Origin of the sequence: Ectopseudomonas khazarica (assembly GCF_004521985.1) — a bacterium.
GTDB lineage: Bacteria > Pseudomonadota > Gammaproteobacteria > Pseudomonadales > Pseudomonadaceae > Aquipseudomonas > Aquipseudomonas khazarica.
This window is the reverse complement of sequence record NZ_SBHZ01000009.1, coordinates 1-55,260: the sequence shown is the minus strand read 5'-3', so window position 1 is coordinate 55,260 and position 55,260 is coordinate 1. Positions and strand designations below refer to the sequence as shown.

Here is a 55,260-nt window from a genome sequence, read left to right as displayed (position 1 = left end):
TACGAGGCAAAAGTTCCTGTACTGCTTCGATCTCGAGGCGAATGGTGCGCTGCGCGGAGTCAATCAGGTCGCGGGTCTGGTTCATGCTGAACGAAGCTTCGGGCGAAAAAGACGGGGATTATAAACGGAAAAGCTTGCAGCGCTCACCTTTGCTGAGTGTGCTTAGTATCGAAGCTGTCGCAAGTCTGAACGCTGGCGCGCGCCGCTATTGGGCGGCAACTCCAGCAAATGCTATAGTCCGCGGCCATTTCGGCCATCTTGCAGGTGTGTCCCATCGGGTGAGAGATGGCGTCTGCCAGGAAGGCCAGTTTTTCAAGGAGTTCAGATGAGCGCCGAGCACGAGTATGCGATTGAGCTGCAGGGCGTCAGCTTCAAACGTGGCGCGCGGTCGATCTTCGATGCGGTCGATATCCGCATACCGCGCGGCAAGGTCACCGGCATCATGGGGCCGTCCGGTTGCGGCAAGACCACGCTGCTGCGGCTGATCGCCGCCGAGTTGCGTCCGTCCGCCGGTGATGTCCGCGTCGCGGGCGTCAGTCTGCCGAAGCTGTCGCGCGATGAGTTGTTCGACATGCGCAAGCAGATGGGCGTGCTGTTCCAGAGTGGCGCGCTGTTCACCGACCTCGATGTCTTCGAGAACGTCGCCTTTCCGTTGCGCGTGCACACCAAGCTGCCCGAAGAGATGATCCGCGACATCGTGCTGATGAAGCTGCAGGCCGTCGGTCTGCGTGGCGCACTGGAGCTGATGCCGGACGAGCTGTCCGGCGGCATGAAGCGTCGTGTGGCCCTGGCGCGTGCCATTGCGCTGGACCCGCAGATACTGCTGTACGACGAGCCCTTCGTCGGCCAGGACCCCATCGCCATGGGCGTGCTGGTGCGCCTGATCCGCCTGCTCAATGACGCGCTGGGAATCACCAGCGTGGTGGTCTCTCACGACCTTGCGGAAACCGCCAGCATTGCCGACTACCTCTATGTCGTCGGTGATGCGCAGGTGCTGGGGCACGGCACTCCGGCCGAGCTGATGGAGTCGGATAACCCGCGTATCCGGCAGTTCATGAAAGGCACGCCGGATGGTCCGGTGCCCTTTCATTATCCGGCGCCGGATTACCGCGAAGATCTGTTGGGGAGAGGTTGATGCGCAGAATTTCACCGCTCGAACGGCTGAGTCTGTTCGGTCGTGCTGGTATCGATGTGGTGGCGACGCTGGGGCGCTCGATGCTGTTCCTGGTGGGCGCGCTGTTCGGCCGCAACCGCGCCGGCAAGCCGATGCAACTGCTGATCAAGCAACTGTTCGCCGTCGGCGTGATGTCGCTGGCGATCATCGTCGTCTCCGGCGTCTTCATCGGCATGGTGCTGGCTCTGCAGGGCTACAACATCCTGGTCAGCTATGGCTCCGAGCAGGCCGTGGGGCAGATGGTCGCCCTGACCCTGTTGCGTGAGCTTGGCCCGGTGGTGACTGCGCTGCTGTTCGCCGGACGTGCCGGTTCGGCGCTGACCGCCGAGATCGGCAACATGAAATCCACCGAGCAGCTGTCCAGCCTGGAAATGATCGGTGTCGATCCGCTCAAGTACATCGTCGCCCCGCGCCTCTGGGCTGGTTTCATCTCCATGCCGCTGCTGGCGATGATCTTCAGTGTCGTCGGCATCTGGGGCGGGGCCATGGTCGCCGTCGACTGGCTGGGAGTCTACGAGGGCTCGTTCTGGTCCAACATGCAGAACAGCGTTTCCTTCTATGACGATGTGCTCAACGGCGTTATCAAGAGCATCGTCTTCGCCTTCGTGGTGACCTGGATCGCCGTGTTCCAGGGATATGACTGCGAGCCCACGTCCGAGGGGATCAGTCGCGCCACTACCCGTACCGTTGTCTATGCCTCGCTGGCCGTGCTGGGGCTGGATTTCATTCTGACCGCTTTGATGTTTGGAGATTTCTGATGCAAAACCGCACGCTGGAGATTGGTGTCGGTCTGTTCCTGATGGCAGGTGTGCTGGCCCTGCTGCTGCTGGCCCTGCGCGTCAGCGGCCTGAGCGTCGGATCGGCGGGTGACACCTACAAGGTCTATGCCTATTTCGACAACATTGCCGGCCTGACCGTGCGCGCCAAGGTGACCATGGCCGGTGTCAGTATCGGCAAGGTGACGGCCATCGACCTGGATCGTGACAGCTACATGGGGCGGGTGACCCTGGAACTCGACGGTAACGTCGACAATCTACCCGAGGACTCCACTGCGTCGATTCTGACCGCAGGGCTGCTCGGCGAGAAATACATCGGCATCAGCGTGGGTGGTGAAGAGACGGTGCTCAAAGACGGCAGCACCATCCACGACACCCAGTCGTCGCTGGTGCTGGAAGACCTGATTGGCAAATTCCTGCTCAATTCGGTCAATAAAGACGAAGCCAATTGATGAGGGCTCCCAAGATGTTCAAGACCGCACGTAACCTGTTGCTGACCCTACTCGCGGCCATGCCTCTGCTGGCACTGGCGGCGCCGAGCGCTCACGAGGTGGTGCAGCAGACCACCGATACGCTGCTGGCGGACCTCAAGGCCAACAAGGACGAGTACCGTCGTGATCCGGCGGCTTTCTATCAGTCGCTCAACGACATTCTCGGCCCGGTGGTGGATGTCGACGGCATCTCGCGTGGCGTGATGACCGTGCGCTATTCGCGTCAGGCCTCGCCCGAGCAGATGAGCCGCTTCCAGGAGAACTTCAAGCGCAGCCTGATGCAGTTCTACGGCAACGCCCTGCTCGAGTACGACAATCAGGACATCCGTGTGCTGCCGGCCACCGGCAAGCAGGACGCCGAGCGCACCTCGATCGGCATGGAAATCCGTGACGGCAAGGGCGTGGTCTATCCGCTGTCCTACACCATGGTGTCCATGGATGGTGTGTGGAAGCTGCGCAACGTCGTGATCAACGGCATCAACGTCGGCAAGCTGTTCCGCGACCAGTTCGCCCAGTCGATGCAAAACAATCGCAACGACCTGGACAAGGTCATCGACACCTGGGCCGATACCGTGGCCAAGGCGCGTGAGGCGCGAGGCAACTCGTGAGCCAGGCGACTATCATCGAGCGGGCGCCCGGTCAGCTGCAGCTGGCCGGCGTGCTCGACTATCGCACCGGCCCCGGCTTGCGCGAGCAGGGTGCGCGTCTGATCACCGGCTGCAGCGTCAAGCGCCTGGCGTTGGACTGCGCGGCGGTGGAGAAGTCCAGCAGCGTCGGCTTGTCGCTGCTGCTGGCGTTCACCCGCGATGCGTGCGAGTCCGGGCATGAACTGTCGATCAGCGGCCTGCCCGAGGACATGCGGCAGATTGCCCAGGTCAGCGGGTTGCTGGAGTTGCTGCCACTGGCGTAACCGAGAACCGCCTCTCGACGTTCCGTCAGCGGTGCGGCGGGCGGGGTTCGCAGGCGGGAGGCTTTTTTGTATGATGGCCGACCCGCGGGCTCAGGTGCCCGAATGCGTCAGTCGAGGTCGAGCATGCAGGCTGCAGAAGTAAAAAGCCTCCTAGAGGAAAAACTCCCGAATACCCAGGTGGAAGTCGAAGGCGAAGGCTGCAACTTCCAGCTGAACCTGATCAGCGACGATCTGGCCGCTCTCAGCCCGGTCAAGCGTCAGCAGCAGATCTATGCCCACCTCAACGCCTGGATCGCCGATGGCAGCATCCACGCCGTGACCATGAAATTTTTCAGCCAGGCCGATTGGGCCGCGCGTTCCTGAGCCTGCGGGCGACGAGATTCCTATGGACAAACTGATCATTACCGGCGGCGCTCGCCTCGATGGCGAAATCCGTATTTCCGGTGCGAAGAACTCTGCGCTGCCGATCCTGGCCGCGACCCTGCTGGGCGATGCGCCGGTCACCATCTGCAACCTGCCGCACCTGCACGACATCACCACCATGATCGAACTGTTCGGTCGCATGGGCATCGAGCCGGTGATCGACGAAAAGCTCTCCGTCGAAGTCGACGCGCGCAGCATCAAGACGCTGGTCGCCCCCTACGAGCTGGTCAAGACCATGCGTGCCTCGATCCTCGTGCTCGGTCCGATGGTCGCCCGTTTCGGTGAAGCCGAAGTTGCCCTGCCTGGCGGTTGCGCCATCGGCTCGCGTCCGGTTGACCTGCACATCCGCGGGCTCGAGGCCATGGGCGCGAAGATCGACGTGGAAGGCGGCTACATCAAGGCCAAGGCGCCGGAAGGCGGCCTGCGTGGCGCGCACTTCTTCTTCGATGTGGTCAGCGTGACCGGCACCGAGAACATCATGATGGCGGCGACCCTGGCCAAGGGCCGCAGCGTGCTGGAAAACGCCGCCCGCGAGCCGGAAGTGGTCGACCTGGCCAACTGCCTGATTGCCATGGGTGCGAAGATTCAGGGTGCGGGTACCGATACCATCGTCATCGACGGTGTCGAGCGTCTCAACGGCGCGCGTTTCAATGTCATGCCCGACCGTATCGAAACCGGTACCTACCTGGTCGCTGCTGCCGTTACCGGTGGTCGCGTCAAGGTCAAGGATGCCGATCCGTCGACCCTGGAGGCCGTGCTGGCCAAGCTGCAGGAAGCGGGTGCCGAGATCACCACCGGCCCGGACTGGATCGAGCTGGACATGAAGGGCAAGCGTCCCAAGGCCGTGAACCTGCGGACCGCGCCTTACCCGGCGTTCCCCACCGACATGCAGGCGCAGTTCATCGCCCTCAACGCGGTGGCCGAAGGCACCGGCACCATCGTCGAGACCGTGTTCGAAAACCGCTTCATGCACGTCTACGAGATGCTGCGCATGGGCGCCAACATCCTGGTCGAGGGCAACACCGCCATCGTCACGGGTGTCGACAAGCTCAAGGGTGCCCCGGTCATGGCGACCGACCTGCGTGCTTCTGCCAGTCTGGTGCTGGCTGCGCTGGTGGCCGATGGCGATACGCTGATCGACCGCATCTACCACATCGACCGTGGCTACGAGTGCATCGAAGAGAAGCTGCAACTGCTGGGTGCCAAGATTCGCCGCGTGCCGGGCTGAGACGCCGCTTGCAACTCGCTGTGCGCCGGCCCTGCTGCGTTGTGACGGGCCTGCAGCCAGCGGCGTTGTGAACAGGTGCCTCCGCGTGCCGCCATTGTCGTAGGGCCGCTTCCCGTCGGAGCGGCCGCTTCCGATCAAGGAAACCGTTTCATGCTGACCATCGCCCTGTCCAAAGGCCGCATTCTCGATGACACCCTGCCACTGCTGGCGGCAGCGGGCATCGAGCCGACCGAGAATCCGGACAAGAGTCGCAAGCTGATCATCCCCACCACTCAGGATGACGTGCGTCTGCTGATCGTGCGCGCCACCGACGTGCCAACCTATGTCGAGCACGGCGCCGCCGATCTCGGCGTGGCCGGCAAGGACGTGCTGATGGAGTACGGTGGCCAGGGTATCTACGAGCCGCTGGACCTGCAGATAGCCAAGTGCAAGCTGATGACCGCCGGCAAGGTCGGTGCGCCGGAGCCCAAGGGGCGCCTGCGCGTCGCCACCAAGTTCGTCAACGTCGCCAAGCGCTACTATGCCGAGCAGGGTCGCCAGGTCGACATCATCAAGCTGTACGGCTCGATGGAGCTGGCGCCGCTGGTGGGGTTGGCGGACAAGATCATCGACGTGGTCGATACCGGCAACACCCTGCGTGCCAACGGTCTGGAACCGCAGGAGCTGATCGCGACGATCAGTTCGCGACTGATCGTCAACAAGGCGTCGATGAAGATGCAGCACGCCCGCATCCAGGCGCTGATCGAAACCCTGCGTGGTGCCGTCGAAGCACGACACCAAGGCTGATCAATGGCACGCCTGCCGTCGCGGCAGGGTGCTTTACCAGCCTATCCGTGTCATAGCCATTTTTCTCGGGTGCCCGCACGGTGGGCTTGCTACATTACGGGCGCCCGAGAAAACGCCAATCAGATGAGGCTTTCGCTATGACCGCTCCCGTTGCCATCCGCCGACTCAATGCTGCCGATCCGGACTTTGCGGCTCATCTGGACCATCTGCTCGCCTGGGAAAGCGTCTCCGACGATGGCGTCAACCAGCGCGTGCTGGAAATCATCAAGGCCGTGCGTGAGCGCGGCGACGCCGCCCTGGTCGAGTACACCCAGCGTTTCGATGCCCTGGAAGTGGCCTCGATGGCCGAACTGATCCTGCCGCGCGCGCGTCTGGAACAGGCGCTGGAACGCATCACTGCCGAGCAGCGTGCGGCCCTGGAAGTGGCCGCGGAGCGCGTGCGCAGCTACCACGAGAAGCAGAAGCAGGACTCCTGGCGTTACAGCGAGGCCGACGGCACCGTGCTCGGGCAGAAGGTCACTCCGCTGGACCGCGCCGGCCTGTACGTGCCGGGCGGCAAGGCGTCCTATCCGTCGTCGGTGCTGATGAACGCCATTCCGGCCAAGGTCGCCGGCGTGCCGGAAGTGGTCATGGTGGTGCCGACCCCGCGTGGCGAGATCAACGAGCTGGTGCTGGCCGCCGCCGCCCTGGCCGGTGTCGACCGCGTGTTCACCATCGGTGGCGCGCAGGCCGTCGCTGCCCTGGCCTATGGCACCGAGAGCGTGCCGCCGGTGGACAAGATCGTCGGCCCCGGCAACATCTACGTGGCCACCGCCAAGCGCCATGTGTTCGGCAAGGTCGGTATCGACATGATCGCCGGGCCGTCCGAGATTCTCGTGGTCTGCGACGGCGCGACCGATCCGGACTGGATCGCCATGGACCTGTTTTCCCAGGCCGAGCACGACGAAGATGCCCAGTCGATCCTGGTCAGCCCGGATGCCGCCTTCCTCGACCGCGTGGCCGAGAGCATCGCCAGGCTGCTGCCGACCATGGAGCGTGCCGAGATCATCCGCACTTCGCTGGAAGGCCGTGGCGCACTGGTGCAGGTGGCGGACATGGCCGAGGCCATCGAGGTCGCCAACCGCATCGCCCCGGAACACCTGGAGCTGTCGGTGGCCGACCCGGAAGCCTGGCTGCCGCAGATTCGCCACGCTGGTGCGATCTTCATGGGGCGTTACACCGCCGAGGCGCTGGGCGACTATGTCGCCGGCCCCAACCACGTGCTGCCGACGTCCGGGACTGCGCGCTTTTCCTCGCCGCTGGGGGTGTATGACTTCCAGAAGCGTTCGTCGATCATCTTCTGTTCGCCGGACGGGGCGTCCGAGCTGGGCAAGAGCGCTTCGGTGCTGGCCCGCGGCGAGTCGCTGACCGCGCATGCGCGCAGCGCCGAGTACCGCATCAAGCCTTAACGGCCGCGCAGGGTGGACAACGCTACGCTTGTCCACCGCTTTGCATAAGACAACTCAAGTATTCGAGGAGAGAAGGGCAGATGAGCAAATTCTGGAGCCCCTTCGTCAAGGACCTGGTGCCCTACGTGCCGGGTGAGCAGCCGAAGCTGAGCAAGCTGGTCAAGCTCAACACCAACGAAAACCCCTACGGTCCTTCGCCCAGGGCCATCGCGGCCATGCAGGCGGAGCTGAACGATGACCTGCGCCTGTACCCGGACCCCAACGGCGATCGCCTGAAGCAGGCGGTGGCCGAGTACTACGGCGTGCAGCCGGCCCAGGTGTTCGTCGGCAACGGTTCCGACGAGGTGCTGGCACACGCTTTCCACGGCCTGTTCCAGCATGGCGCGCCGCTGCTGTTCCCGGACATCAGCTACAGCTTCTACCCGGTGTACTGCGGCCTGTACGGTATCGACCATGAGCAGGTGGCGCTGGACGAGCAGTTCCAGATCCGTGTCGAGGACTACGCCAGGCCCAATGGCGGCATCATCTTCCCCAACCCCAATGCGCCGACCGGCTGCCTGCTGCCGCTCGACGCCATCGAGCGCCTGCTGCAGGGCAGCCCTGATTCTGTGGTGCTGGTGGACGAGGCCTACATCGACTTCGGTGGCGAGACGGCGATCAGCCTGGTGGACAAGTACCCCAATCTGCTGGTCACCCAGACCTTGTCCAAGTCGCGCTCGCTGGCCGGTCTGCGCGTCGGTATCGCCGTGGGCCATCCCGACCTGATCGAGGCCCTGGAGCGAATCAAGAACAGCTTCAATTCCTACCCGCTCGATCGCATGGCGATCGCCGGTGCGGCGGCGGCCTTCGCGGACCGTGACTACTTCGAGCAGACCTGCCAGCAGGTCATCGCCAGCCGCGAGGCGGTGGTGGCGGGCCTGCAGGGGCTGGGATTCGAGGTGCTGCCATCGGCGGCAAACTTCGTCTTTGCCCGCCATCCCGGCAAGGACGCTGCGACCCTGGCGGCCGGTCTGCGTGAGCAGGGCGTGATCGTGCGGCACTTCAAGCAGCCGCGCATTGCTCAGTTCCTGCGCATCACCATCGGTGCGCCGGAGCAGAACCAGGCGTTGCTGGAGGCCTTGCAGGGGCTGTAAGGCGCCCGCGGGGCAGGCACGAAAAAGCCGGCATCAGCCGGCTTTTTCATGTCTTCAGTTACCGTTGGCCGGTGGGCGAATGCCGATTTCCGCGGTCAGATCCAACTGCTTGCCGTTGCGCAGGACTTCGATGCGGATCTTGTCGCCAGGCTTGGTGCGTGCCACCTGATTCATCGAGCGACGCCCGTCGCTGGCCGCTTCGCCATCGATGCTGAGGATCAGGTCGCCTGGCTGCAGGCCGGCGCGTTGCGCCGGGCCGTCGCGGTAGACACCGGCGACGACGATGCCGGGGCGGCCTTCCAGACCGAAGGACTCGGCCAGTTCCGGGGTCAGCGGCTGCACTTCGACGCCCAGGTAACCACGGATCACCTGGCCATGTTCGATGATCGCCTGCATCACCTCCATTGCCAGTTTGACCGGGATGGCGAAGCCGATGCCCTGCGAACCACCGGACTTGGAGAAGATCGCGGTGTTGATGCCCACCAGGTTGCCATGTGCGTCGACCAGCGCGCCGCCCGAGTTGCCCGGGTTGATCGCCGCATCGGTCTGAATGAAGTCCTCGTAGGTGTTCAGTCCCAGCTGGTTGCGCCCGGTGGCGCTGATGATGCCCATGGTCACGGTCTGGCCGACGCCGAACGGGTTGCCGATGGCCAGGGTCACGTCGCCGATGCGGATGGCATCGGAGCGGCCCAGGGTGATCGCCGGCAGGTTGGGCAGATCGATCTTCAGCACCGCCAGGTCGGTTTCCGGGTCGCTGCCGATCAGCCGTGCGAGGGTTTCGCGGCCGTCCTTGAGCGCCACGACGATCTGGTCGGCGCCGCTGACGACGTGGTTGTTGGTCAGCAGGTAGCCTTCGCGGCTCATCAGCACGGCCGAGCCCAGGCTCGACTCCATGCGCTGCTGGCGGGGCAGGTTGTCACCGAAGAAGCGGCGGAAGGTCGGGTCTTCGAACAGCGGGTGGGCCGGCTTGCTCACCAGCTTGGTGGTATAGAGGTTGGCCACCGCCGGCGACGCCGTGTCCACGGCTTCGGCATAGGACACGGGGCCTTCCTGCAGGCGGCTGTAGGTCGGTGCCTGGACCAGCTGCACTTCCTTGCGCGGCAAGCCGACCCACTCCGGGTACTGCTGAATCAGCAGCAGTGCGAGCAGCACACCGACCAGCAGGGGCCAACCGAGAAAACGCAGTGCCTGGGGCATCGAGACAATCCTGAGGGTTGCGAGGGCAAAAGGTCGCCCTTAAGGTGGCGCATTATAGTGAGGTGCTCGCCAATTAGGCAGCGGCCCGCAACAGCTTGAGAGGAATCTTCATGGCCATTGCCCTGTCCACCCTGGTCGAGGAAGCTGACGCTTTTCTCAACGCGTCGCGCATCAGCGATTACTGCCCCAATGGTCTGCAGGTCGAGGGGCGTCCGCAAGTGCGCCGTATCGTCAGCGGCGTTACCGCCAGTCAGGCACTGATAGAGGCGGCCATCGAGGCCGAGGCCGATGTGCTGCTGGTGCATCACGGCTATTTCTGGAAAGGCGAGAACCCCTGTGTCACCGGCATGAAGCAGCGCCGCCTGAAGTCCCTGCTGGCGCATGACATCAGCCTGCTGGCCTACCACCTGCCGCTGGATGTCCATCCCGAGGTCGGCAACAACGTGCAGCTCGCCCGCCAGCTGGGCATCGTCGTCGAAGGGCCGCTGGAGCCGGACAACCCGCGTACCGTCGGTCTGGTCGGCTCGCTGGCGGAGGCGATGAGTGCCGCCGATTTCGCCCGTCACGTGCAGCAGGCCCTCGGTCGCGAACCGCTGCTGGTCGAAGGGCAGGGGCTGATTCGTCGGGTCGGCTGGTGCACCGGCGGTGGCCAGGGCTACATCGACCAGGCCATCGCCGCAGGGGTCGACCTGTACCTGACCGGCGAGGCCTCCGAGCAGACCTTCCACAGTGCCCGCGAGAATGGCGTGAGCTTCATCGCGGCCGGCCATCACGCGACCGAGCGTTACGGTGTGCAGGCCCTGGGCGACTATCTGGCGCGGCGTTTCGCCCTCGAACACCTGTTCATCGATTGCCCCAACCCCATCTGAATGGCGCTTACGGGCAGGTATAACACTAGATCTTTTCGGTCTAACCAGCGTCCTGAGTATAAGCAGATGCTGTGATAGAGTGCGCGCTCGTCCACGGCCCGCCGGCCCCATAACAGCAAACCGTGAGTAGCCATGCTCGACAAACTGACCCATCTCAAGCAGCTGGAGGCGGAAAGCATCCACATCATTCGTGAAGTGGCCGCCGAATTCGACAACCCGGTGATGCTCTATTCCATCGGCAAGGATTCCGCCGTGATGCTGCACCTGGCCCGCAAGGCGTTCTTTCCCGGCAAGCTGCCATTTCCGGTGATGCACGTCGATACGCGGTGGAAGTTCCAGGAAATGTACCGTTTCCGCGACAAGATGGTCAGCGAAATGGGCCTGGATCTGATCACCCACATCAACCCTGACGGTGTGGCGCAGGACATGAACCCCTTCACCTACGGCAGTGCCAAGCACACCGACGTGATGAAGACCGAGGGCCTCAAGCAGGCGCTGGACAAGTACGGTTTCGACGCCGCCTTCGGCGGTGCCCGCCGCGACGAAGAGAAGTCGCGTGCCAAGGAGCGTGTCTACTCCTTCCGTGACAGCAAGCATCGCTGGGACCCGAAGAACCAGCGCCCCGAGCTGTGGAACGTGTACAACGGCAAGGTGAAGAAGGGCGAGTCGATCCGTGTCTTCCCGCTGTCGAACTGGACCGAGCTGGACATCTGGCAATACATCTATCTGGAGCAGATCCCGATCGTTCCGCTGTACTTCGCCGCGGAGCGTGAAGTGATCGAGCGCAACGGCACGCTGATCATGATCGATGACGAGCGCATCCTCGAGCACCTCTCCGACGAGGAGAAGGCGCGCATCACCAAGAAGATGGTGCGTTTCCGTACCCTCGGCTGCTACCCGCTGACCGGCGCGGTGGAGTCCACGGCGGCGACCCTGCCGGACATCATCCAGGAGATGCTCCTGACCAAGACCAGCGAACGCCAGGGCCGGGTCATCGACCACGACCAGGCCGGTTCGATGGAAGAGAAGAAACGTCAGGGCTATTTCTAAGCCACAAGTGGCAAGCGACAAGCTTCAAGTGGAATGGAGCAAGGGGAAATGGACTTCGAGAAGCTGGAGGTTTGGCAAAGGTCGAAGTCACTGGCCGTGCAAGTCTTCTTAGGGCTTCAGAGTTGCCGTGATTTTGGCTTTCGCGATCAGTTGGGGCGTTCAGCGTTGTCGATTCCCAGCAATATCGCCGAGGGAATGGAACGAGGTAGTGATAGGGAAAAGTGTCATTACTTGCGCATTGCCAAAGGATCATGCGCGGAGTTGCGCACCCAGCTGATCATCGGCAGTGAAATAGGCTACATCCCCGATGCGCTTGCGACACAGTGGGTATCAGAAACCCGAGAGCTTTCCAGAATGCTCAGCGGGTTGATCAACAGAATCTCAGGTTAGCCACCGGTTTGGCTTGCCGCTTGAAGCTTGCAGCTTGGAGCCAAGAAAGATGAGTCACCAATCCGATTTGATCAGCCAGGACATCCTCGCGTACCTGGCTCAGCACGAACGCAAGGAACTGCTGCGTTTTCTCACCTGCGGTAACGTCGACGACGGCAAGAGCACGCTGATCGGTCGCCTGCTGCACGATTCCAAGATGATCTACGAAGACCATCTGGAAGCCATCACCAAGGATTCGAAGAAGGTCGGCACCACCGGCGACGATATCGACCTGGCGCTGCTGGTCGATGGCCTGCAGGCCGAGCGCGAGCAGGGCATCACCATCGATGTGGCCTACCGCTACTTCAGCACCGCCAAGCGCAAGTTCATCATCGCCGACACCCCCGGCCACGAGCAGTACACGCGCAACATGGCCACCGGTGCCTCGACCTGCGACCTGGCGATCATCCTCATCGACGCCCGCTACGGCGTGCAGACCCAGACCAAGCGGCACAGCTTCATCGCCTCCTTGCTGGGCATCAAGCACATCGTGGTCGCCGTCAACAAGATGGACCTGAAGGACTTCGATCAGGGCGTGTTCGAGCAGATCAAGGCCGACTACCTGTCGTTCGCCGAGAAGATCAACCTGCGCCCGACCACCCTCGAGTTCGTGCCGATGTCGGCGCTCAAGGGCGACAACGTGGTCAACAAGTCCGAGCGCTCGCCGTGGTACACCGGCCAGTCGCTGATGGAGATCCTCGAGACCGTCGAGGTCTCCGGCGACCGCAATTTCGACGACCTGCGCTTCCCGGTGCAGTACGTCAACCGCCCCAACCTGAACTTCCGTGGCTTCGCCGGCACCCTGGCCAGCGGTATCGTGCGCAAGGGCGATGAAGTCCTGGCGCTGCCGTCGGGCAAGACCAGCCGGGTCAAGTCCATCGTCACCTACGAAGGTGAGCTGGAGCAGGCCGGTCCGGGCCAGGCCATCACCCTGACCCTGGAAGACGAGATCGACGTGTCGCGCGGCGACATGCTGGTGCACGCCGACAATCGTCCGCAGGTCACCGACGGCTTCGAGGCCATGCTGGTCTGGATGGGCGAAGAGCCGATGCTGCCGGGCAAGAAGTACGACATCAAACGCGCCACCAGCTACGTGCCAGGCTCGATCCCGAGCATCGTGCACCGTGTCGACGTGAACACCCTGGAGCAGGGCGCGGCCAGCGAGCTGAAGCTCAACGAGATCGGCCGGGTCAAGGTGGCGCTGGATGCCCCGATTGCCCTCGATGGCTACGAGCACAACCGCACCACTGGCGCGTTCATCGTCATCGATCGACTGACCAACGGCACCGTTGGTGCCGGCATGATCATCGCCGAGCCGGTCGCTCATGGCGGTGGTCAGCACGGTCGCCTGGCGCACGTGTCGACCGAGGAGCGCGCCTCGCGCTTCGGTCAGCAGCCGGCTACCGTGCTGTTCACCGGCCTCTCCGGTGCTGGCAAGAGCACCCTGGCGTACGCGGTGGAGCGCAAGCTGTTCGACATGGGCCGTGGTGTGTTCGTCCTCGACGGGCAGAACCTGCGCCATGACCTGAACAAGGGCCTGCCGCAGGATCGTGCCGGACGAGCCGAGAACTGGCGTCGTGCCGCGCATGTGGCGCGTCAGTTCAACGAGGCCGGGATGATCGCGCTGGCCGCCTTCGTCGCTCCGGATGCCGAAGGGCGTGAGCAGGCCAAGGCGCTGATCGGCCGCGAGCGTGCGCTGACCGTCTACGTGCAGGCTTCGCCGCAGATCTGCGCCGAGCGTGACCCGCAGGGGCTGTACGCGGCCGGTGGCGACAACATCCCCGGCGAGGGCTTCCCCTACGACGTACCGCTGGATGCCGACCTGGTGATCGACACCCAGTCGCAGTCGATCGAGCAGGGCGTCAAGGCGGTGCTGGAGCTGCTGCGCAGTCGCGGCGCGATCTGATCGTCCTCTGCTGAACGAAAAGGCCCCGCCAGATGTGCGGGGCCTTTTTCGTCAGGGAGCAGGGCGTCGCGATGGCTCGTAACGCGGCAGGCGCTGCGGGTTCGGATGTCACGCCTGCCGCCAGCTGATATCCGTGTCGTCACAGCCAATAAAAAAGCCCCGCAATGCGGGGCTTTTCGTATCTCGCTGGCGGGTTACTTCTTCAGGCCATAGCTCTCGTCCAGCATGCCCGGGCCGTCGTTCTTCGGCGCGTAGTCCTTGGGCATTTCGTAGTTCTTCGGCGGCGTCAGGCGCTCGCGCTTCTCGGCGTTTTCCGCGCTGTTCAGCGTGGCCAGCAGACGCTGACGGGTCAGCTCGTCCAGGGCCAGGCGGTTGGCACCGTCGGACAGGTGTTCCTGCACGTCCTGGTAGCTCTGGGTGAGTTTCTTCACCAGGCTGGCAGTGGTGTTGAAGTGGGTCACCACTTCGTTCTGGTAGGCCTCGAAGCGTGCCTGCATCTCATCCATCTGCCGCTGTGTGCGGCCAGGTGCGGCGTTGGGTGCCAGGCGGGCGAGCAGAAAGCCCACGGCGATGCCGACCACCAGGGTCAGGGCGGGTACCAACCAGGCTGCAAGTGTCTGTTCCACGAGTCCTTCCTCTCAAAACGGCTTTGCTTTACGTTAGCGGCTTGAGCCTGTGCTGTATACGACCAGAACCTGCTCGGAGTCTACTGCGCGTCGGCACTGCTGCGGTAAAAACCGGTTCGGAATGCTCATGTACATCAGTACACTGCGCTTCCTCCCCTGTTTTGGCCTTGCATTGCTCCGGCTCGCGAGACGCTGAACAGGTTCATTTGCCGCACAGGCAGTTTGCTAGACGAGTCGACCCGTTGCGGGGTCACGGAGTTCAGTGTTGCTCAGTCGCGAAACCCCCATTTTCATTCCCGGCCCGGTGGGCCAGCTCGAAGCCCTTCTGCTGGAAGTGCCTGACGCCCGTGGCATTGCCCTGGTCTGCCACCCCAATCCGGTGCAGGGCGGGACCATGCTCAACAAGGTGGTGTCTACCCTGCAGCGCACGGCACGCGATTGTGGCTATCACACCCTGCGGTTCAACTACCGTGGCGTCGGTGCCAGCGCAGGTAGCCATGACATGGGCGCCGGCGAGGTGGACGATGCCGAGGCGGTCGCTGCCTGGCTGCAGGAACGCTACCCGGACCTGCCCATCACCCTGCTGGGGTTTTCCTTCGGCGGTTTCGTCGCGGCGGCCCTGGGCGCACGACTGGAGGCTCAGGATCGGACACCCGGCAAGCTGTTCATGGTGGCGCCCGCCGTGCATCGCCTCGGCGGCGATACGCCCCCGGCGAGCCAGTGCCCGCTGGTGGTGATCCAGCCGGAGGCGGATGAAGTGGTGGAACCGCAGGTGGTCTACGACTGGTCGGCCAATCTCGGGCGTGCCCATGAACTGCTGAAAGTGGCAGAATGCGGCCACTTCTTCCATGGCAAGCTGACCGATCTGAAGGACCTCCTTCTGCCTCGTCTCTGAGCCCCGCCTAGTCATTGCAGCAAGACAAGCGAATCACTATGACCACCCGTATCCTCACCGGTATCACCACCACCGGCACGCCGCACCTGGGCAACTACGCCGGCGCCATTCGCCCGGCCATCGTCGCCAGTCGCGCCGCGGATGCCGACTCGTTCTACTTCCTCGCCGACTATCATGCGCTGATCAAGTGTGACGATCCCGCGCGCATCCAGCGTTCGCGCCTGGAAATCGCGGCCACCTGGCTGGCACTGGGCCTGGATGTGGACAAGGCGACCTTCTATCGCCAGTCGGACATCCCCGAGATTCCCGAGCTGTGCTGGCTGCTTACCTGCGTCGCCGGCAAGGGCCTGCTCAACCGCGCCCATGCCTACAAGGCATCGGTGGACAAGAACGTCGAGGCCGGTGAAGACCCGGACGCCGGCGTGACCATGGGCCTGTTCAGCTACCCGGTGCTGATGGCGGCGGACATCCTCATGTTCAACGCGCAGAAGGTGCCGGTCGGTCGCGATCAGATCCAGCACGTGGAGATGGCACGTGACATCGGTCAGCGTTTCAACCACCTGTTCGGCAAGGGCAAGGACCTGTTCGTCCTGCCGGAGGCGGTGATCGAGGAAGAAGTCGCCACCTTGCCTGGTCTCGATGGCCGCAAGATGAGCAAGAGCTACGACAACACCATCCCGCTGTTCGGTACCAGCAAGCAGCTCAAGGAGGCGATCGCACGCATCGTCACCGACTCCAGGCTGCCGGGCGAGCCCAAGGATGTCGACGGCTCGCACCTGTTCACCCTGTACCAGGCCTTTGCATCCTCCACCCAGCAGGCCGAGTTCCGCGCCGAGCTGGAGGCAGGGCTGGCCTGGGGTGAGGCGAAGAACCGTCTGTACCAGCTGCTGGAGGGCGAGCTGGGCGAGGCCCGCGAGCGCTACAACGCGCTGATCGCCAGGCCCGCCGACCTCGAGGACATCCTCCTCGCCGGCGCCGCCAAGGCGCGCCGCATCGCCACGCCGTTCCTCGGCGAACTGCGCGAAGCGGTTGGCCTGCGTTCGTTCCGCGAGCAGGTGCAGGCGGCCGGCAGCGAGAAGAAGAAAGCGGCCAAGAGCGCGCGTTTCGTCAGCTTCCGCGATGATGACGGCAGTTTCCGTTTCCGCCTGCTGGACGCCGATGGCGAGCAGCTGTTGCTGTCGAAGTCGTTTGCCGATGGCAAGTCGTCCGGCATGGTCGGCAAGCGCCTGCAGGCTGGCGAAGCGCTGGATGTGCGCGCAGACGGCCTGTTCTTCTCGGTCTGGATCGATGGCGAGAGCGTGGCGACCAGCCCCGAGTTCGCCGATGCGCAGGCCCTTGAGGGCGCCATCCAGCGTTTGCGCGAGGCGCTGGCGCCGCAGGACTGATCGGGCCTCGCGCTCCCGTGAACGCGGGGGCGTCACGCATCCGTCCGACGTGCACGGATTGCCAATCCACGGGGGCGTCGCTAAAGTGACGCCCCCGTTTTTACTTGCCCGGCCGAGCGCCTGCTTGCAGGCTCGCGAGCCAGAGGCAGGCGAGGAAGCACCCTGTACGGGCGTACATGGGCATTCCGGGCTTGCTTCTCACGCGACAGACCCGACGCGCAGCAGACTTTGAACAGGCTCTAACGAATCATGACTCCCCTCGAGCGTTATCAGGCCGATCTCAAACGGCCCGACTTCTTCCATGACGCGGCCCAGGAAAATGCCGTTCGCCACCTGCAGCGTCTGTACGACGACCTGGTCGCCTCCGACCAGGGCAAGGGCGGGCTGCTGGGCAAGCTGTTCGGCAAGAAGCCGCAGGGGCCGGTCAAGGGCCTGTACTTCTGGGGCGGGGTAGGACGCGGCAAGACCTATCTGGTCGATACTTTCTTCGATGCGTTGCCCTTCGAGCAGAAGATGCGCACCCACTTCCACCGCTTCATGAAGCGCGTGCACGAGGAAATGAAGACCCTCAAGGGCGAGAAGAATCCGCTGACCATCATCGGCAAGCGCTTCGCCGACGAGGCGCGGGTGATCTGCTTCGACGAATTCTTCGTCAGCGACATCACCGACGCGATGATCCTGGCGACCCTGCTGGAGGAGCTGTTCAAGAACGGCGTGTCCCTGGTGGCGACCTCCAACATCGTGCCGGACGGCCTGTACCGCGACGGTCTGCAGCGGGCGCGCTTCCTGCCGGCCATTGCCCTGCTCAAGCAGCACACCGACATCGTCAACGTCGACAGCGGCGTCGACTATCGCCTGCGCGCGCTGGAGCAGGCCGAGCTGTTCCACTTCCCGCTGGGAGTGGCCGCCGAGGAAAGCCTGCGCAAGAGCTTCCAGAGCCTGCTGCCTGACTGCACGCACATGGTCGAGAACGAGGCGCTGATGATCGAGAACCGCGCCATCAATGCCGTGCGCGTCTGCGAGGACGTGGCCTGGTTCGAGTTCCGCGAGCTGTGCGACGGCCCGCGCAGCCAGAACGACTACATCGAGCTGGGCAAGATCTTCCATGCGGTGATCCTCGCCAACGTCGAGCAGATGAGCGTGGCCAAGGACGACATGGCGCGCCGCTTCATCAACCTGGTGGACGAGTTTTACGACCGCAACGTCAAGCTGATCATCTCCGCCGAGGTGGAGCTCAAGGATCTGTACACCGGCGGTCGCCTGAGTTTCGAGTTCCAGCGCACGCTGAGCCGTCTGCTGGAGATGCAGTCGCACGAGTTCCTCTCGCGCCCACACCGGCCCTGAGGAATGGCGAAACGAAAAAGGCGACCCACAAGGTCGCCTTTTTCGTTCGTGCCGATGCAGCGCCTGCTGGCGCCAGTCGGTCAGTTTTTAGCCAGCTTGTGCTGGTGCTGAGCCAGCAGCTTCTGCGCGTGGGCCACTTCCAGCGCTTCCATGGCGTTGATCGGTTTGATCGCCGCGGCGAGCCTGAGGTGCTCGATGACCTTCTGCTCTTCATCGTCGCCGTACACGTAGGTCAGTGCGTTGGCGTATTCGTAGTGGCCGATGGGCAGGTCGTCGCGGGCCTGGAAGCTGCGCCGGAAGTACTTCTCCATGTTGTCCGCGCTGACGCCGTAGGTCATCCGGCCGACCAGCTTGCCCACCTTGCGAATCACCCCGGCTTCATAGCCGCCATACAGGGCCAGCGCGAAGGGCTGCTGCGGCTGCTTGGCCAGCAGCGCCTTGAGTTCCTCCGGGATCTGCGAGGTGTAGCCGCGCTTGAGCACGACCGGTACCGACAGTTCCTCGCCCAGGCGCGCCTTGGCGTAGACGCGGCCGAACTGGGCGACGGTGTCTGCCTGCACCAGGTCCCCAGCCTCGTCGGTGTAGGCGATCACTTCTTCCAGCAGGCGGTGCTTCTCGGCCTGGTCCGGCACCAGGAACATGGCATAGATGACCTGGGCGAACATCGCCGGGATCTGCCCGCCGACGCCGAGGGCCAGGCCCTGCTCCTTGGCCTGGGCGAAATCGCCACGGAACATCAGGCGCCACACATCCTGCAGCTGCTGCGCATAGCGTTCGGCCTCCTCCGGCTTGCCGGTGAAGCCGGTGCCGGCGGCAACGGTCTTCTCCAGCGCCTGCGGATAGCTCGTGGCCATGGTCACCACCCAGTCGGCATCGGGGAAGGGGTAGTCGCCGAAGCCGCGAGTCAGCTGCGGCCAGGCCTGGCGCAGCTTGTCGCCGCTGTAGTCGTAGGCGCTCTGGTCGAGCGGGAAGGGTTTCCAGTTGTCGGCTGCGGCAGCGCTCAGGCTGGCGGTGGCAAGCAGGGCAATCAATAGACGGCGCATGGCGGTGAACCTGTTGTTGTTATGTGCACCGACCGATCATAGGGCGCCATGGCAGGGCGCCAACCTAACCAAGGGTGGGCTGGCGTTTTGCCGTCCAGCCAGCAGGCGTTGCGCTGCCGCTGGACGTACCTCAGTCCTGCTTGTCCTTCTGCTGGAACTGGCGGCGGTACTGGTTCGGCGACAGCTCGGTGTGCTGGCGGAACAGGCGGGCGAAGAAGCTGGCGTCGTCGTAACCGACCTCGTAGCTGATGGTCTTGATGCTCTTGCGGGTGGCGGAGAGCAGGCTCTTCGCCGTCTCGATGCGCAGGCGTTGCAGGTAATGCAGGGGTTTGTCGCCGGTGGCGCCCTGGAAGCGGCGCATGAAGTTGCGAATGCTCATGCCGTGTTCGCGGGCGACGTCCTCGAAGCGGAACTTGTCGGCGTAGTGCTCCTCCAGCCAGTGCTGGATCTGCAGCACCGTGACGTCCTGGTGCAGTTTCTGCCCGCCGAAACCGATGCGCCCGGGGGTATAGCTGCGCTGCACTTCGTAGAGGATGTCGCGTGCCACGCCCTGCGCCACGCCCGTGCCGCAGTAGCGCTCGATCAGATAGATGTAGAGGTCGCATGCCGAGGTGACGCCGCTGGCGCAGTAGAGATTGTCGGCGTCGGACAGGTGTTTGTCCTGGTTGAGCAGCACCTTGGGGAAGCGTTCGGCGAACTCGCGAAAGAAGCGCCAGTAGGTGGTCGCTTCCTTGCCGTCGAGCAGGCCGGCCTCGGCCATCCAGAACACGCCGCTGGCTTCGCCGCAGATTGCGCTGCCGGCCGCATGCTGACGCCTGAGCCACTCCAGCACCTGTGGGTAACGGCGGCTGAGCGCGTCGAAGTCGTCCCAGAAGGCGGGCAGGATGATCACATCGCAGGCATCCAGGCCGCCGTCCACCGGGACCTGCACCTTGCTGAAGCTGTTCACCGGCAGGCCGTCCGGGCTCACCAGGTGAATCTCGAAAGGGGGTTCGTGGCCCAGTCCCTGTTGGCGGGCATGACGAATGCCGGCCATGTGGAAAAAGTCCTTGGCCTGCATGAGGGTGGAGGCGAATACGCCATCGGTGGCGAGAATGCTGACGCGGTGCAAGGCCGCACGCGGCTGTGGAATAACCATGGTTCGTTGTTCTTGTTCAAGGCTAAGTGGTCAAGCAGCGGCTGGATCGTCTTATTTTTTGGCGCTTGTGTCCAGTGTAACCAAGCGTTTGCTTGGCTAAAGTCGAGGCCAGATTTTTGCCCGAGCCAGACACAGGTAGCGCCATGATCCCCAGAACGATATTCAGCTCCGACCATGAATTGTTTCGCGACAGCGTACGCAAGTTCCTCGAGCAGGAGGCCGTGCCCTTCCATCAGCAATGGGAGAAGGATGGCCACATCGACCGCGCGCTGTGGAACAAGGCGGGGGAGGCCGGCATGCTCTGTTCGCACATTCCCGAGGAGTACGGCGGCATGGCTGCCGACTTCCTCTACAGCACCGTGGTGATCGAGGAGATCGGTCGCCTGGGGCTGACCGGCATCGGCTTCTCCCTGCACTCGGACATCGTCGCGCCTTACATCCTGCATTACGGCAGCGAGGCGCAGAAGCAGCACTACCTGCCCAAGCTGGTGAGCGGCGAGATGGTCACCGCCATCGCCATGACCGAGCCGGGGGCCGGCTCCGACCTGCAGGGCGTGAAGACCACTGCGGTGCTGGACGGTGATGAGTACGTGATCAATGGCTCGAAGACCTTCATCACCAACGGCTGGCTGGCCGATCTGGTCATCGTGGTGGCCAAGACCGATCCCAAGGCCGGAGCGAAGGGCACCAGCCTGTTCCTGGTCGAGGCCAATACGCCCGGTTTCTCCAAGGGCAAGCGCCTGGAGAAGGTCGGCATGAAGGCGCAGGACACCTCGGAGCTGTTCTTCCAGGACGTGCGCGTGCCCAGGGAAAACCTGCTGGGCCGGCCGGGCATGGGCTTCGCCTACCTGATGCAGGAATTGCCGCAGGAGCGCCTGACCGTCGGCATCGGCGCCCTGGCCTCGGCCGAGGCCGCCCTGAACTGGACGCTGGACTACACCCGTGAGCGCAAGGCGTTCGGCAAGGCGGTCGCCGACTTCCAGAACACCCGCTTCAAGCTGGCCGAGATGGCCACGGAGATCCAGGTCGGGCGCGTGTTCGTCGATCGCTGCCTGGAGCTGCATCTGCAGGGCAAGCTCGACGTGCCGACCGCCGCGATGTTGAAGTACTGGGGCACCGATCTGCAGTGCAAGGTGCTCGACGAGTGCGTGCAGTTGCACGGCGGCTACGGCTTCATGTGGGAGTACCCGGTGGCGCGTGCCTGGGCTGATGCGCGGGTGCAGCGCATCTACGCCGGGACCAACGAGATCATGAAGGAAATCATCGCCCGCTCGCTGGTCTGAGAACCGCTGCAAGCCTCAAGCGGCAAGCTCCAAGGGAAAGCAGGTGCAGGTTGAGCTTGCGCCCGCGCACTGGCTTTTAGCTTGCAGCTTGCCGCTTGTTGTTATGGCGCCGGGTTGGGCTGCGCCTTATGGATCGCCTCGATACCGGCCAGCACCTCGGCGGAGAGGCTCAGCTCGGCGCTGGCCAGGTTGCTCTCCAGCTGTTCCAGGCTGGTGGCGCCGATGATGTTGCTGGTCACGAAAGGTTGCGCGGTGACGAAGGCCAGGGCCATCTGCGCGGGATCGAGGCCATGCTCGCGGGCCAGTGCGACGTAGCGCGAGCAGGCCGCCTCCGACTGCGGGTTGGTGTAGCGGGCGAAGCGACTGAACAGGCTGATGCGCGCACCCTCGGGGCGCGCGCCGCCCTCGTACTTGCCGCTGAGCATGCCGAACGCCAGTGGTGAGTAGGCCAGCAGCCCGCACTGCTCGCGAATCGCGACCTCGGCCAGGCCCACTTCGAAGCTGCGGTTGAGCAGGTTGTAGGGGTTCTGGATCGACACGGCGCGCGGCCAGCCACGGCTCTCGGCCAGTTGCAGGACCTTCATGGTGCCCCAGGGCGTTTCGTTGGACAGGCCGATGTGGCGGATCTTGCCGGCCTTGACCTGCTCGTCGAGCACAGCGAGGGTTTCTTCCAGGGGCGTGAAGTCGCTGTCCTGGTGGCGATAGCCCAGCTGGCCGAAGAAGTTGGTCGGGCGTTCTGGCCAGTGCAGCTGGTAGAGGTCGATCCAGTCGGTGCGCAGGCGCTTCAGGCTGGCGTCCAGGGCGGCGACGATGTGCTGGCGATCGAATTTCAGCTGGCCGTCGCGAATGTGGCTGATGCCATTGCCGGGGCCGGCGATCTTGCTGGCCAGGATCCAGTCGGCGCGGTCGCCGCGCTGCTGGAAGTAGCTGCCGATGATCTGCTCCGTCTTGCTGTAGGTCTCGGCTCGCGGCGGTACCGGGTACATCTCGGCGGTATCGATGAAGTTGATGCCGCCGGCCTTGGCGCGTTCGATCTGGGCATGGCCTTCGGCCTCGCTGTTCTGCTCGCCCCAGGTCATGGTGCCCAGGCACAGTGCGCTGACATCGAGATCGGTTCGGCCCAGCTTGCGGTATTCCATGGGGTGCTCCTTGGCAAAAGAGTCATACAATCAGGTTGAAATTTTTTTCGCAATCAGGATAATCCGGCACCTCTTTCTGCGGTGGAAGTGATGCGCCGCCTGCCGAAGAATCTTGCCGTACTGTGGACGCGCTGACCCGAGCCCCCGATAGCGTCCGTATGCGGCTGCCTTTGACTTGTCAAAGTACGCACTAACCAGTAAGATCCGCCGTCTATTTTTGCTGGGCGGCCCCTGAGGCTATAAAGAATGAAAACTTTTACTGCTAAACCGGAAACAGTAAAACGCGATTGGTTCGTCGTTGATGCTGCTGGTCAGACCCTGGGTCGTCTGGCCACCGAAATCGCGAGCCGTCTGCGTGGCAAGCACAAGCCTGAGTACACCCCGCACGTTGATACCGGCGACTACATCGTCGTGATCAATGCCGAGCAGGTGCGTGTAACCGGCGCCAAAGCCAGCGACAAGAAGTACTACTCCCACTCCGGTTTCCCGGGCGGCATCAAAGAGATCAACTTCGAGAAGCTGATCGCTCGTGCCCCTGAGCGCGTGATCGAGACCGCGGTCAAAGGCATGCTGCCGAAGAACCCGCTGGGTCGCGACATGTACCGTAAGCTGAAAGTGTACAAGGGTGCCGCTCACCCGCACACCGCTCAGCAGCCCCAAGAACTGAAGATTTAACGGAATAGTTCATTATGTCGGCGACTCAAAACTACGGCACTGGCCGTCGCAAGACCGCAACCGCGCGCGTATTCCTGCGTCCGGGCACTGGTAACATCTCGATCAACAACCGCAGCCTGGACGTGTTCTTCGGCCGCGAGACCGCTCGCATGGTCGTGCGTCAGCCGCTGGAGCTGACCGAGACCGTCGAGAAGTTCGACATCTTCGTCACCGTTGCCGGTGGTGGTGTCAGCGGTCAAGCCGGTGCCATCCGTCACGGCATCACCCGCGCTCTGATCGAGTACGACGAGACCCTGCGCAGCCCGCTGCGTAAAGCCGGTTACGTCACTCGTGACGCCCGTGAAGTCGAGCGTAAGAAAGTCGGTCTGCGCAAAGCGCGTAAGCGTCCGCAGTACTCGAAGCGTTAATCGCTACTACGCTTCCAAAAGCGCCCAGTTTCCTTACGGAGCTGGGCGTTTTTTTTGGGGGTGGCAAAGTGCTGCGACAACGTGCCGCATACCCGCAGGCCGCGCGCGTCAAGGCTTTCGCCAGCCTCTTCCGGGGTAATTACCTTGTCAGAAAAGGGGCTTTTCTTTACCATTTGGCGAATTTTTTGCGCGGCCCGATTTTTACTTAGTAGAGGCCTGAACAACAGGCCACAAAGCTGATGGGAGACGACTGAATGAGCAATGACGGCGTGAATGCAGGCCGACGTCGCTTTCTGGTTGCGGCCACCTCTGTGGTGGGCGCGGCAGGAGCGGTAGGTGCTGCGACTCCGTTCGTGGGGTCATGGTTCCCCAGTGCCAAGGCCAAGGCGGCCGGTGCACCGGTGAAGGTGAACGTCAGCAAGATCGAGGCTGGCCAGCAGATGGTTGCTGAGTGGCGCGGTCAGCCGGTGTTCATCGTCCGCCGTACCGAGGAGATCCTGGGTAACCTCACCAAGATCCACGATCGCATGGCAGATCCGGAGTCCCAGGCGTCGGTACAGCCGACCTACGTGGACCCGACTGTTCGCTCGATCAAGCCGGAGCTGCTGGTCGTGGTCGGTCTGTGCACCCACCTGGGCTGCTCGCCGTCCTTCCGTCCGGAAGTGGCGCCTGCCGATCTGGGCGCCGATTGGGTCGGTGGCTACTTCTGCCCCTGCCACGGTTCTCGTTACGACCTCGCCGGGCGCGTCTACAAGGCCCAGCCGGCTCCGCTGAACCTGCCGGTACCGCCGCATAGCTACGAGACGGATGATGTGATCATCATCGGTGTGGACCAGGAGAAGGCCTGATGAGCAAATTCATGGAATGGGTGGATGCGCGCTTCCCCGCCACCAAGATGTGGGAAGACCATCTCTCCAAGTACTACGCCCCGAAGAACTTCAACTTCTTCTACTTCTTTGGCTCGCTGGCGCTGCTGGTTCTGGTCAACCAGATCCTCACCGGTGTCTGGCTGACCATGAGCTTCACCCCGTCCGCCGAGGAAGCCTTCGCGTCCGTCGAGTACATCATGCGCGACGTGGAGTACGGCTGGATCATCCGCTACCTGCACTCCACCGGCGCTTCGGCGTTCTTCGTGGTGGTCTACCTGCACATGTTCCGCGGTCTGCTCTACGGCTCCTACCAGAAGCCGCGTGAGCTGGTGTGGATCTTCGGCATGCTGATCTACCTCTGCCTGATGGCCGAGGCCTTCATGGGCTACCTGCTGCCGTGGGGCCAGATGTCCTACTGGGGCGCCCAGGTGATCATCTCGCTGTTCGGTGCGATTCCGGTGATCGGCGATGACCTGACCCAGTGGATCCGTGGTGACTACCTGATTTCCGGCATCACCCTGAACCGCTTCTTCGCCCTGCACGTGATTGCCCTGCCGATCGTTCTGCTCGGCCTGGTCGTGCTGCACATCCTGGCGCTGCACGAAGTCGGTTCGAACAACCCGGATGGCGTCGACATCAAGAAGAAGAAGGACGAGAACGGTGTGCCGCTCGACGGTATCGCCTTCCACCCTTACTACACCGTGAAAGACATCGTCGGCGTAGTGGTCTTCCTGTTCGTGTTCTGCTTCGTGGTGTTCTTCTTCCCGGAGATGGGTGGTTACTTCCTCGAGAAGCCCAACTTCGAAGCGGCCAACCCGTTCAAGACGCCTGAGCACATCGCCCCGGTGTGGTACTTCACGCCCTTCTACGCCATCCTGCGCGCCGTGCCGGACAAGCTGATGGGTGTTATCGCCATGGGTGCTGCGATCGCCGTGCTGTTCGTCCTGCCGTGGCTGGACCGTAGCCCGGTCAAGTCCATGCGTTACAAGGGCTGGATGAGCAAGATCTGGCTGGTGGTGTTCTGCATTTCCTTCGTCATCCTCGGCGTACTGGGTGTATTGGCACCGACCCCGGGTCGTACCCTGCTGTCGCAGGTGTGCACCATCCTGTACTTCGCGTACTTCATCCTGATGCCGTTCTACACCAGGATGGAAAAGACCAAACCGGTTCCGGAAAGGGTGACGGGCTGATGAAAAAGCTATTTGCTGCATTTGTTTTCGCTGCACTGCCGGCCCTGGGCTTCGCGGCCGGTGGCAACGTGCACCTGGACAAGGTCGACATCGACCTGACCGACAAGGCTGCCATGCAAGATGGTGCGCGTACCTTCGCCAACTACTGCATGGGCTGCCACTCGGCCAAGTTTCAGCGTTACGAGCGGGTTGCCGATGACCTCGGCGTGCCGCACGAAATCATGCTGGAGAACCTGGTATTCAGTGGCGCCAAGATCGGCGACCACATGAAGATCGGCATGAAGCCCGACGACGCCAAGGTGTGGTTCGGTGCGGCTCCGCCCGACCTGACCCTGGTGGCTCGCGTGCGTGGCAACGACTGGCTGTACACCTACCTGCGCAGCTTCTACGCCGACCCGACCCGTCCGCTGGGCGCCAACAACAAGGTGTTCCCGAACGTGGGCATGCCGAACGTGCTGGTCGGCCTGCAGGGTAACCAGGTCATCGGTTGCAAGCAGGTTCAGGTGGTCACCGATGGCAAGAAGCAGTACGACCCGCTGACCGGCGCGCCGATCACTCACGAAGCCTGTGATCAGCTGACCGTGGAGCCGAACACCGGCACCCTGAGCGAGGCCGAGTTCGACGAGAAGATCAAGAACCTGGTGACCTTCCTGGCCTACTCGGCCAACCCGGTCAAGCTGAAGTCTCAGCGCATCGGCACCTACGTGCTGCTGTACCTGGCGTTCTTCTTCGTGTTCGCCTACCTGCTCAAGCGTGAGTACTGGAAGGACGTGCACTAAGTCGTTCCGGGTTCCGTCTCGAACCTGCGCGCCCTGATGGGCGCGCAGGTTTTTGTGCTTTAGCATCCTGGTGCCGCCTTGTTTGGTGGCGGCCAGCGAATCAAGAGTTGCTCGAGGCGTTTTCCGTCTTCGTCATGTCAGGCGCGCTCTGCGCTGCTGGCGGCGATGTCGGAAGTGCCGCAGACAATTTCCGTGTTTCTGGAACATCCAATAAAAGCGAGGAGGATCGCCATGGCGGTGACCAACAGGTTGACCTGCTACTCCGACCCCGCCGACCACTATTCCCATCGCGTGCGTCTGGTGCTCGCCGAGAAAGGTGTCAGCGTCGAGATCATCGATGTCGAGCAGGGCCGCTGCCCGCCCAAGCTCGCGGAGCTCAACCCCTACGGCAGTCTGCCGACGCTGGTCGATCGCGACCTGGCGCTGTACGAATCGTCCGTGGTGATGGAGTATCTGGACGAGCGCTATCCGCACCCGCCGCTGCTGCCGGTGTATCCGGTCGCACGCGCCAACAGTCGTCTGCTGATACACCGTATCCAGCGCGACTGGTGTGCGCTGGTCGATCGCATTCTCGACAAGCGCAGCAAGGAGGCAGAGCGCCAGCTGGCGCGCAAGGAGCTCCGTGAGAGCCTGACGGGCGTCTCGCCACTGTTCGCTGACAAGGCGTTCTTCCTCAGTGACGAGCTGAGCCTGGTGGATTGCTGCCTGCTGCCCATCCTCTGGCGTTTGCCGTTGCTGGGCATCGAGTTGCCGCGTCCGGCCAAGCCGTTGCTCGACTACATGGAGCGCCAGTTTGCCCGTGAGGCCTTTCAGGCCAGTCTTTCCGCTGTCGAGCGCGCAATGCGCTGAGAAGGAGGATCACATGAATTCCAGTCGTCCCTATCTGGTCCGCGCGCTGTACGAGTGGATCGTCGATAACGATTGCACGCCGCACCTGCTGATCAATGCTGAGTATCCGGGGGTGCAGGTGCCTCCGGGGTTCGCCAGTGACGGGCAGATCGTGCTCAACGCATCGCCCAGTGCGGTGCGTCACCTGCACATGGACAACGAGGCGGTCAGCTTCGAAGGGCGCTTCGGCGGTGTGGCGCACAGCCTCTACATCCCGTCAGCGGCCATCCTGGCGATCTATGCGCGGGAGAACGGGCAGGGCATGGTGTTCGACATGGAGCCGCCGCTTGCCGGTGCTGCCGACGAGCCGGGCCCGGATGATGATGGTCCGTCCGGTGGCGAACCGCCGCGCCCGAGTGGTCGGCCGAGCCTGAAAGTGGTGAAGTGAAGCAGCTGCACGCCACCGGCGAGCTGCGAGGTGGAAATGAAAACGGGCGCCCTGGGGCGCCCGTTTTCTTTGCTTGCAGCTCGAGGCTGCCGGCTTGCCGCTGTCTCAGTTGGTGTACTCGAACAGGCGCACCACCTTCTGCACGCCCGATACGCTCTGGACCACGGCGGTCGCTGCGTTGGCTTCGCTGCGATTGACCACGCCGAGCAGGTAGACGATGCCGTTTTCGGTGATGACCTTGATCTTGGTGCTCGGCACGTTGCTGTCGGCCAGCATCTGCGTCTTGATCTTGCTGGTGAGCAGGGAGTCGTTACTGCGCGCCAGCAGCGAGGCCGGCTGCTGGACCTGCAGTTCGTTGTACACCTTCTTCACGCCCTGGACATTGCGCGCGCGCTGGGCGGCCAGGTCCTTCAGCTCGCTGCGGGGCGTCTGGCCGGCGATCAGGATCACGCCGTTGTAGGCGGTGACGACGATGCGCGAGGTAGGGCTGGACAGGTCGGCGTGCGCATTGCTGATGCTGGAGGCGACGTCCGGGCCGAGGAACTGGTCATCGATCTTGTTGCCGATGCTGCGGCTGCCACAGCCTGCCAGGCTCAGGGTAACGGCCAGGGTGGCCAGGATCAGGGCGAAACGCTTCATTCTTCACTCCCAAACAATTGACTGTCGATCAGGTCGCACAGGCAGTGGATGGTCAGCAGGTGGACCTCCTGGATGCGTGCGGTAACTTTGGCTGGAACGCGGATTTCCACATCCTCCGGCAGCAGCAGCGATGCCATGCCGCCGCCGTCGCGGCCAGTCAGGGCGACCACGGTCATCTCGCGATCATGCGCAGCTTGAATGGCCTGGATGACATTTGCTGAGTTGCCGCTGGTGGAAATCGCCAGGAGCACGTCACCCGGCTGGCCCAGTGCGCGGATCTGTTTGGAGAAAATCTCGTTGTAGCTGTAGTCGTTGGCGATCGAGGTGATGGTCGAGCTGTCGGTGGTCAGGGCCACGGCGGGCAGGCTCGGGCGTTCGCGCTCGAAGCGGTTGAGCAGCTCGGAGGAAAAGTGCTGGGCGTCACCGGCCGAACCGCCGTTGCCACAGGAAAGAATCTTGCCCTCGTTGAGCAGCGCCTGGACCATGACCAGGCTGGCGTGCTCGATGTAGGGTGCGAGGACTTCCATGGCCTGCTGCTTGGTGTCGATGCTGGCTTGGAAGAGCTGACAGATTCGGGATTGCATGTCCATCGGTTAAACCTTGAGTGTACGGCCGTCAGGCATCGAAGGCGTTCTTGATCCAGTCGAGGCGAGTGGCGCCATCGGTACTGATGGCGACCACGTCGAAGCGGCAGGGGTGGCGGGCCCAGCGGGATTCCTGCTGGAGGAAGAGCTCGGCGGCGATGACCAACTTGCCACGCTTGCGCGCATCGATGCTCTCCAGGGCGCCGCCCCAGGCACTGTGGCGGCGGGCGCGGACTTCGACGAATACTACTGTATCGCCGTCGAGCATGACCAGATCAAGCTCGCCACGGCGACAGCTCCAGTTCTCTTCGATCAGGCGCAGGCCATTACGTTCCAGATGCTGACGGGCCGCCTGTTCGGCGGCTCGTCCCAGGTCGTTGTGGGTGCTCAATTGAGGCTTTCGGGAAGGCGCTGGACCTGGCCGCCGCGGAACTCTGCCCAGGGCAGCTGGCGTTCCACGCGCTGGGCCTGGTTGAGGCTGAGGGTGCCGGAAAGACCGTCGATGCGCGACTCCGGCAGGGCCTTGAGCTGGCCCAGGCGTGGCGCCAGGCGATAGGCGTCGACACCCATCGCGTACAGGCGGCCGAGGCTGCCGCCGGCCTGCGGCCACTGCTGGGTGACTTCCTGGCGCAGCGGTGCATGGGCGTCCAGCAGCCATGGGGTCTCGCAGAAGCGGATGCCTTCGAGGTCCTGATACTGGGCCTGGCTGTGGGTGCCGGTGAACAGGTGGGAGGTGGCATAGACCGGTACGTCGCCGGCGTACTGGAAGGCCAGGGTCGGCTTGATCTGCTGCGCCTGCTGCGGTGTCGCGGCGAGGAAGATGAAGTCGATGTCCTGGCGGCGTGCCGGCAGGGCGTCGACGCTGCTGCCCAGGGTGTTCTGCAGGCGGCGGGCGCGTGCTTCGCTCTCGCGCAGCTGGAACAGGTCGGCGATCTGGCGTGCCAGCTCGACGGGCTGGTCCACGTGCTCGGCGGCGATCAGGGTGCCGCCCTGGGCCTGCCAGCTCTGGCGGAAGGCATCCAGCACGCGGTCGCCCCATTCGCCGGCCGGGACCAGGGCCACGGCGCGGCGCATGCCGTCGCTCCAGGCGCGGCGCGAGACTTCGCGCGCTTCGTCCTCGGCGGCGAGGCCGAACTGGAACAGCTGCACAGGGCCTTCCTGGCCGGCGTCGCTGTAGTTGAGGGCCAGCGTGGTGATCGGCAGCTGCTCGCGATCGCTGAGCTGCTTGACCAGCGGCTTCTCCAGAGGGCCGACCACCAGTTGCACGCCGTCGGCCTGTGCCTGCTGGTAGAAGGCGTCCAGCGAACCGATGCGGGCGCTGTCGTAGAGTTTCACGTCCGGGGGATTCTGCCCGGCCTGCTGTGCCTCGTAGTGAGCCGCGAGGAAGCCGTCGCGCAGGGCGCGGGCCACGCTGGCCAGCTGGCCTTCCTGCGGCAGCAGCAGGGCGATGCGGGTCAGGGGCTGGCTGGCCAGCTCGCGCAGTTTCACCAGTGCCTCCGGGAGCTGCATCGCCGCCGGGTGCTGAGGGTTCTGCGCGACCCACTGGTCGATGGCGTCCTGCTGTTGTTCGAGCGTTGCCGCGCCCTTGGTCACGCGGGCCAGTGCCAGCCAGCCGGCCAGGTCGGCGTCGCCGCCAGCGGAGGTCTGCTCCGGCAGGTTGGCGACCAGCTCCCAGATCTTCTCGTGATTGTCCTGGGCCTGCTGACCGCTCAGCAGGGGCGCGATGAAGACGCGCTCGCGGGCGGCGGCCAGTGCCTGGCCGTCGGCTTCCAGTGCGCGAGCGCGTACCAGCTGGGTGCGGATCTGCTGTTCGACGGGCAGTTCGCTCAGGCGCTCGAGGCTGGGATGACGCAGGGCCTTCAGGGCGCTCTTGGGCTGTTTGCGCGCCATCGCCAGTTCCGCGTTCAGGGTGCTGGCGAACATCTGCTGGGCGGGTTGCAGGCTGGCAAGGTCGATCTGTTCGAGAATGCGCGCGGAGCCGGCCACATCGTTCTGGCGATAGGCCTGGTCGGCTGCGGACAGGCGCAGCAGGGCGGCTTGTTCGGGCTTGCTCTCGGCCGCCTGTTGCAGCATCTGCTCAATGCTGGCCTTGGGCGTGCGTGGCAGTTCACCCAGGCCGTTGTTGGGCGAACTGGCGCATGCCGCAAGCATGCCGGCCAGGAAGATGGCGGAAAGAGGGCGCAGACTAGCGATCATCGGGTCATCCTGATACTTGAGCAAAACAAGCGGCGATTGTACCCAAGCGCCAAGGATGGTGCGATGCCGCTGGGTCGGAAGCGGCTAGAATGAGCGCTCTTTCAATTAACGAGGTGTTACCCGTGAGTCAGTCCGTCGTCACCAGCGTCCAGCCCGGCACTCTTTATGTGGTCGCCACGCCGATTGGCAACCTGGACGACATCAGTGCGCGGGCACTGCGCATCCTGCGTGAGGTGGCGCTGATTGCTGCCGAGGACACCCGGCACTCCGTGCGCCTGCTGCAGCACTTCGGCATCGAGACGCCGCTGGCGGCCTGCCACGAGCATAACGAGCGCGAGCAGGGCGGGCGCTTTCTCGCGCGTCTGCAGGCGGGCGAGGATGTGGCGCTGATCTCCGATGCGGGCACGCCGCTGATTTCCGATCCGGGCTACCACCTGGTGCGCCAGGTACGCGCTGCCGGCTATCCGGTGGTGCCGGTGCCGGGAGCCTGTGCGCTGATCGCCGCGCTGTCGGCGGCCGGGCTGCCATCCGACCGTTTCATCTTCGAGGGCTTCCTGCCGGCGAAGGCCGCTGGACGCCGCGCGCGTCTCGAGCAGGTACGCGAGGAGCCGCGCACGCTGATCTTCTACGAGGCGCCGCACCGGATTCTCGAGTGCCTGGAGGATATGCGCAGTGTCTTCGGTGAGGAGCGTCCGGCATTGCTGGCGCGTGAGCTGACCAAGACCTTCGAGACGCTCAAGGGCTTGCCGCTGGCCGAGTTGTGCGCCTGGGTCGCGGCGGACAGTAATCAGCAGCGCGGCGAGTGCGTGGTGCTGGTGGCAGGCTGGCAGGCGCCGGAAGGTGAAGAGGCGGTGAACGCGGACGCGCTGCGGGTGCTCGATCTGCTCCTGGCGGAAATGCCGCTCAAGCGCGCGGCAGCGCTGGCGGCCGAGATCACCGGGGTGCGCAAGAACCTGCTCTATCAGGTGGCATTGCAGCGTCAAGGCTGAGCGCCGAGCTTGTTCTCGAGGGCGCCTGTCGGTAACCTTGGCGGCGGAGAGTCGATCGGACAGTCGCTGCCTCGTTTCGTTCCGCGATGCGGGGGGGAGGAAAGTCCGGGCTCCATAGGGCGGAGTGCCAGGTAACGCCTGGGGGGCGTGAGCCTACGGAAAGTGCCGCAGAAAATAACCGCCTAAGCGCTTCGGCGCCGGTAAGGGTGAAAAGGTGCGGTAAGAGCGCACCGCACGGCTGGTAACAGTCCGTGGCTAGGTAAACCCCACTCGGAGCAAGACCAAATAGGGTTCCATTGGCGTGGCCCGCGCTGGAACCGGGTAGGTTGCTAAAGGCGTGCAGTGATGTACGCCGTAGAGGAATGACTGTCCTCGACAGAACCCGGCTTACAGATCGACTCTCCTCCTTTCTTCCTCTCGTTGTACTTCTATCTCCCGCTCGTCTGATACCGAAATAGTCTTACTCTTAAGAAATTACTTTAAGTTCGAATTTCAGCTTGCTGCTGTGGCTGAATTTTGCCTGCCGAATCCGCCTTCCTGCATCGCTTTTCTCCTCGCTTTCGTTCGCTAAATCTCCGTCCTGTAAGGATTTTTCCCTTCTGGCGTGCCTTGACGGTGGGGCGTGCCCATTCCTATAGTGTGCGCAAGTGGTGGGAAGTGGCATGAAGTGGGTTTTTTTGGGCATGGAAAGCTAATTACAGGGGAAGCGCAGCCGTGTTTCGCGGAGCTAACGCCATCAGTCTCGACGCCAAAGGGCGCCTCGCGATGCCGAGTCGGTATCGTGACGAGCTCGTTGCGCGTTGTGGTGGCCAGCTGATCGTGACCATCGATGCCGTCGACCCCTGTCTTTGCGTTTATCCACTGGCCGAATGGGAGCTGATCGAGAACAAGCTGCGCGAGCTGGCCTCCTTCCGTGAAGAGAACCGCCGCCTGCAGCGTCTGCTGATCGGCAATGCCGTCGACCTCGAGCTCGACGCCAGTGGCCGCTTCCTGGTACCGCCGCGTTTGCGCGAGTACGCCAAGCTGGACAAGCGAGCGATGCTCGTGGGTCAGCTGAACAAATTCCAGCTCTGGGATGAAGATTCCTGGAATGCCGTAGCCGAGGCCGACCTCGCTGCCATCAAGCAGCCGGGCGCTCTTTCCGATGATTTGCGTGACCTGATCCTGTGACCATGACCGATACCAACTACCGCCATATCACCGTGCTGCTCGACGAGGCCGTCGAGGGACTCGCCGTGCGCGGCGACGGTTGCTATATGGACGGCACCTTCGGTCGGGGCGGGCACAGCCGATTGATCCTGCAGAAGCTCGGGCCAGATGGGCGGTTGTTGGGATTCGATAAAGATCCCCTGGCAATAGCTACCGGGGAAGCACTGGCGGCCGAAGACGGCCGCTTTGTCGTTGTGCAGCGCAGTTTTGCGGAACTTGGCGAGGAGGCTGTTGTCCGCGGCCTCGACGGCCAGGTCTCGGGCATCCTGCTGGACCTCGGCGTGTCGTCGCCGCAGCTCGACGATCCCGAGCGTGGCTTCAGCTTCCTCAATGACGGGCCGCTGGACATGCGCATGAATCCCGACGCCGGCGTCAGCGCGGCGGACTGGATTGCCCGCGCCGACGAAGACGAGATCGCCCGGGTATTCAAGGACTATGGCGAGGAGCGTTTCGCCAAGCGCATGGCCCGCGCCGTGGTGCAGCGCCGAGTCGAGCAGCCGTTCACCCGCACCTCCGATCTGGCGAAGGTCCTGACCGAGGCCAACCCTGCCTGGGAGAAGGGCAAGAATCCGGCGACGCGCGCCTTCCAGGGCATCCGCATCTTCGTCAACAACGAACTCGGTGATCTCGAGCGTGGCCTCGAGGCGGCGCTGGAGTCGCTCGAAGTCGGTGGTCGCCTGGTGGTGATCAGCTTCCACTCGCTGGAAGACCGCATCGTCAAACAGTTCATGAAGCGCCAGGCCAAGGGTGAGGCGGACAAGCTGCCGCGTGACCTGCCGATCATTCCCAAGGCCTTCGAGCCGCGTCTGAAGCTGATCGGCAAGCCGGTCTATGCCAGCGACGAGGAGCTCAAGGCCAATCCGCGTTCACGCAGTGCCGTGATGCGCATCGCGGAGAAGTTGCGGTGAACCGCCGGCTCATCAAGTCCATGCCCGGCGGCAGCTTCCTGATGCTGCTGCTGTTCATCGGCGTGCTGGTTTCCGCCGTGGCGGTGTCGTACAGCGCGCACTGGAATCGCCTGCTGCTCAACGAGCTGTACGGCCAGTTGAGCGTGCGCGACAAGGCGCAGGCCGAGTGGGGCCGACTGATTCTCGAGCAGAGCACCTGGACTGCACACAACCGCATCGAGGCGCTGGCCAGCGAGCAGTTGAAGATGCACATCCCCGATCCCGCCGCCGTGCGCATGGTGCGACCATGATCGGTCTCGAAGGCGCGCTCTACCCCTGGCGTTTCCGCCTGGTGCTGGCGCTGCTCGCCCTGATGGTCGCGGCCATCGCCTGGCGCATGCTCGACCTGCAGGTGCTCGATCACGATTTCCTCAAGGCGCACGGTGATGCGCGCAGCGTGCGCCACATTCCGATTCCCGCGCACCGTGGCCTGATCACTGACCGTAATGGCGAGCCGCTGGCCGTCAGCACCCCCGTGACCACCCTGTGGGCCAACGGCAAGGAGCTGCAGGCCGGGCGCGAACAATGGCCGGCGCTGGCTGCCGCGCTGGGGCAGGAGCCGAAGAGCTTCGCCGAGCGTCTGGAGCAGAACAAGGATCGCGAGTTCATGTACCTGGTGCGCGGCCTGACCCCCGAAAAGGGTCAGGGCGTGCTCGATCTGAAGGTGCCTGGCGTCTACGCCATCGAGGAATTCCGTCGCTTCTACCCGGCCGGCGAGGTCGCCGCCCATGTGGTCGGCTTCACCGACATCGACGACCGTGGTCGTGAAGGCATGGAGTTGGCCTACGAGGACTGGCTGGCCGGCGTGCCGGGCAAGCGCCAGGTGCTCAAGGACCGTCGCGGCAAGCTGATCAAGGACGTGCAGGTGGTGCAGAACGCCAAGGCCGGTAAGGCCCTGGCCCTGTCCATCGACCTGCGCCTGCAGTACCTGGCTCACCGCGAGCTGCGCAACGCCCTGCTGGAAAACGATGCCAAGGCCGGCAGCCTGGTGATGGTCGACGTGAAGACCGGCGAGGTGCTGGCCATGGTCAACCACCCCACCTACAACCCGAACAACCGGCGCAACCTGACCCCGGCAGCCATGCGCAATCGTGCCATGATCGATGTCTTCGAGCCCGGCTCGACGATCAAGCCGCTGTCGATGGCCGCGGCGCTGGAGACCGGTCGCTGGAAGCCCAGCGATATCGTCCAGGTCGGCAACGGTACGCTGCAGATCGGTCGCTACACCATTCGTGACGTGTCCCGTACCCAGGGGCCGGCGCTGGACCTGACCGGCATCCTGATCAACTCCAGTAACGTGGGCATGAGCAAGGTCGCCTTCGATGTCGGCGGTGAGCAGCTGTACCGGGTGTTCAGCGACCTCGGCTTCGGTCGCGATACCGGCCTGGGCTTCCCCGGTGAACGGGTGGGCAACCTGCCCAACCATCGCCAGTGGCGCGAGGCGGAAACTGCCACGCTGTCCTACGGCTATGGCCTTTCGGTAACCGCCGTGCAACTGGCGCACGCCTACTCCGCGCTGGCCAATGGCGGTGGCATGACGCCGCTGTCGATGATCCGCGTGGACGACAAGCCGCACGCGACGCAGGTGGTGCCGGGCGAAGTGGCCAAGACCGTACGGGGCATGATGCAGCAGGTCATCGAAGCGCCGCGAGGCGTGTTTCGCGCTCAGGTACCCGGCTATCACGTGGCCGGCAAGAGCGGTACCGCACGCAAGACCAGTGTCGGCAGCAAGGGCTACCGGGCCAACTCCTACCGTTCGCTGTTCGCCGGCTTCGCCCCGGCTCAGGACCCGCGCATCGCTCTGGTGGTGGTCATCGACGAACCTGGCAAGGGCGCCTATTACGGCGGCCTGATCTCTGCGCCGGTGTTCAGCCGCGTGATGGCCGGATCGCTGCGCTTGATGAATATCGCGCCGGACAACCTGCCCACCGAGGCGCAGAAGTCCGTCGCTGTCGCACAGGGAGGGCGCAACTGATGCCCATGCCGCTCAATCAACTGTTGCCGGCCGCCAATGGCAGCGTGCTGATTCGTGAGCTGACGCTGGACAGCCGCAAGGTGCGTCCGGGTGATCTGTTCCTGGCCGTGCCCGGCACCCAGCAGGATGGCCGTGTACATATCGTCGATGCGATCGCGCGCGGCGCGGCTGCGGTCGCCTACGAGGCCGAGGGCGCTGCCGAGATGCATGCCGAGAGCGCCGTGCTGGTGCCGGTCAAGGGCCTGTCTGGCCAGCTCTCGGCCATCGCCGGACGCTTCTATGGCGAGCCGAGCCGTGGCCTGCACCTGGTCGGCATCACGGGCACCAATGGCAAGACCAGTGTCAGCCAGTTGCTGGCGCAGGCCCTCGACCTGCTCGGCCAGCCGTGTGGCATCGTCGGTACCCTGGGTAACGGTTTCCATGGTGCGCTGGAGCAGGGCAAGCACACCACGCCCGATCCGGTCGGTGTACAGGCGACCCTGGCCTCGCTCAAGCAGGCCGGTGCGCGCGCCGTCGCCATGGAGGTGTCCTCCCATGGCCTGGACCAGGGGCGGGTCGCCGCACTGGAGTTCGATGTCGCGGTGTTCACCAACCTGTCGCGTGACCACCTCGACTATCACGGCAGCATGGAGGCCTACGGCGCTGCCAAGGCCAGGCTGTTCGCCTGGCCGAACCTGAGTTGCCGGGTGCTCAACCTCGATGACGCCTTCGGTCGCGAGCTGGCTGCGCAGGCGCACGAGTCGCGTCTGATCGGCTACAGCCTGGAAGACAGTGCCGCCTACCTCTATTGCAGCGACGCGCAGTTCGACGATCACGGCGTGCGTGCGCGCCTGCTCACGCCGCGTGGCGAAGGCATGCTGCGCAGCAGCCTGCTCGGTCGTTTCAACCTGAGCAACCTGCTCGCCGTGGTCGGTGCCCTGCTCGGCATGGACTACGCGCTCGACGAGATTCTCAAGGTGCTGCCGCAGCTGCAGGGGCCGGTTGGCCGCATGCAGCGCCTCGGTGGCGCCGACAAGCCGCTGGTGGTGGTCGACTACGCGCACACGCCGGATGCCCTGGAAAAGGTGCTGCAAGCCATGCGCCCGCATGTCGAAGGGCGCCTGGTCTGCCTGTTCGGCTGCGGCGGTGACCGTGATCGCGGCAAGCGCCCGCTGATGGCCGCCGTGGCCGAGCGCCTGGCGGACGTGGTCTGGGTGACCGACGACAATCCGCGCACCGAGGACCCGGCACAGATCATCGAGGATATCCGCGCCGGTTTCGCCGCGCCGGAGGCGGTGCAGTTCGTTCACGGTCGTGGCGACGCCATCGCCAGGCTGATTGCCCAGGCCGATGCCGCCGATGTGCTGGTGCTGGCCGGCAAGGGCCACGAGGATTACCAGGAAATCATGGGCGTGCGTCAGCCGTTCTCGGACCTCAGCGAAGCGAACAAGGCCCTGGCGGTCTGGGAGGCGGCCCATGCTTAAGCCCTGGCTGCTCAGCGACGTCGCGGGTGATCTGGATGGTCGTGTGATCGGCGCCGATGTCGCCTTCTCCGCCGTCGGCACCGATAGCCGCAGCATCGCCGCCGGTCAGCTGTTCGTGGCGCTGACCGGGCCGCGCTTCGACGGTCATGACTATCTGGCGGAAGTCGCTGCCAAGGGCGCCGTCGCCGCGCTGGTCGAGCGCGAAGTGGCGGGTGCGCCGCTGCCGCAGTTGCTGGTCACCGACACCCGCATGGCCCTCGGTCAGCTGGGCGCGCTCAATCGTCAGGCGTTCAGCGGCCCGCTGGCGGCCGTGACCGGCTCCAGCGGCAAGACCAGCGTCAAGGAAATGCTCGCGGCCATCCTGCGTGCCGGCCTGGACGGCGCGGTGCTGGCCACCCGCGGCAACCTCAACAATGACCTCGGTGCGCCGCTGACCTTGCTCGAGCTGGCGCCGGAGCATCGCGCCGGTGTGATCGAACTGGGCGCCAACCATGTCGGCGAGATCGCTTACACCGTCAGCCTGACCCGGCCCCACGTGGCCATCATCAACAATGCCGGCAACGCTCATGTCGGCGAGTTCGGTGGCCCGGAAAAGATCGTCGAAGCCAAGGGCGAGATTCTCGAGGGACTGGCACAGGACGGCGTGGCCGTGCTCAATCTCGATGACAAGGCGTTCGTCACCTGGCAGCGCCGCGCGGCGGGGCGCCAGGTGCTGAGTTTCGCCCTGCGTGACACCCGTGCCGATTTCCATGGCAGTGAGCTGACCCGCGACGAGCGCGGTTGCGCGGGGTTCATCCTGCGCAGTCCGCTGGGCAGCGCACGCATCCAGCTCAACCTGCTGGGCGAGCATAACGTCGCCAACGCCCTGGCCGCCTGTGCCGCCGCCCATGCCCTGGGCATGCCGCTGGCTGCCATGGTCGAGGGCCTGCAGGGCCTGCAACCGGTCAAGGGGCGCGCCGTCGCGCAACTGGCCTCGAACGGTGTGCGGGTGATCGACGACAGCTACAACGCCAACCCCGTGTCGATGTGTGCGGCGGTGGACATACTCGCCGCCTTCTCCGGCCGCACCGTTCTGGTGCTGGGCGACATGGGCGAGCTGGGCGCGTGGGCCGAGCAGGGCCACCGCGATGTGGGTCGCCATGCCGCCGGCAAGGTCGACGCGCTGTATGCCATCGGCCCGCTGATGCGCCATGCGGTTGAAGAGTTTGGCGCCAAGGGTCGCCATTTCTCCGATCAGGCCGAACTGATCGAAGCGCTTCGTGCCGAACAGGCCGGCAGCACATTACTAATCAAGGGTTCACGCAGCGCAGCCATGGACAAGGTCGTGGCGGCGCTGTGCGACGTATCTGGGGAGAGTCACTAAATGCTGCTGCTGCTGGCGGAGTACCTGCAACAGTTCCACAAGGGCTTCGCGGTCTTTCAGTATCTGACCCTGCGCGGCATCCTCGGCGTCCTGACCGCCCTGGCGCTGTCGCTGTGGCTCGGCCCGTGGATGATCCGCACCCTGCAGGTGCGCCAGATCGGCCAGGCCGTGCGCAACGATGGCCCGCAGTCGCACCTGTCGAAGAAGGGCACGCCGACCATGGGCGGTGCGCTGATCCTCACCGCGATCGCGGTCAGCACCCTGCTCTGGGCCGACCTGTCCAACCGCTACGTGTGGGTGGTGCTGGCCGTGACCCTGCTGTTCGGTGCGATCGGCTGGGTCGATGACTACCGCAAGGTGATCGAAAAGAACTCGCGTGGCCTGCCGAGTCGCTGGAAGTACTTCTGGCAGTCGGTGTTCGGCCTGGGCGCGGCCTTCTTCCTTTATATGACGGCGCAGAACCCGGTGGAAACCACCCTGATCCTGCCGCTGCTGAAGGACGTGAGCATCCCCCTGGGCATCGGTTTCGTGGTGCTGACCTACTTCGTCATCGTCGGTTCGAGCAACGCGGTCAACCTCACCGACGGCCTCGACGGTCTGGCCATTCTGCCGACCGTGATGGTCGGCGGTGCGCTGGGCATCTTCTGCTACCTGTCGGGCAACGTGAATTTCGCCGAGTACCTGCTGATTCCCTATGTGCCGGGTTCGGGCGAGCTGATCGTGTTCTGCGCGGCGCTGGTCGGCGCCGGCCTCGGCTTCCTCTGGTTCAACACCTACCCGGCGCAGGTGTTCATGGGCGATGTCGGCGCGCTGGCGCTCGGCGCCGCACTGGGCACCATCGCCGTGATCGTTCGCCAGGAGGTCGTGCTGTTCATCATGGGCGGCGTGTTCGTCATGGAAACCCTGTCGGTGATCATTCAGGTCGCCAGCTTCAAGCTGACCGGCAAGCGTGTGTTCCGCATGGCGCCGATTCATCACCACTTCGAACTCAAGGGCTGGCCCGAGCCGCGCGTGATCGTCCGTTTCTGGATCATCACCGTGATTCTCGTGCTGATCGGCCTGGCCACGTTGAAACTGAGGTAATTGCGCGTGTCGTTGATCGCTTCCGACCAATTCCGCATCGTTGTCGGCCTCGGCAAGAGCGGCATGTCCCTGGTGCGCTTCCTGGCGCAGCAGGGCGTGCGCTTTGCCGTGGCCGACACGCGCGCGAATCCGCCGGAGCTGGAAACGCTCAAGCGCGACTACCCGCAGGTGGAAGTGCGCTGCGGCGAGCTGGACGCGGATTTTCTCAGCCGCGCCTCGGAGCTGTACGTGAGCCCGGGCCTGGCCGTGGCCACCCCGGCGCTGGCCGAAGCCGCGGCGCGCGGGGTCAAGCTGTCCGGTGACATCGACCTGTTCGCCCGCCATGCCAAGGCGCCGATCATCGCCATCACCGGTTCCAACGCCAAGAGCACCGTCACCACCCTGGTCGGCGAGATGGCGGCGGCGGCCGGCAAGCGGGTCGCGGTGGGTGGCAACCTCGGCACCCCGGCGCTGGATCTGCTGGCCGACGATGTCGAGCTGTACGTGCTCGAACTGTCCAGCTTCCAGCTGGAGACCACCGACCAGCTCAATGCCGAAGTGGCCACCTGCCTGAACATCAGCGAAGACCACATGGACCGCTACAGCGGGCTGCCGGCCTATCACCTGGCCAAGCACCGGATCTTCCGTGGCGCGCGTCAGGTGGTGATCAACCGTGACGATGCCCTCTCGCGGCCGCTGATCGCCGACCAGGTGACCTGCTGGGAATTCGGCCTGGGCAAACCCGACTTCAAGCGCTTCGGTCTGCTCGAGGAAAATGGCGAGAAGGCCCTGGCGTTCCGCTTCGACGCACTGCTGCCGGTCAGCGAGTTGAAGATTCGCGGCGCGCACAACCAGTCCAACGCCCTGGCGGCGCTGGCGCTCGGTCATGCCGCGGGCCTGCCGATGGAGGCGATGCTTGCCACCCTGCGCACGTTCGCCGGCCTGCCGCATCGCTGCCAGTGGGTCGGTGAGCGCGCCGGGGTGAACTACTACGACGACTCCAAGGCCACCAACGTCGGTGCCGCCCTGGCCGCCATCGAAGGCCTGGGCGCGGACATCGCCGGCAAGCTGGTGCTGATCGCCGGTGGTGACGGCAAAGGTGCCGATTTCTCCGCCCTGAAACAGCCGGTCGCGCGTTTCTGCCGCGCCGTGGTGCTGCTGGGGCGTGATGCCGAGCGGCTCGCCGAAAGCCTGGGCGACGCCGCGCCGCTGGTGAGGGTCAAAACTCTCGAGGAAGCGGTGCAGCGTGGCTGCGAGCTGGCCGAGGCCGGCGATGCCGTGCTGCTGTCGCCTGCCTGCGCCAGCCTGGACATGTTCAAGAACTTCGAGGAACGCGGGCGCCTGTTCGCCCAGGCCGTGGGGGGACTGCACTGATGCTGGGCTTCCTGCGCGTTCGTCCCTCACCGCTGTTCGGTCGCGGCTTCGATGTCGACTTCCCGATGCTGGCCGGCTGCCTGGGCCTGCTCGGTCTGGGGCTGGTGATGATCACCTCGGCCTCTTCGGAGGTGGCGGCGGCGATGTCCGGCAACCCGCTGTACCACATGATCCGTCACCTGGTGTACCTGGCCATCGGCCTGGGCGCCGCCGGCGTGGTGCTGATGATCCCGATGAGTTTCTGGCAGCGCTACGGCTGGATCCTGTTGCTGGCAGCCATCGGTTTGCTGGTGCTGGTGCTGATTCCCGGTATCGGCCGCGAGGTCAACGGTGCGCGGCGCTGGATCGGTTTCGGCGCGTTCAACGTACAGCCATCGGAGATCGCCAAGGTCTTCGTCGTGGTCTACCTGGCCGGCTACCTGGTGCGGCGCCAGGAAGAGGTGCGCGAGAGCTGGATGGGCTTCTTCAAGCCGTTCGTGGTGCTGCTGCCGATGGCCGGCCTGCTGCTGCTGGAGCCGGACTTCGGTGCCACCGTGGTGATGATGGGCTCGGCCATGGCCATGCTGTTCCTCGGCGGCGTCGGCCTGCTGCGTTTCGGCCTGATGGTGGCGCTGGCCGTGGGGGCCGTGTTCGTGCTGGTGCAGACCCAGGAATACCGCCTGCAGCGTCTGATCACCTTCACCGACCCCTGGGCCGACCAGTACGGCTCCGGTTACCAGCTGACCCAGGCGCTGATCGCCTTCGGCCGTGGCGAATGGTTCGGCGTCGGCCTGGGCAACAGCATCCAGAAGCAGTTCTACCTGCCCGAGGCGCATACCGACTTCGTCTTCTCGGTACTGGCCGAGGAGCTGGGGCTGGTCGGTTCGCTGGTGACCCTGGCGCTGTTCGTCTTCGTCTGCGTGCGCGGCCTGTACATCGGCCTGTGGGCCGAGAAGGCCAAGCAGTTCTTTTCCGCCTACGTGGCGTACGGGCTGTCGTTCCTGTGGATCGGTCAGTTCCTGATCAACATCGGGGTGAACACCGGCCTGCTGCCGACCAAGGGCCTGACCCTGCCGTTCCTCAGCTACGGCGGTTCGTCGCTGGTGATCTGCTGCGTCAGCCTGGCGGTGCTGCTGCGTATCGAGTGGGAGCGGCGCAACGTATTGGGCAACGAGGATATCGAGTTCAGCGAAGACGACTTCGTCGAACCGAGCGAGGAGGTCGCCCATGCGCGGTAATGTCCTGATCATGGCGGGCGGCACCGGCGGGCACGTGTTCCCGGCGCTGGCTTGCGCGCGCGAATTCCAGGCGCGCGGCTACAGCGTGCACTGGCTGGGGACGCCGCGTGGCATCGAGAACGAACTGGTGCCGCAGGCCGACCTGCCGCTGCACCTGATCGATGTCAGCGGCCTGCGCGGCAAGGGCAAGCTGTCCCTGCTCAAGGCGCCGTTCCAGTTGCTGCGTGCGCTGCTGCAGGCACGCCGCATCGTGCGCGAGCTGCAGCCGGTGTGCGTGCTCGGCATGGGTGGCTACGTGACCGGGCCGGGCGGCCTGGCCGCGCGCATGGCCGGCGTGCCGCTGGTCATCCATGAGCAGAATGCCGTCGCCGGTACCGCCAATCGCCTGCTCGCGCACATCGCCGCGCGCATCTGCGAGGCCTTCCCGAACACCTTCAAGGCCTCCGACAGGCGGCGCACCACGGGTAACCCGGTGCGTGAGGAGCTGTTCCTGGAAACCCCGCGCGAGCCGCTGGCCGGGCGCAAGCCGAAATTGCTGGTGCTGGGCGGTAGCCTGGGCGCCGAACCGCTGAACAAGTTGCTGCCTGCCGCGCTGGCCAAGGTCGCTGCCGACGTGCGTCCGCAGGTGTTCCACCAGGCTGGCAAGCAACACGCGGAAATCACTGCGGAGCGTTATCGCGATGCTGCGGTCGAAGCCGAGGTCGCGCCGTTCATCAAGGACATGGCGCGTGCCTATGGCTGGGCCGACCTGGTGGTCTGCCGTGCCGGCGCACTGACCGTCAGTGAACTCGCCGCCGCTGGCCTGCCGTCGTTCCTCGTGCCGCTGCCGCATGCGATCGACGACCACCAGAGCCGCAACGCCGAATACCTGGCGAAGGAGGGCGCTGCTGTCCTCCTTCCGCAACATGCCACTGACGCAGGCGAGCTCGCCGCGCAGCTCACCGAGGTTCTGATGCACCTGGAAAAACTCAACGTCATGGGCGCTACCGCGCGGCGCCTGGCCAAGCCCGATGCCACCCGTACGGTGGTCGACATCTGCCAGGAGGTGATCCGTGGCTAAGTCTCCCGCTGCCGTCAAAGCCGAAGTGCGGCGCATGCGCCGTATCCGCCGCATCCATTTCGTCGGTATCGGCGGTGTGGGCATGTGCGGTATCGCCGAGGTGCTGCTGAACCTGGGGTACGAAGTGTCCGGCTCGGACCTCAAGGCCTCGCCAGTGACCGAGCGCCTGGAGAAGTTCGGCGCGCAGATCTTCATCGGCCATCGTGCCGAGAACGCCGAGCAGGCCGATGTGCTGGTGGTATCCAGTGCCGTCAACACCAGCAACCCGGAAGTCGCCACCGCTCTGGACCGGCGTATCCCGGTGGTGCCGCGTGCCGAGATGCTGGCCGAGCTGATGCGCTACCGCCATGGCATCGCCGTGGCCGGTACCCATGGCAAGACCACTACCACCAGCCTGCTGGCCTCGGTGTTCGCTGCCGGCGGCCTGGACCCGACCTTCGTCATCGGCGGCCGCCTGAACGCGGCCGGGACCAACGCCCAGCTCGGCTCCAGCCGCTTCCTGATCGCCGAGGCGGACGAGAGCGACGCCAGCTTCCTGCACCTGCAGCCGATGGTCTCGGTGGTCACCAATATCGATGCCGACCACATGAGCACCTATGGCGGCGACTTCAACAAACTGAAGAAGACCTTCGTCGAGTTCCTGCACAACCTGCCGTTCTACGGTCTGGCCGTGCTCTGCGTCGACGACCCGGTGGTGCGTGAGCTGCTGCCGCAGATCGGTCGTCCGACCGTGACCTACGGCTTCTCCGAGGATGCCGACGTGCGCGCCATCAACGTGCGCCAGGAAGGCATGCGGACCCATTTCACCGTGCTGCGTCCGGACTGCGAGCCGCTCGACGTGTCGGTCAACATGCCGGGCAATCACAACGTGCTCAATGCCCTGGCCACCATCGCCATCGCCAGCGACGAAGGCATCGATGATGCGGCCATCGTCGCCGGTCTGTCGGGCTTCCAGGGTGTCGGCCGGCGCTTCCAGGTCTACGGCGAGTTGCCGGTCGACGGCGGTAGCGTGATGCTGGTGGACGACTACGGCCACCATCCGCGCGAAGTCGCCGCGGTGATCAAGGCCGTGCGTGGTGGCTGGCCGGAGCGCCGCCTGGTGATGGTCTACCAGCCGCACCGCTACAGCCGCACCCGTGATCTGTACGACGACTTCGTGCAGGTGCTCGGTGAGGCCAACGTGCTGCTGCTGGTGGAAGTCTACCCGGCCGGCGAGGAACCCATTCCGGGCGCCGACAGCCGCCAGCTGTGCCACAGCATCCGGCAGCGTGGCCAGCTCGATCCGATCTACGTCGAGCGTGGCGTCGATCTGGCACCGCTGCTCAAGCCGCTGCTGCGTGCTGGCGACATCCTGCTGTGCCAGGGCGCCGGCGATATCGGCGCAGTGGCGCCGCAACTGATCAAGCACCCGCTGTTCGTGGGGGAGTCGAAATGAGTCTGCACAGTACCCTCGACCCCAAGGCCTTCGGCCGCGTCGCCGTACTGTTCGGCGGCAAGAGCGCCGAGCGCGAGGTCTCGCTGAAGTCCGGCAATGCCGTGCTCGGCGCCCTGCAGGCCGCCGGTGTGGATGCCTTCGGCATCGATGTGGGGGATGACTTCCTGCAGCGTCTGGGCCGCGAGAAGATCGACCGCGCCTTCATCGTGCTGCACGGTCGCGGCGGTGAGGATGGCTCCATGCAGGGCCTGCTCGAGTGTGCCGGCATTCCCTATACCGGCAGCGGCATCCTCGCCTCGGCCCTGGCCATGGACAAGCTGCGCACCAAGCAGGTCTGGCACAGCCTCGGCCTGCCGACGCCGCGCCACGCTGTGCTGACTTCGCCGGCTGACTGCGAGGCCGCTGCGGCCGAGCTGGGCTTCCCGCTGATCGTCAAGCCGGCCCACGAAGGGTCGAGCATCGGCATGGCCAAGGTGGACAGTGCCCAGGCGCTGCTCGCGGCCTGGCAGGATGCCGCCCGCTACGACAGCCAGGTGCTGGTCGAGCAGTGGATCGCCGGTCCGGAATACACCATCGCCGTGCTGCGTGGCGAAGTGCTGCCGCCGATTGGCCTGGGCACCCCGCACAGCTTCTACGACTACGACGCCAAGTACCTGGCCGATGACACCCAGTACCGCATTCCCTGCGGCTTGTCCGCCGAGAAGGAAGCCGAGCTGAAGGACCTGACCGCGCGCGCCTGTGAAGCCGTGGGTACCCAGGGCTGGGCGCGCGCCGATGTGATGCAGGATGCCAGTGGCCAGTTCTGGCTGCTGGAAGTGAACACCGTACCGGGCATGACCGATCACAGCCTGGTGCCGATGGCCGCGCGCGCAGCCGGCCTGGATTTCCAGCAGCTGGTGCTGGCGATCCTGGCTGACAGCGTCGAGGCGAGGGGTTAAGCGATGAGTATCGCTCTGCGTCATCAGGACTCGCTGAGGGCTCCGCAGCGCGGCAAGCCCGCGCCGCGTGGCGCCAGCCGTCTGGTGGCCAAGGAGCCGATGCGCCTGCGCATGCCCAAGCCGGACTTCGCCTGGATGGGCCGTCTGCTCTGGCCGCTGCTGCTGCTCGGCCTGGGTTTCGGTGCATACGAGGGTGCGCAGCGCCTGCTGCCCTATGCCGACCGCCCGATTGCGCGCATCAGCGTGCAGGGCGACCTGGCCTATGTCAGTCAGCAGGCCGTGCAGCGCCGCATCGCCCCGTTCATCGCTGCGAACTTCTTCAGCGTCGATCTGCGCGGCATGCGCGAGGAACTGGAGCGCATGCCCTGGATCGCCCATGCCGAGGTGCGCCGCGTCTGGCCGGACCAGATCGACGTGCGCCTGGAAGAACAACTGCCCATCGCCCGCTGGGGCGACGAGGCGCTGCTCAACAACCTGGGTCAGGCCTTTGCCCCGCAGGAGGTGGACAACTACCAGCACCTGCCGCAGTTGTCCGGGCCCAAGCGTGCGCAGACCAAGGTGATGCAGCAGTACCAGATGCTCAGCCAGCTGCTGCGGCCGATGGGGTTCACCGTGGTCGGGCTGCAGTTGCGCGAGCGGGGCAGCTGGTTCCTCTCGGCGACCGAGAATGCCAGCGGGCAGCGTATCGACATCCTGCTGGGACGGGACCACGTGGTGGAAAAGATGCGTCGGTTCGCCGCCATCTACGAGCGGGAACTGAAAGACCAGAGCGCGAAGATCGCGCGCATCGACCTGCGTTATGCCAACGGCCTGGCCGTGGCCTGGCGTGAGCCGGTGGAGCCGGCTGCGGCCGAGCAGAAAGTGAATTGAGAAGAGGCAGGATTAAATGAGTAGCGCGCATAGCGGCAAGATGATCGTTGGCCTGGACATCGGCACCTCCAAGGTGGTGGCGCTGGTGGGCGAGGTGACGGCCGACGGCCAGCTGGAGATCGTCGGCATCGGCACCCATCCGTCGCGCGGGCTGAAAAAGGGCGTGGTGGTCAACATCGAGTCCACCGTGGCATCGATCCAGCGCGCGGTGGAAGAAGCCCAGCTGATGGCCGGCTGCCGTATCCACTCGGCGTTCGTCGGCGTGGCCGGCAACCACATCCGCAGCCTGAACAGCCACGGCATCGTCGCCATCCGCGATCGCGAGGTCAGCGGCGCCGATATCGAACGCGTGCTCGACGCCGCGCAGGCCGTCGCCATTCCGGCGGACCAGCGGGTGCTGCACACCCTGGCGCAGGACTACGTGATCGACAACCAGGAGGGCGTGCGCGAACCGCTGGGCATGTCTGGCGTGCGTCTGGAGGCCAAGGTGCACGTGGTCACCTGTGCCGTGAACGCCGCGCAGAACATCGAAAAGTGCGTGCGTCGCTGCGGCCTCGAGGTCGACGACATCATCCTCGAGCAGCTTGCATCCGCGTATTCGGTGCTGACCGAGGACGAGAAGGAGCTGGGCGTGTGCCTGGTGGACATCGGTGGCGGCACTACCGATATCGCCATCTTCACCGAAGGCGCCATCCGCCATACCGCCGTGATTCCGATCGCCGGCGATCAGGTCACCAACGACATCGCCATGGCCCTGCGTACGCCGACCCAGTACGCCGAGGAAATCAAGATTCGTTATGCCTGCGCCCTGGCCAAGCTGGCCGGTGCCGGCGAAACCATCAAGGTGCCGAGCGTCGGTGATCGTCCGCCGCGTGACCTGTCGCGCCAGTCCCTGGCCGAGGTGGTCGAGCCGCGTTACGACGAGCTGTTCACCCTGATCCAGGCCGAGCTGCGTCGCAGCGGCTACGAAGACCTGATTCCGGCCGGCATCGTCATGACCGGTGGTACGGCGAAGATGGAAGGCGCGGTCGAGCTGGCCGAGGAAATCTTCCACATGCCGGTGCGCCTGGGCGTGCCGCACAGCGTCAAGGGCATGGCCGATGTCGTGCGCAACCCGATTTATTCCACCGGTGTGGGCTTGCTGCTGTACGGGCTGCAGAAGCAGCACGACGGCATTTCCATGTCGGTGGGCAGTCCTTACCAGGACGAAAGCAAGACCCCGGTACTCGAGCGCATCAAGCGCTGGGTCCAAGGCAATTTCTAAATTTGCAGTAGGCGTTACAACTAGAAAGGAAGGAGAGGGATCATGTTCGAACTAGTAGACAACATTCCACAAAGTGCGGTGATCAAGGTCATCGGTGTCGGTGGTGGCGGCGGCAACGCGGTCAATCACATGGCCGTCAGCAACATCGAGGGCGTCGAGTTCATCTGCGCCAACACCGATGCGCAGGCGCTGAAGAATATCGGTGCGCGCACCGTGCTGCAGCTCGGCCCGGGCGTGACCAAGGGCCTGGGTGCCGGCGCCAATCCGGAGGTCGGTCGTCAGGCCGCGCTGGAAGACCGCGAGCGCATCGCCGAAGTGCTGCAGGGCACCGACATGGTGTTCATCACCACCGGCATGGGCGGTGGTACCGGTACCGGCGCTGCTCCGGTGATCGCCGAAGTGGCCAAGGAGATGGGTATCCTGACCGTGGCCGTGGTCACCCGTCCGTTCCCGTTCGAAGGCAAGAAGCGCATGGTGATTGCCGACGAGGGCATCCGCGCGCTGGCCGAGAGCGTCGACTCGCTGATCACCATTCCCAACGAGAAGCTGCTGACCATCCTGGGCAAGGATGCCAGCCTGCTGTCCGCCTTCGCCAAGGCCGATGACGTGCTGGCCGGCGCCGTGCGCGGTATCTCCGATATCATCAAGCGTCCGGGCATGATCAACGTCGACTTCGCCGACGTGAAGACCGTGATGAGCGAGATGGGCATGGCGATGATGGGTACCGGCTGCGCCAGCGGTCCGAACCGTGCGCGCGAAGCCACCGAGGCGGCGATCCGCAACCCGCTGCTGGAAGACGTCAACCTGCAGGGCGCTCGCGGCATCCTGGTCAACATCACCGCAGGTCCGGACCTGTCGCTGGGCGAGTACTCTGACGTGGGTAACATCATCGAGCAGTTCGCGTCCGAGCAGGCCACCGTCAAGGTCGGTACCGTGATCGACGCCGACATGCGCGACGAACTGCACGTCACCGTGGTCGCCACCGGTCTGGGCGCGCGCATGGAGAAGCCGGTCAAGGTGATCGACAACACCGTGCAGGTCGCCGTCAGCCAGCCGGTTGCCCAGCAGCCTGCCGCGCAACAACCGCGCAGCGAGCAGTCGGTCAACTACAAGGACTACGAGCGTCCGACCGTGCAGCGTCAGAGCCACAGCGGCGCGGCTACCGCAGCCAAGCTCAATACCCAGGACGATCTCGATTACCTGGATATTCCGGCGTTCCTGCGTCGTCAGGCTGATTGATGAAACTTATCAGGAGTATGAAAGTGATTGGTGTTCAGCAAAGGTCGGTTCTGCTATCATTTCCGACCATTGTTGAAAACAGTTCGCAACTAGCGATATAGCGGCCAAGCCATGATCAGACAACGCACCCTGAAGAACATTATCCGTGCCACCGGCGTTGGCCTGCATTCGGGGGAAAAGGTTTACCTGACCCTGAAGCCGGCACCGGTGGACACTGGCATCGTGTTCCGTCGCACCGATCTCGACCCTGTCGTGGAAATCCGCGCATCGGCCGGGAATGTCGGTGAAACCACCATGTCGACCACGTTGATCAATGGTGATGTCAAGGTGGATACGGTAGAGCACCTGCTTTCGGCCATGGCAGGCCTGGGCATCGATAACGCCTACGTCGAGCTCTCCGCGTCCGAAGTGCCGATCATGGATGGTAGCGCTGGTCCTTTCGTATTCCTGATTCAATCCGCTGGCCTGCAGGAGCAGGAAGCGCCGAAGAAGTTCATCCGCATCCTGCGTGAGGTCACGGTGGTGGAGGGCGACAAGCGCGCCACCTTCGTGCCTTTCGACGGTTTCAAGGTGAGCTTCGAGATCGACTTCGATCACCCCGTGTTCCGCAATCGCACGCAGAGCGCCAGTGTGGATTTCTCCAGTACGTCTTTCGTCAAGGAAGTCAGCCGGGCCCGCACCTTCGGCTTCATGCGTGACATCGAGTTCCTGCGTTCGCAGAACCTGGCACTCGGTGGCAGCGTGGAAAACGCCATCGTGGTCGACGAATATCGTGTGCTCAACGAAGACGGCCTGCGTTACGAGGACGAGTTCGTCAAACACAAGATTCTCGATGCTATCGGCGACCTGTACCTGCTGGGTAACAGCCTGATTGGCGAGTTCAAGGGCTTCAAGTCCGGTCACGCACTGAACAACCGTTTGCTGCGCACCCTGATCGAACAGACCGATGCCTGGGAGATGGTGACCTTCGAGGACGCCACGCTCGCGCCAATCTCTTACATGCGCCCGGTTGCGGCTGTGTAAGCGAACTCTCTTCCTAGCTGCAATTGAGGCCACCTTCGGGTGGCCTTTTTTATGGCCGCCGCTGAGCGGCTCATCGTGGTCCGGGTCCTGCGTGAGCCGGTGTGCCTGTGAACGGCTGCGCCGTGAAACCTTGTTTGCCCGTTCTTTGCGGCCGCCCGCCTTGGCCGTTTCCCGGTTGTTCGCTGGCCGTTTGGGCCCTCATGCGCCGCGGGGTGCTGCTTTAGTGTGGCGCCATCGAGTGAGCAAAGACGTCGGGAGGCGAGCATGCGGGCAGGGCTGTTGGGTTGGAAGGGGATGGCTGCGCTGTGCGTTGCGTGCCTGGCGCTGGGCGGCTGTGGCGAGGAAGCCGGGCCGCAGGTGCGAGCGGATGCCGTGCCGGCGGACGCGGCGCTGGCGCAGTTGTATGCCACCAGTTGCCAGCAATGCCATGCCAGCCCGGCTGCCGGTGCGCCGCTGACCGGCGATGCTCAGGCCTGGGCGCCGCGTCTGGCCAAGGGCATGGATACCCTGCTGGAGCACAGCATCAGCGGGTTCCAGGGCATGCCGCCGATGGGGTTGTGCATGCAGTGCTCGGCGGAGGAGTTCCAGGCGCTGATCGCGTTCATGTCGACCGCCGCGACGGAGGGTCGCTGACATGGGCCAGCCGTTCTCCCGCCGTCAACTGCTGCAGCGCGCCAGCCTGCTGGGCACCCTGCTGGCGCTGCCGGGCCGTCCGCTCTGGGCCGAATCGTCGCTTGCCTCGCGGCCGATCCCCTGGCGCAACTGGTCCGGTGCGCAGAGCTGCCTGCCGCTGGAAAGACTGGCGCCGAAGAACCTGGACGAGCTGATCCAGGCCATTCGCCAGGCTCCGGGCAAGATCCGCCCGGTCGGCTCGGGGCATTCCTTCAGCGCGCTGGTTCCCACCGACGGCACCCTGTTGTCGCTCAGCCACTTCTCCGGGTTGTTGGAGCATGATGCGCAGAGCCTGCAGGCCGAATTCGCCGGTGGCACGCCGATGTCGCAGATGGGCGCGCCGCTCAAGGAGGTCGGCCAGGCGCTGGTCAACATGGCCGACATCGACTACCAGACCCTGGCCGGAGCGATCGCCACCTCGACCCACGGCACCGGCGTCGACTTCGGCTCCTATTCCGCCCAGGTCTGTGGCCTGCAGCTGGTCAGTGCGGCTGGCGACGTGCTCGATTGCAGCCGCGACAACAATCCTGCGCTGTTCGATGCCGCACGGGTGTCGCTCGGTGCGCTGGGGGTGGTTACCCGCGTGCGCCTGCAGAACCGCCACGCCTATCGCCTGCGCGAGCGCCAGTGGATCGCCAGGACCGAGGAGCTGCTGGAGGATATCGACAACCTCACGCGCGACAACCAGCACTGGGAGATGCTGGTGGTCACGCACTCCGACTACGCGCTGTCGGTGGCGCTGAACGAGACCGAGGCCCCGGAGACGCCGCCCTTGTCGCCGGAGGAGGAGGGTGGCAACGGCTTCGTCGGCCTGATCGAGGGGCTGGACAAGTACCTGAGCGACTTCCCCGACCTGCGCCGCAGCCTGCTGAACAACATGCGCCACCTGGCCAGCTTCGAGGACCGGGTGGACGACTCCTACGAAGTCTTCGCCAACGTGCGCAACGTGCGCTTCAACGAGATGGAGTACTCGGTGCCGGCCGAGCTGGGTCCGACCTGCCTGCGCGAGATCCTCAAGCGCATCGACGAGGGCAACCTGCGCACCTGGTTCCCCATCGAGTACCGCTACGTCAAGGCCGACGACATTCCCCTGAGCATGTTCGAGGGCCGCGACAGCTGCTCGATCTCGGTGCATCAGCACTATGCGATGGATCACCACAACTTTTTCGCCGCGATCGAGCCGATCTTCTGGAAATACCAGGGCCGTCCGCACTGGGGCAAGCTGCACAGCCTGGGCGCGCGCCAGCTGCAGGCGCTGTACCCGCGCTGGCAGGCATTCACCGAGGTGCGCCAGGCGCTGGATCCGCACGGCCGCTTCGTCAACGCGCACCTGGCCGGCATCTTCGGTCTTGCCTGAGGAACCACGATGAAGCGACGTTCTTTCGTACTGGCCGGCCTCGCTGCCGGTGGCTTGCTGGCCGCTGCCTGGCTGCGACCGCGCGACCATGGCCAGCCGCATGACGCCTACTTCCAGGCGCTGAACCAGGAGCTCAAGGCCAACGGCCCGATGCGCCCGGCGCTGCTGATCGACCTTGACCGGCTCGACCACAACATCGAGGTGGTCCGGCAGTCGCTCGCACGCAGCGGCAAGCAGCTGCGCCTGGTGGAGAAATCGCTGCCGGCTCCCGGCCTGCTGCGCTACATCGGTGAGCGCCTGGACACCCGGCGGCTGATGTCCTTCCACCAGCCGTTCCTGAATCACGATGCGCGGCTTTTCCCCGAGGCCGATATCCTGCTCGGCAAGCCGCTGCCGGTACGCTCGGCGCAGCTGTTCTACGAGCGCCACCGCGGGCCGTTCGACCCTGCCCGCCAGTTGCAGTGGCTGATCGATAGCCCCGAGCGGCTGGGGCAATACCTGGCGCTGGCCCAGGGCCTGGGCACGCGGTTGCGCATCAACATCGAACTGGATGTCGGCCTGCACCGTGGTGGCGTGCATGACACCCAGTTGCTGGGGCAGTTGCTGCAACTGATCGCGGATAACCCGCAGCATCTGGAATTCGCCGGCTTCATGGGCTACGACCCGTTCGTCGGCATGAACCTGCCGGCGCTGCTCGGCACCCAGGACGAACTGCTGGCCAAGGTGATGGCGCTGTACCAGGGGCATGTGGACTTCACCCGCCAGCGCTTCCCCGCGCTGTGGCGCGAGGGCCTGACCCTGAACACCGCCGGCAGCCCCAGCTACCGTGCCCACGAGGGCGAGTCGCTGAGCACCGAGGTGGCCGTCGGCACCGGCCTGCTCAAGCCCAGCCACTACGATCTGCCGTCGCTGGCCGAGCATGTGCCTGCGGTGTACATCGCCACGCCGGTGCTCAAGCGTACCGGAGCGTTGCGCATCCCGGCGCTGGACGAGAAGTCGCGGCTGTTCTCCTGGTGGGACGTCAACCAGCGCGAAACCTTCTTCATCTATGGCGGCAACTGGCAGGCCGACTTCGCCTCGCCCGCCGGCCTGCAATTGAGTGAAGTGTTCGGGCGCAGCTCGAACCAGGAACTGGTCAACGGCTCGCCGGCAGTGGCGCTGGGGGTGGAGGACCAGGTGTTCCTGCGGCCGACCCAGAGCGAGTCGGTGTTGCTGCAGTTCGGCGACCTGCTGGCGCTGCGCGGTGGTCGCATCGTCGAGCGCTGGCCGGTGTATCAGGAGTCCTGAGGGGCGCGGTCATTCCTGGGCGATGCGCTGTTTTGCCGTGCGCGGGGTCACGCCGGTCCAGCGCTTGAAGGCGCGGCGGAAGTTGCGCACATCGCTGAAACCGGTGGCGCAGGCCACGTCGATCAACCGGTTGTCGCGCTGGCCGAGCAGTTGCAGCGCCCGCGTCCGGCGCAGTTCGTCGACGATTGCGTGATAGCTCAGGCCCGCCTCGCCGATGCGCCGGCGCAGGGTGCGCTCGCTCAGGTTCAACTGGCTGGCCAGCTGGCTCAGCGACGGCGGTGACTCGAGGCGCTTGCGCACCTCGCGCTCGATGGTCTCGATCAGGTCGCTCAGTCCCTGTTCGTGCCGGCCCGCACTATCCAGCAGCATGCACGCCTCGGCCGCCGCATAGTCGTCGCGGGTCGGCAGCGGCAGTTGCAGCCAGGCGACCGGGAACTGCATCCGGTTGTGCTCGCAGGCGAAGCGCACCGGGCAGCGGAACAGTTCCGCGTAGCGCTGCGCGTGGGGTGGGGCGGGGTACTGCACCTCGATGTGGCTGGCGACCAGGTCCGCGCCGGTGAGGAAACGCACGATGGCCAGGCTGCTGGCGAAGGCTTCCTCCAGGTAGAACACGGCTACCTCCGGGTCGAAGAAGCGCGGGGTGGCGTAGAACAGCACCTGGTCGTCCACGATTTCGATGTGATAGTCGAGCAGGCTGCCGATGTGCCACTGGTAGCGCAGCCCCAGGTCCAGTGCCGTGCCCAGGTCCGGGCAGGCCAGCATGGCCAGACCGGCCAGCCCCCAGGACACCGGCGTCTGCCGGCTGCCGACCGTCAGCCCCAGGCCGTTGTCGCCCAGCACCTGAAGGGCACGCCGCACCAGCCTGTAGCTCTGGCGGAAGGACAGGCGATAGTCCGGCCGCTTCAGATCCTCCGGGGCGAAGCCCAGGCCACGGCACAGCAGTTCCGGGTCATGCCCGCAGGCGACCGCGTGCTGCAGCAGGAAGCGGGAAATCAGCGGCGGTGCCGAGGCTTCCGAATAGCGCGGATCGACGATGGGTTTCATGCCTGTGCATCCCTCACTGCCCGAAGATGGCTGCCTGGCAGTGTGCCGCAAATGGCGCGCGATGAAAGTGTTTGAAAATGTGACAGGCCTCTTGAGCCCTCCTTTTTGTCCGTTCTGGCCCCATGCCGGCTTTTGGGTTGCCGTTAGTTTCATCGGGACTCAGGAGGTGCATATGTCATACAAC

At 64.5% G+C, this 55,260-nt stretch carries 58 protein-coding genes and 1 other RNA gene (1 of these 59 only partly in view); 48 read left to right on the top strand and 11 right to left on the bottom strand.

The features are described 5' to 3' along the window. On the bottom strand, positions 1-85 hold the beginning of the coding sequence (locus tag EPK82_RS13355; RefSeq protein WP_134676875.1) for a KpsF/GutQ family sugar-phosphate isomerase. Its footprint begins 890 nt before the window's first position; 85 of the gene's 975 nt are visible here — the first part of the coding sequence; it begins with the start codon at positions 83-85; the stop codon falls past the left edge of the window. On the opposite strand from EPK82_RS13355, the gene EPK82_RS13350 reads away from it, so the two are divergent. The 11 genes from EPK82_RS13350 to hisC all read left to right on the top strand — a co-directional run bounded on the left by EPK82_RS13350 (position 84) and on the right by hisC (position 8,369). Then, a complete protein-coding gene (locus EPK82_RS13350) occupies positions 84-329 on the top strand; it encodes a hypothetical protein (protein WP_134676874.1) in 246 nt (81 codons plus the stop codon). The genes EPK82_RS13355 and EPK82_RS13350 overlap by 2 nt on opposite strands. Further along, a complete protein-coding gene (locus EPK82_RS13345) occupies positions 326-1,135 on the top strand; it encodes an ATP-binding cassette domain-containing protein (RefSeq protein WP_037046517.1) in 810 nt (269 codons plus the stop codon). The genes EPK82_RS13350 and EPK82_RS13345 overlap by 4 nt, the downstream gene beginning before the upstream one ends. Next, the gene (mlaE, locus tag EPK82_RS13340) at positions 1,135-1,932 is read left to right on the top strand and encodes a lipid asymmetry maintenance ABC transporter permease subunit MlaE (protein ID WP_134676873.1); all 798 of its coding nucleotides are present in this window, start codon (positions 1,135-1,137) and stop codon (positions 1,930-1,932) included. Before EPK82_RS13345 ends, mlaE begins: the two co-directional genes overlap by 1 nt. Next, on the top strand, positions 1,932-2,402 hold the full coding sequence (gene mlaD / locus EPK82_RS13335; protein ID WP_134676872.1) for an outer membrane lipid asymmetry maintenance protein MlaD: 471 nt from the start codon (positions 1,932-1,934) through the stop codon (positions 2,400-2,402). The genes mlaE and mlaD overlap by 1 nt, the downstream gene beginning before the upstream one ends. A 14-nt stretch (positions 2,403-2,416) precedes the next feature. Beyond that, a complete protein-coding gene (locus EPK82_RS13330; protein WP_037046526.1) occupies positions 2,417-3,049 on the top strand; it encodes an MlaC/ttg2D family ABC transporter substrate-binding protein in 633 nt (210 codons plus the stop codon). Then, positions 3,046-3,351, top strand: coding sequence for an STAS domain-containing protein (locus tag EPK82_RS13325; RefSeq protein ID WP_134676871.1), 306 nt, complete (start codon positions 3,046-3,048; stop codon positions 3,349-3,351). Before EPK82_RS13330 ends, EPK82_RS13325 begins: the two co-directional genes overlap by 4 nt. A 123-nt stretch (positions 3,352-3,474) precedes the next feature. Beyond that, positions 3,475-3,714, top strand: coding sequence for a BolA family protein (locus tag EPK82_RS13320; protein WP_017678930.1), 240 nt, complete (start codon positions 3,475-3,477; stop codon positions 3,712-3,714). Positions 3,715-3,736: 22 nt separating this feature from the next. Next, positions 3,737-5,002 carry a UDP-N-acetylglucosamine 1-carboxyvinyltransferase gene (gene murA / locus EPK82_RS13315; protein WP_037046532.1) on the top strand — a complete coding sequence of 422 codons (1,266 nt, stop codon included), beginning with the start codon at positions 3,737-3,739 and terminating at the stop codon, positions 5,000-5,002. A 150-nt stretch (positions 5,003-5,152) separates the two neighbouring features. Next, positions 5,153-5,788, top strand: a complete 636-nt coding sequence (gene hisG / locus EPK82_RS13310) for an ATP phosphoribosyltransferase (protein ID WP_037046535.1) — start codon at positions 5,153-5,155, stop codon at positions 5,786-5,788. A 137-nt stretch (positions 5,789-5,925) separates the two neighbouring features. Continuing rightward, positions 5,926-7,236, top strand: a complete 1,311-nt coding sequence (gene hisD / locus EPK82_RS13305) for a histidinol dehydrogenase (protein ID WP_134676870.1) — start codon at positions 5,926-5,928, stop codon at positions 7,234-7,236. Positions 7,237-7,316: 80 nt separating this feature from the next. Next, entirely contained in the window at positions 7,317-8,369 is a 1,053-nt protein-coding gene (hisC, locus tag EPK82_RS13300; RefSeq protein WP_134676869.1) for a histidinol-phosphate transaminase, read from the top strand. A gap of 54 nt (positions 8,370-8,423) precedes the next feature. On the opposite strand, the gene algW is transcribed toward hisC, so the two are convergent. Then, positions 8,424-9,566 (bottom strand): Do family serine endopeptidase AlgW, encoded by a 1,143-nt coding sequence (gene algW, locus EPK82_RS13295; protein ID WP_037046548.1) that lies wholly within the window; start codon positions 9,564-9,566, stop codon positions 8,424-8,426. 110 nt (positions 9,567-9,676) lie between these two features. Between algW and EPK82_RS13290 the strand changes: the two genes are divergently transcribed. From EPK82_RS13290 to cysN, 4 genes are all read left to right on the top strand, one after another. Next, positions 9,677-10,435 (top strand): Nif3-like dinuclear metal center hexameric protein, encoded by a 759-nt coding sequence (locus EPK82_RS13290; protein ID WP_134676868.1) that lies wholly within the window; start codon positions 9,677-9,679, stop codon positions 10,433-10,435. Between the two features lie 132 nt (positions 10,436-10,567). Beyond that, positions 10,568-11,485, top strand: coding sequence for a sulfate adenylyltransferase subunit CysD (gene cysD / locus EPK82_RS13285; protein WP_037046552.1), 918 nt, complete (start codon positions 10,568-10,570; stop codon positions 11,483-11,485). Between the two features lie 48 nt (positions 11,486-11,533). After that, positions 11,534-11,875: a four helix bundle protein gene (locus EPK82_RS13280; RefSeq protein WP_037046554.1), complete on the top strand. Its 342-nt coding sequence runs from the start codon at positions 11,534-11,536 to the stop codon at positions 11,873-11,875. A 49-nt stretch (positions 11,876-11,924) separates the two neighbouring features. After that, complete coding sequence (gene cysN, locus EPK82_RS13275; protein WP_134676867.1) at positions 11,925-13,820, top strand: sulfate adenylyltransferase subunit CysN; 1,896 nt, start codon at positions 11,925-11,927, stop codon at positions 13,818-13,820. Between the two features lie 194 nt (positions 13,821-14,014). Here the strand turns inward: cysN and EPK82_RS13270 are convergent, their stop codons facing one another. Further along, positions 14,015-14,446, bottom strand: coding sequence for a YhcB family protein (locus tag EPK82_RS13270; RefSeq protein WP_037046561.1), 432 nt, complete (start codon positions 14,444-14,446; stop codon positions 14,015-14,017). 265 nt (positions 14,447-14,711) lie between these two features. Here EPK82_RS13270 and EPK82_RS13265 point away from each other — a divergent pair, with 265 nt between their 5' ends. The 3 genes from EPK82_RS13265 to zapE all read left to right on the top strand — a co-directional run bounded on the left by EPK82_RS13265 (position 14,712) and on the right by zapE (position 18,070). After that, complete coding sequence (locus EPK82_RS13265; RefSeq protein ID WP_167494350.1) at positions 14,712-15,341, top strand: alpha/beta hydrolase; 630 nt, start codon at positions 14,712-14,714, stop codon at positions 15,339-15,341. Between the two features lie 38 nt (positions 15,342-15,379). Then, positions 15,380-16,726, top strand: a complete 1,347-nt coding sequence (locus EPK82_RS13260) for a tryptophan--tRNA ligase (protein WP_134676865.1) — start codon at positions 15,380-15,382, stop codon at positions 16,724-16,726. Between the two features lie 249 nt (positions 16,727-16,975). After that, positions 16,976-18,070, top strand: coding sequence for a cell division protein ZapE (gene zapE, locus EPK82_RS13255; protein WP_047586989.1), 1,095 nt, complete (start codon positions 16,976-16,978; stop codon positions 18,068-18,070). 80 nt (positions 18,071-18,150) lie between these two features. Here zapE and EPK82_RS13250 read toward each other — a convergent pair whose 3' ends face one another. Together EPK82_RS13250 and EPK82_RS13245 are read right to left on the bottom strand one after the other, a co-directional pair. After that, a complete protein-coding gene (locus EPK82_RS13250) occupies positions 18,151-19,113 on the bottom strand; it encodes a hypothetical protein (protein WP_134676864.1) in 963 nt (320 codons plus the stop codon). A gap of 130 nt (positions 19,114-19,243) precedes the next feature. After that, positions 19,244-20,251 carry a GlxA family transcriptional regulator gene (locus tag EPK82_RS13245; protein ID WP_037046576.1) on the bottom strand — a complete coding sequence of 336 codons (1,008 nt, stop codon included), beginning with the start codon at positions 20,249-20,251 and terminating at the stop codon, positions 19,244-19,246. 143 nt (positions 20,252-20,394) lie between these two features. Between EPK82_RS13245 and EPK82_RS13240 the strand changes: the two genes are divergently transcribed. Next, positions 20,395-21,534 (top strand): acyl-CoA dehydrogenase family protein, encoded by a 1,140-nt coding sequence (locus EPK82_RS13240; RefSeq protein ID WP_134676863.1) that lies wholly within the window; start codon positions 20,395-20,397, stop codon positions 21,532-21,534. 101 nt (positions 21,535-21,635) lie between these two features. Here the strand turns inward: EPK82_RS13240 and EPK82_RS13235 are convergent, their stop codons facing one another. After that, entirely contained in the window at positions 21,636-22,673 is a 1,038-nt protein-coding gene (locus EPK82_RS13235) for an NADP(H)-dependent aldo-keto reductase (RefSeq protein WP_134676862.1), read from the bottom strand. A gap of 246 nt (positions 22,674-22,919) precedes the next feature. On the opposite strand from EPK82_RS13235, the gene rplM reads away from it, so the two are divergent. The 7 genes from rplM to EPK82_RS13200 all read left to right on the top strand — a co-directional run bounded on the left by rplM (position 22,920) and on the right by EPK82_RS13200 (position 27,869). Continuing rightward, positions 22,920-23,348, top strand: coding sequence for a 50S ribosomal protein L13 (gene rplM / locus EPK82_RS13230; protein ID WP_003242947.1), 429 nt, complete (start codon positions 22,920-22,922; stop codon positions 23,346-23,348). Between the two features lie 14 nt (positions 23,349-23,362). Further along, positions 23,363-23,755, top strand: a complete 393-nt coding sequence (gene rpsI / locus EPK82_RS13225; RefSeq protein WP_037046585.1) for a 30S ribosomal protein S9 — start codon at positions 23,363-23,365, stop codon at positions 23,753-23,755. Positions 23,756-24,009: 254 nt separating this feature from the next. Then, the gene (petA, locus tag EPK82_RS13220) at positions 24,010-24,603 is read left to right on the top strand and encodes a ubiquinol-cytochrome c reductase iron-sulfur subunit (protein ID WP_037046587.1); all 594 of its coding nucleotides are present in this window, start codon (positions 24,010-24,012) and stop codon (positions 24,601-24,603) included. After that, positions 24,603-25,814 (top strand): cytochrome b, encoded by a 1,212-nt coding sequence (locus EPK82_RS13215; protein ID WP_037046589.1) that lies wholly within the window; start codon positions 24,603-24,605, stop codon positions 25,812-25,814. The genes petA and EPK82_RS13215 overlap by 1 nt, the downstream gene beginning before the upstream one ends. Then, positions 25,814-26,593: a cytochrome c1 gene (locus tag EPK82_RS13210; RefSeq protein WP_037046590.1), complete on the top strand. Its 780-nt coding sequence runs from the start codon at positions 25,814-25,816 to the stop codon at positions 26,591-26,593. The genes EPK82_RS13215 and EPK82_RS13210 overlap by 1 nt, the downstream gene beginning before the upstream one ends. 231 nt (positions 26,594-26,824) lie before the next feature. Then, on the top strand, positions 26,825-27,442 hold the full coding sequence (locus EPK82_RS13205) for a glutathione S-transferase N-terminal domain-containing protein (protein ID WP_134676861.1): 618 nt from the start codon (positions 26,825-26,827) through the stop codon (positions 27,440-27,442). 13 nt (positions 27,443-27,455) lie between these two features. Continuing rightward, entirely contained in the window at positions 27,456-27,869 is a 414-nt protein-coding gene (locus EPK82_RS13200; protein ID WP_134676860.1) for a ClpXP protease specificity-enhancing factor, read from the top strand. A 105-nt stretch (positions 27,870-27,974) separates the two neighbouring features. Here EPK82_RS13200 and EPK82_RS13195 read toward each other — a convergent pair whose 3' ends face one another. From EPK82_RS13195 to EPK82_RS13180, 4 genes are read right to left on the bottom strand one after another with little or no spacing between them, the layout of a single operon-like run. Further along, entirely contained in the window at positions 27,975-28,508 is a 534-nt protein-coding gene (locus tag EPK82_RS13195) for a BON domain-containing protein (RefSeq protein ID WP_037046598.1), read from the bottom strand. Next, complete coding sequence (locus EPK82_RS13190) at positions 28,505-29,098, bottom strand: phosphoheptose isomerase (RefSeq protein WP_037046600.1); 594 nt, start codon at positions 29,096-29,098, stop codon at positions 28,505-28,507. The genes EPK82_RS13195 and EPK82_RS13190 overlap by 4 nt, the downstream gene beginning before the upstream one ends. 25 nt (positions 29,099-29,123) lie before the next feature. Next, positions 29,124-29,483 (bottom strand): YraN family protein, encoded by a 360-nt coding sequence (locus EPK82_RS13185; RefSeq protein ID WP_037046602.1) that lies wholly within the window; start codon positions 29,481-29,483, stop codon positions 29,124-29,126. Further along, positions 29,480-31,288 carry a penicillin-binding protein activator gene (locus EPK82_RS13180; RefSeq protein ID WP_037046604.1) on the bottom strand — a complete coding sequence of 603 codons (1,809 nt, stop codon included), beginning with the start codon at positions 31,286-31,288 and terminating at the stop codon, positions 29,480-29,482. Before EPK82_RS13180 ends, EPK82_RS13185 begins: the two co-directional genes overlap by 4 nt. Before the next feature lie 89 nt (positions 31,289-31,377). Here EPK82_RS13180 and rsmI point away from each other — a divergent pair, with 89 nt between their 5' ends. The 21 genes from rsmI (at position 31,378) to EPK82_RS13075 (ending at position 54,032) form a co-directional block, all read left to right on the top strand. Continuing rightward, positions 31,378-32,277 carry a 16S rRNA (cytidine(1402)-2'-O)-methyltransferase gene (gene rsmI, locus EPK82_RS13175; protein WP_037046606.1) on the top strand — a complete coding sequence of 300 codons (900 nt, stop codon included), beginning with the start codon at positions 31,378-31,380 and terminating at the stop codon, positions 32,275-32,277. A 47-nt stretch (positions 32,278-32,324) separates the two neighbouring features. Then, an RNA gene (rnpB, locus tag EPK82_RS13170) (RNase P RNA component class A) lies at positions 32,325-32,683 on the top strand. 308 nt (positions 32,684-32,991) lie between these two features. After that, positions 32,992-33,447, top strand: coding sequence for a division/cell wall cluster transcriptional repressor MraZ (mraZ, locus tag EPK82_RS13165; protein WP_047587012.1), 456 nt, complete (start codon positions 32,992-32,994; stop codon positions 33,445-33,447). Between the two features lie 2 nt (positions 33,448-33,449). After that, complete coding sequence (gene rsmH / locus EPK82_RS13160) at positions 33,450-34,394, top strand: 16S rRNA (cytosine(1402)-N(4))-methyltransferase RsmH (RefSeq protein ID WP_134676859.1); 945 nt, start codon at positions 33,450-33,452, stop codon at positions 34,392-34,394. Beyond that, positions 34,391-34,684 carry a cell division protein FtsL gene (gene ftsL / locus EPK82_RS13155; RefSeq protein ID WP_037046613.1) on the top strand — a complete coding sequence of 98 codons (294 nt, stop codon included), beginning with the start codon at positions 34,391-34,393 and terminating at the stop codon, positions 34,682-34,684. The genes rsmH and ftsL overlap by 4 nt, the downstream gene beginning before the upstream one ends. Further along, positions 34,681-36,408, top strand: a complete 1,728-nt coding sequence (locus EPK82_RS13150) for a peptidoglycan D,D-transpeptidase FtsI family protein (RefSeq protein WP_037046615.1) — start codon at positions 34,681-34,683, stop codon at positions 36,406-36,408. The genes ftsL and EPK82_RS13150 overlap by 4 nt, the downstream gene beginning before the upstream one ends. After that, on the top strand, positions 36,408-37,871 hold the full coding sequence (locus EPK82_RS13145) for a UDP-N-acetylmuramoyl-L-alanyl-D-glutamate--2,6-diaminopimelate ligase (RefSeq protein WP_134676858.1): 1,464 nt from the start codon (positions 36,408-36,410) through the stop codon (positions 37,869-37,871). The genes EPK82_RS13150 and EPK82_RS13145 overlap by 1 nt, the downstream gene beginning before the upstream one ends. After that, positions 37,864-39,234: a UDP-N-acetylmuramoyl-tripeptide--D-alanyl-D-alanine ligase gene (locus tag EPK82_RS13140; RefSeq protein WP_134676857.1), complete on the top strand. Its 1,371-nt coding sequence runs from the start codon at positions 37,864-37,866 to the stop codon at positions 39,232-39,234. Before EPK82_RS13145 ends, EPK82_RS13140 begins: the two co-directional genes overlap by 8 nt. Continuing rightward, positions 39,235-40,317 carry a phospho-N-acetylmuramoyl-pentapeptide-transferase gene (gene mraY / locus EPK82_RS13135; RefSeq protein ID WP_037046623.1) on the top strand — a complete coding sequence of 361 codons (1,083 nt, stop codon included), beginning with the start codon at positions 39,235-39,237 and terminating at the stop codon, positions 40,315-40,317. Further along, entirely contained in the window at positions 40,318-41,670 is a 1,353-nt protein-coding gene (gene murD / locus EPK82_RS13130; RefSeq protein ID WP_394346202.1) for a UDP-N-acetylmuramoyl-L-alanine--D-glutamate ligase, read from the top strand. It abuts the gene before it with no gap. Beyond that, on the top strand, positions 41,670-42,887 hold the full coding sequence (gene ftsW / locus EPK82_RS13125) for a putative lipid II flippase FtsW (RefSeq protein WP_047587023.1): 1,218 nt from the start codon (positions 41,670-41,672) through the stop codon (positions 42,885-42,887). The genes murD and ftsW overlap by 1 nt, the downstream gene beginning before the upstream one ends. Next, positions 42,877-43,947: an undecaprenyldiphospho-muramoylpentapeptide beta-N-acetylglucosaminyltransferase gene (gene murG / locus EPK82_RS13120; protein ID WP_037046632.1), complete on the top strand. Its 1,071-nt coding sequence runs from the start codon at positions 42,877-42,879 to the stop codon at positions 43,945-43,947. The genes ftsW and murG overlap by 11 nt, the downstream gene beginning before the upstream one ends. Continuing rightward, complete coding sequence (gene murC / locus EPK82_RS13115; protein WP_037046634.1) at positions 43,940-45,382, top strand: UDP-N-acetylmuramate--L-alanine ligase; 1,443 nt, start codon at positions 43,940-43,942, stop codon at positions 45,380-45,382. The genes murG and murC overlap by 8 nt, the downstream gene beginning before the upstream one ends. Then, on the top strand, positions 45,379-46,320 hold the full coding sequence (locus EPK82_RS13110; protein WP_037046636.1) for a D-alanine--D-alanine ligase: 942 nt from the start codon (positions 45,379-45,381) through the stop codon (positions 46,318-46,320). The genes murC and EPK82_RS13110 overlap by 4 nt, the downstream gene beginning before the upstream one ends. A 3-nt stretch (positions 46,321-46,323) precedes the next feature. After that, a complete protein-coding gene (locus EPK82_RS13105; protein ID WP_037046638.1) occupies positions 46,324-47,190 on the top strand; it encodes a cell division protein FtsQ/DivIB in 867 nt (288 codons plus the stop codon). Between the two features lie 16 nt (positions 47,191-47,206). Then, positions 47,207-48,454, top strand: coding sequence for a cell division protein FtsA (gene ftsA, locus EPK82_RS13100; protein ID WP_037046640.1), 1,248 nt, complete (start codon positions 47,207-47,209; stop codon positions 48,452-48,454). 42 nt (positions 48,455-48,496) lie between these two features. Further along, entirely contained in the window at positions 48,497-49,693 is a 1,197-nt protein-coding gene (ftsZ, locus tag EPK82_RS13095) for a cell division protein FtsZ (RefSeq protein ID WP_037046642.1), read from the top strand. 111 nt (positions 49,694-49,804) lie between these two features. Next, a complete protein-coding gene (gene lpxC / locus EPK82_RS13090; RefSeq protein WP_037046645.1) occupies positions 49,805-50,716 on the top strand; it encodes a UDP-3-O-acyl-N-acetylglucosamine deacetylase in 912 nt (303 codons plus the stop codon). Positions 50,717-51,010: 294 nt separating this feature from the next. Beyond that, on the top strand, positions 51,011-51,349 hold the full coding sequence (locus tag EPK82_RS13085; protein ID WP_167494349.1) for a c-type cytochrome: 339 nt from the start codon (positions 51,011-51,013) through the stop codon (positions 51,347-51,349). 1 nt (position 51,350) lies between these two features. Beyond that, entirely contained in the window at positions 51,351-52,745 is a 1,395-nt protein-coding gene (locus EPK82_RS13080) for a D-arabinono-1,4-lactone oxidase (RefSeq protein WP_134676854.1), read from the top strand. 72 nt (positions 52,746-52,817) lie between these two features. Beyond that, positions 52,818-54,032, top strand: coding sequence for a DSD1 family PLP-dependent enzyme (locus EPK82_RS13075; protein ID WP_134676954.1), 1,215 nt, complete (start codon positions 52,818-52,820; stop codon positions 54,030-54,032). Positions 54,033-54,041: 9 nt separating this feature from the next. Here EPK82_RS13075 and EPK82_RS13070 read toward each other — a convergent pair whose 3' ends face one another. Beyond that, positions 54,042-55,076, bottom strand: a complete 1,035-nt coding sequence (locus EPK82_RS13070) for an AraC family transcriptional regulator (RefSeq protein ID WP_134676853.1) — start codon at positions 55,074-55,076, stop codon at positions 54,042-54,044. Between EPK82_RS13070 and EPK82_RS24935 the strand changes: the two genes are divergently transcribed. Continuing rightward, positions 55,075-55,260 (top strand): hypothetical protein (locus EPK82_RS24935; RefSeq protein ID WP_208651141.1); only part of this gene is annotated, 186 nt, incomplete at its 3' end. The two genes, EPK82_RS13070 and EPK82_RS24935, sit on opposite strands and share 2 nt — an antisense overlap.

Coding starts and splice junctions, on each gene's coding strand:
- EPK82_RS13350 (WP_134676874.1), top strand. CDS start 84: ATGCTGAACGAAGCTTCGGGCGAAAAAGACGGGGATTATAAACGGAAA.
- EPK82_RS13345 (WP_037046517.1), top strand. CDS start 326: ATGAGCGCCGAGCACGAGTATGCGATTGAGCTGCAGGGCGTCAGCTTC.
- mlaE (WP_134676873.1), top strand. CDS start 1,135: ATGCGCAGAATTTCACCGCTCGAACGGCTGAGTCTGTTCGGTCGTGCT.
- mlaD (WP_134676872.1), top strand. CDS start 1,932: ATGCAAAACCGCACGCTGGAGATTGGTGTCGGTCTGTTCCTGATGGCA.
- EPK82_RS13330 (WP_037046526.1), top strand. CDS start 2,417: ATGTTCAAGACCGCACGTAACCTGTTGCTGACCCTACTCGCGGCCATG.
- EPK82_RS13320 (WP_017678930.1), top strand. CDS start 3,475: ATGCAGGCTGCAGAAGTAAAAAGCCTCCTAGAGGAAAAACTCCCGAAT.
- murA (WP_037046532.1), top strand. CDS start 3,737: ATGGACAAACTGATCATTACCGGCGGCGCTCGCCTCGATGGCGAAATC.
- hisG (WP_037046535.1), top strand. CDS start 5,153: ATGCTGACCATCGCCCTGTCCAAAGGCCGCATTCTCGATGACACCCTG.
- hisD (WP_134676870.1), top strand. CDS start 5,926: ATGACCGCTCCCGTTGCCATCCGCCGACTCAATGCTGCCGATCCGGAC.
- hisC (WP_134676869.1), top strand. CDS start 7,317: ATGAGCAAATTCTGGAGCCCCTTCGTCAAGGACCTGGTGCCCTACGTG.
- algW (WP_037046548.1), bottom strand. CDS start 9,566: ATGCCCCAGGCACTGCGTTTTCTCGGTTGGCCCCTGCTGGTCGGTGTG.
- EPK82_RS13290 (WP_134676868.1), top strand. CDS start 9,677: ATGGCCATTGCCCTGTCCACCCTGGTCGAGGAAGCTGACGCTTTTCTC.
- cysD (WP_037046552.1), top strand. CDS start 10,568: ATGCTCGACAAACTGACCCATCTCAAGCAGCTGGAGGCGGAAAGCATC.
- EPK82_RS13280 (WP_037046554.1), top strand. CDS start 11,534: ATGGACTTCGAGAAGCTGGAGGTTTGGCAAAGGTCGAAGTCACTGGCC.
- cysN (WP_134676867.1), top strand. CDS start 11,925: ATGAGTCACCAATCCGATTTGATCAGCCAGGACATCCTCGCGTACCTG.
- EPK82_RS13260 (WP_134676865.1), top strand. CDS start 15,380: ATGACCACCCGTATCCTCACCGGTATCACCACCACCGGCACGCCGCAC.
- zapE (WP_047586989.1), top strand. CDS start 16,976: ATGACTCCCCTCGAGCGTTATCAGGCCGATCTCAAACGGCCCGACTTC.
- EPK82_RS13250 (WP_134676864.1), bottom strand. CDS start 19,113: ATGCGCCGTCTATTGATTGCCCTGCTTGCCACCGCCAGCCTGAGCGCT.
- EPK82_RS13245 (WP_037046576.1), bottom strand. CDS start 20,251: ATGGTTATTCCACAGCCGCGTGCGGCCTTGCACCGCGTCAGCATTCTC.
- EPK82_RS13240 (WP_134676863.1), top strand. CDS start 20,395: ATGATCCCCAGAACGATATTCAGCTCCGACCATGAATTGTTTCGCGAC.
- EPK82_RS13235 (WP_134676862.1), bottom strand. CDS start 22,673: ATGGAATACCGCAAGCTGGGCCGAACCGATCTCGATGTCAGCGCACTG.
- rplM (WP_003242947.1), top strand. CDS start 22,920: ATGAAAACTTTTACTGCTAAACCGGAAACAGTAAAACGCGATTGGTTC.
- rpsI (WP_037046585.1), top strand. CDS start 23,363: ATGTCGGCGACTCAAAACTACGGCACTGGCCGTCGCAAGACCGCAACC.
- petA (WP_037046587.1), top strand. CDS start 24,010: ATGAGCAATGACGGCGTGAATGCAGGCCGACGTCGCTTTCTGGTTGCG.
- EPK82_RS13215 (WP_037046589.1), top strand. CDS start 24,603: ATGAGCAAATTCATGGAATGGGTGGATGCGCGCTTCCCCGCCACCAAG.
- EPK82_RS13210 (WP_037046590.1), top strand. CDS start 25,814: ATGAAAAAGCTATTTGCTGCATTTGTTTTCGCTGCACTGCCGGCCCTG.
- EPK82_RS13205 (WP_134676861.1), top strand. CDS start 26,825: ATGGCGGTGACCAACAGGTTGACCTGCTACTCCGACCCCGCCGACCAC.
- EPK82_RS13200 (WP_134676860.1), top strand. CDS start 27,456: ATGAATTCCAGTCGTCCCTATCTGGTCCGCGCGCTGTACGAGTGGATC.
- EPK82_RS13195 (WP_037046598.1), bottom strand. CDS start 28,508: ATGAAGCGTTTCGCCCTGATCCTGGCCACCCTGGCCGTTACCCTGAGC.
- EPK82_RS13190 (WP_037046600.1), bottom strand. CDS start 29,098: ATGGACATGCAATCCCGAATCTGTCAGCTCTTCCAAGCCAGCATCGAC.
- EPK82_RS13180 (WP_037046604.1), bottom strand. CDS start 31,288: ATGATCGCTAGTCTGCGCCCTCTTTCCGCCATCTTCCTGGCCGGCATG.
- rsmI (WP_037046606.1), top strand. CDS start 31,378: ATGAGCGCTCTTTCAATTAACGAGGTGTTACCCGTGAGTCAGTCCGTC.
- rsmH (WP_134676859.1), top strand. CDS start 33,450: ATGACCGATACCAACTACCGCCATATCACCGTGCTGCTCGACGAGGCC.
- EPK82_RS13150 (WP_037046615.1), top strand. CDS start 34,681: ATGATCGGTCTCGAAGGCGCGCTCTACCCCTGGCGTTTCCGCCTGGTG.
- EPK82_RS13145 (WP_134676858.1), top strand. CDS start 36,408: ATGCCCATGCCGCTCAATCAACTGTTGCCGGCCGCCAATGGCAGCGTG.
- EPK82_RS13140 (WP_134676857.1), top strand. CDS start 37,864: ATGCTTAAGCCCTGGCTGCTCAGCGACGTCGCGGGTGATCTGGATGGT.
- mraY (WP_037046623.1), top strand. CDS start 39,235: ATGCTGCTGCTGCTGGCGGAGTACCTGCAACAGTTCCACAAGGGCTTC.
- ftsW (WP_047587023.1), top strand. CDS start 41,670: ATGCTGGGCTTCCTGCGCGTTCGTCCCTCACCGCTGTTCGGTCGCGGC.
- murG (WP_037046632.1), top strand. CDS start 42,877: ATGCGCGGTAATGTCCTGATCATGGCGGGCGGCACCGGCGGGCACGTG.
- EPK82_RS13110 (WP_037046636.1), top strand. CDS start 45,379: ATGAGTCTGCACAGTACCCTCGACCCCAAGGCCTTCGGCCGCGTCGCC.
- EPK82_RS13105 (WP_037046638.1), top strand. CDS start 46,324: ATGAGTATCGCTCTGCGTCATCAGGACTCGCTGAGGGCTCCGCAGCGC.
- ftsA (WP_037046640.1), top strand. CDS start 47,207: ATGAGTAGCGCGCATAGCGGCAAGATGATCGTTGGCCTGGACATCGGC.
- ftsZ (WP_037046642.1), top strand. CDS start 48,497: ATGTTCGAACTAGTAGACAACATTCCACAAAGTGCGGTGATCAAGGTC.
- lpxC (WP_037046645.1), top strand. CDS start 49,805: ATGATCAGACAACGCACCCTGAAGAACATTATCCGTGCCACCGGCGTT.
- EPK82_RS13085 (WP_167494349.1), top strand. CDS start 51,011: ATGGCTGCGCTGTGCGTTGCGTGCCTGGCGCTGGGCGGCTGTGGCGAG.
- EPK82_RS13080 (WP_134676854.1), top strand. CDS start 51,351: ATGGGCCAGCCGTTCTCCCGCCGTCAACTGCTGCAGCGCGCCAGCCTG.
- EPK82_RS13070 (WP_134676853.1), bottom strand. CDS start 55,076: ATGAAACCCATCGTCGATCCGCGCTATTCGGAAGCCTCGGCACCGCCG.